We start from the raw sequence: 44,854 nt of genomic DNA, 5'->3' as shown, positions 1-44,854 counted from the left end.
CGCTACGCGCAGAGCCCTAGTCTGGGCACCCAGGCCGCAGGCAAACCGCGCCGCAGCGAAGCGGAGAAACCGAACCGTTGGCACTGGCGACGATGATGCCCGTCGCAAACCGACTAGGACGCGCGCGCAGCGCAGCCGTAGGCGTCCCACCGCTGACGCTATTGGAACGCTGTACCCGAGCCCTACATGGGGATCGTACAAGAGCCGGTTATCGCAGGCACTGGTTCTGAATCACTATGCGTAGCAGGGTCGAACGGGCAACCAAGCCTCGCGAGACCAAAGCCGCTTGAAAACAAGGAGCGCATCGTTGATGGCCAGCCGCCAGGCGACGCGCTTCTGCCACTGTCCGTCGCCACGGCAAGGACGCCAAGGCCGCACTCCTGCCGGACCTGACGCGATCGATCGATAAGGCCATTTTCGCAATCGATTAACACAGATATAAGCGACATTCAGGAGGGGAACGCCTTTGACGAATTGACAGGCAATACCTAAGCTCGTTTGAGCCTGCCGCCGAAGCCGGAGGCAGGTGCGGAAATCGCGCAACGCGCGGCCGCCGAACGGCAAGTGCCTGCGTCGGAGGACAACATGGCGGACACCCACGTACTGCTTGCTGGCAGCCGCAGGCCGCTGCCGCACAACGCCATCCGGGTCCGCGACGTGGATCCGCTCGCGATCGTCGACGTCACCGTCACGCTCAAGGGACCTCAGCTTCCCGCGCCGGGGCAGATGCCCGACAAGGCATTGTCGCGGCAAGAGATCGCACAGCGCTTCGGCGTGCCGGCGGAACAGGTCCACAAAGTCGAGGACGTGCTGCGCGCCTATGGGCTCCAGGTCGTGGAGGTAAAGCAAGGTGGCCGCAGCATACGGGTACGCGGGCCGGCGGCGGCGATGATCGCCGCTTTCCGCCCCGAACTCGGCATCTACCAGGTCCCCGGACAGGGCCAGATCCGCGCGCGCCAGGGCATGCTGATGGTTCCGGCCGAGATCGCCGACGTCGTGGAAGGCGTGTTCGGGCTGGACCAGCGCCGGGTGGCGAAGCGTCACGCGCAGGCGGCAGCGCTGGTGCGCGCCGCCGCCCCACTGACGCCGGCCGACCTCGTGAAGCAATACCGCTTTCCCGCCGGCGATGGGGCCGGCAAGACGGTCGCCATCGCCGAGTTCGGCCAGAACCTCGGCAACGGGCAGGTGCTGCCGCCCGCCTACCTGCCCTCGGACGTCGCCGCGTTCTGCAAGCGCCAGGGCCTGCCGCAGCCCGTGGTGAGGATCGAAAGCGTGGGCCTGTCGCCGCTCAGCGAACAGCAGTTCAAGGCCGAGATCCAGGAACTCCCCAAGGACCTGCAGGATCTGCTCTTCATGCAGACAGCGGAGACGATGATGGATATCGAGATCGTCGCCGGGCTCTGTCCGAAGGCGGATATCGGCGTGTATTTCGCGACGTGGGGCGAGAGCGGCTGGATCAACCTGCTCGACGAAGTGACGTCGGGAAGCGGGCCGTTGCCGGTGGCGCTGTCCATCAGCTACGGGCTCGCCGAAGAGGCGCCGGACTGGAGCCATGGCGCGATGGCATCCATCAACCAGCGGCTCCAGATCGCGGCGATGCAGGGCATGACCGTGTGCGTATCGTCGGGCGACGACGGCAGCGGCTGCAACCAGCCGGGCAAGCGCTGCCATGTCGCGTTCCCGACCTCGAGTCCCTACGTACTGAGCGTCGGCGGCACCATGCTGGTGGCGCATGCGGACGGGAAGACCCAGGAAGTAGCGTGGTGGGAAGCGCCGGGCGAGCGCACGCAACAGGGCGGCGGCTCCACCGGCGGTGGCGTGAGCGTCCTGAACGCCAGGCCGCCGTGGCAAACCGTCTCGGTTGGGTCGCTGAATCCCGGCGCGCCGGACGGACGCGTGGTGCCCGATGTGGCAGCGCTGGCCGGGCCGCCGCTCTATGACCTGCTGCTCGACGGCCAGCCGTTGCCCGATGGCGGCACCAGCGCGGCCGCGCCGTTGTGGGCCGCGCTGGTGGCGCGCATCGACGCGGCGTTGCCGGCCGGCAAGCGCCAGCGTTTCCTTGCGCCGCTGCTCTACAAGGGCAACGTGGGACGCGCGGGCTTCAGCGACATCGTCTCGGGCCAGAACACCTCTCGTCCCAGCCCCGGCAAGGGCTATACGGCCACGTCGGGCTTCGACGCCGTCACCGGCTGGGGCGTGCCCAACGGCCAGGGCCTGCTCGAAGCCCTGGCCGCCGTCTGAGGCCGGTGGGATTGCCAAGCCGAACACCGCGAACACGGAGGCCAATGCCATGAGTCCGACGACAAGAAAGGAAGTCCCGCCCGATCAACCGCTCGTCGACACTACGCCATACGGGTATGGCCCTGACGATTCGGTCACCGACGTCACGGAGACAGCGGCCATCACGCAGCACACCCTGAAGCTCAATGGCAAGACGCTCGCCTACACGGCACGCGCCGGCCATCTGGTGACGACGGACCCAAGCAGCGCGATGCCGGCCGCCAAGCTGTTCTATGTCGCCTTCACGCTCAATGGCGCGACCGCGTCCGCGCGTCCGGTGACGTTCTTCTACAACGGCGGCCCGGGATCGTCCTCGGTCTTCCTGCTGCTCGGCTCCTTCGGACCGCGCCGGATCCGGACCAGCATGCCCGGCTTCACCCCGCCGGCGCCGTACGGCCTGGAAGATAACGAGGACTGCCTGCTCGACCACACCGACCTCGTCTTCATCAACCCCGTCGGCACCGGGTATTCCGCGGCGGTCGCGCCGGGCACCAACAAGGACTTCTGGGGCGTGGACGAGGACGCTGGCTGCATCAGGCAGTTCATCAAGCGCTATCTGACGGTGTTCAACCGCTGGAACTCGCCGAAGTACCTGTTTGGGGAGTCCTATGGCACGCCGCGCACCTGCGTGCTGACATGGCTGCTGCATGAGGATGGCGTGGACCTGAACGGCATCGTGCTGCAATCGTCGATCCTCGACTATTCGCAGGCGGGCAATCCCGTCGGGCTGCTTCCGACGCTCGCCGCCGACGCGTGGTACCACAAGAAGGTCACGCTGTCGCCGGTGCCCGCGACGCTGACGGCGTTCATGGACGACGTGGAAGCGTTCGCCGTCGATGCCTACGTCGACGCGCTAGCCGGTTTTCCGAAGTCCGACCCGAAGGCGCTGAAGTACCTGAGCGCCATCCTCGGCATTCCGCCGGAGGTCCTGCGTTACTGGAAACTGGACCCGTCGACGGCAAACGGCTCGGTGTTCCTGACCAGCCTGCTGCTGGATGAGGGCCTGGCCGTGGGCGCATACGACGGGCGCGTGACGGCGCAGGACACGGGCATCGCCGAATACATCGCCCCGAATTCCGGCGGCAACGATCCCACCATGACCGCCGTCGGCGGCGTCTACACGGCGATGTGGAATGTGTATCTCAACGAGGCGCTGCAGTTCACGTCGACCTCGCCGTTCATGGACCTGAACGACCAGGCCTTCCTCAACTGGAACTTCGGCCACGTCGACCCCACCGGCGCGCAACGCGGCGGCGTCGAAGACCTCTACACGGCCGGCGATCTGGCCGCGGCGATGGCGCTGAACCCCTACCTGAGGGTGTTCTCGGCGAACGGTTACTACGACGCCGTGACGCCGTTCTTCCAGACGATCCTCAATTTCCAGAACATGCCGGCCGCGCATGCGGGCGTCGCGACGACGCTGACCGTCAGGAATTATCCTTCGGGCCACATGATTTACCTCGACAATGACTCGCGCACGGCGATGAAGGCCGACCTGTCTGACTTTTATGCGGGCTTGCAGCGGCATGTGGAGGCGATCCAGGCCGCGCTGCCGGCGCCTGAGCAGCAGGCGGTCTATGCGGCGCGGTATCGGCGGCGGTTGAGCCGGACGCCGTACTGAGCGCTTGCGGGTCCGCGTGGGGGTCTGGGCCGCGAGCAATCAGGCCCGCCGCATGAGGCTGAAGCTCTACGCGCTCGGCTCCCGGTCCGACAGGCCGGCCCGGAACAATGCGAGCGGGGTGACGTCTTCGGACTCCTTGATAGCGGGAGGAGTATCAGGCATTTGTTGCAGCGCGGCTTGCCTCATCGGGCTCCATCCTGGTGCCCGAACTGCGCTATGGCGAACTTGTCGTCAATCTCCCCCAAATCCTGGGCGGAAAGACAACCCATGGCAATGTTGGGTCCACGTGCGTGAAGTCCAGACAGCCCTCAAAAGTGCCGATACCCGGGTGCTCCTGAAGCACGGAAAGCGCGACGCTGACTTGTGCAGCTCTGTTGCCGCAACTGCCGATGCCATGGTGCGAATCGGCTGGCCATATCACACGCCCTCCGGTAACGCTGCCACTCTGCAGGGTACCGTCAGCCTGCCACCATTGCCACTCGCCGCCGAGGACAGTCGCTTCAACAGTGGCGTCCTGACTCGACCGCACCGGCCCAGAGCGGTCAAGGCTGACAATCCAGAAACCACCCTGGCCGGCGCCCACCCCCTGGCACGAATCAACGAGGCTGGTGTCCGTTCCTGAGAACGTCACCGTGCCGCCATCGTTAACGTCAGTCGTGACATCGACGCCAGAAACGCAGGCCTGGTGATGGAATTCCGTGTGGGCACAGGCAGCAAACCCCAGAACGAGCATCGTCGACGCCACCGGGCGGACCAGAGCGGTCAAATCGGGTTTCATAGCGCACCCCCCAACACGTCTATAGCTTAGGCGATATCGGCCAGCAGATCGCCGGTGTCTTTGTGGATGGGGAGGGGATTGGGAAGGCGTGGAGGCGGGGCTTGGCGCGCCTGCCAAGCTACGCCACCCCCAATCAGCGAACCAGGGCGGGCCTCGGCCCGCCCTTCTCTTGCCGCGCCTGATGCCGGTTTAGCCGTGCGCGCCGTCAGTGAACGGATCGCGCCGATCCGTGACGCTCCGCGCACCTTCCGAGTAGACGTCAAATTTGCCTGCCTTGGCCCCATCGGTGTAGGGATCGCGCGGCGCGTTGATATGCGTCTTGCCGTCGGTGGAATCGACAGGCAGGTTGCTTGCATGGGCCAGGGCCGCGAACGAAGTCAATGCGGCGAGAACAACAGTGGATAGGATTTTCACGACAGTCTCCTAATGAAACAGGGGTGGCTTCCATTCGCGTTGCCGTCAGGGCTGGCTACGCTCGGTATGTGCATGTCGGGCCCGCTTCCTGGAGGCCGTTGCCCCATGCCTTCGGGTTCGTCATGCACTTGTCCAACTGCGCCGGCATTCTCTTTATTCCCTGTTCAGTTGCCCAGTTCGGTCCGAATGGCCTGCGCGAACGCGTTCACATGAACCGGTTCCGCGTCGCTGATGGCCCAGAAGTCCATGCCTTTCTGGTGCCAATGGACAATCGAGTAGCCGTCTGATGAATCGGCCACCTGGGTTGAGACGCCGCTCGCCGCCGGAAAGACATAGAGATCGATCGGGTGCTGCTGGTAGCGGTAGATCAGGACCGCTACCCTGCGATGGTCCACGTAGTCGACGCGGCCGCCAGTCAGGGGGAAGTCCCCCGTCGGCAACTGGATCACCGGCGGCGCGTAGTCGAGCCGCCCGTTGAACCAGGGCTTCACTGTGTGCTGATCGGTTGACAACACGTCCATCGAGTGTTGCGACAACAGCGCGCGGACGTGGCTGGTCACGAGTTCCTGACCCATCCCGCCGGTTCGTTGCGGCGGCACCAGCGAGAGCATGGCAAACACCACGGCGGAAACGGCGGCCCCGGCAAGACCGCCACCTGCCAGCGCCAAGGCGGGATTCATCAAGCTCACCCGCCATGCCAGCCACGACAAGCGGCGCGATTTGCGTGGCAGGCTGGCCTCCACGCGTGCGCGCAGGTACGGTGGTGCACGGTAGTGAAGCGAGCCATCGCGCAACAGATCGGTCAGCGAAGTCATCGCCTTGTCATCGTCCATGATTGGCTCCCATCGAACGGCCCGGCACGGGCACAGGGGCAAGTGGAATGCGGCCGCCCGGGCCTTGCATCTGCGCGGCGCGAACTGCAGTGCAGAGAAGGTGGCGGCCGCGCGCCAGCCGCGACATCACGGTGCCGATCGGAATGCCTGCGACGCTGGCGATATCGCGATAGCTCATGTCTTCCAGTTCGCGCAGCACAAGCACCTCGCGATATTCGACCGGGAGTTGTTCGAGCGCGCGGTGTACCAGTTGCGCATCGTCACGGCGTACCGCCAGCGTTTCGGGATCGCTGCCGATATCGTCCTCCCATCCGGGTAGCCGCTCGTCGCCATGGAGGACTTCGTCAAAGGGGGTGCCGTCGGCGGCGTCGCACCGCCGACGCCATTCGCTGAACCACGTGTTCCTGACGATGGCAAGCAGCCAGGCACGCGCATTGCCGCCGCGAAAGGTGCTGAAGAAGCGAAACGCGCGCAAGTAGGCTTCCTGCACGATATCGTCCGCGTCGTTTGCGCTGCCGCTCAGCCAGCGTGCCAGGTTGTAGGCAGCGTCGAGATGCGGCAGCGTTACCTCCGCGAAATGGCTGGACTCGTCAGTAGCGTTCACGGTGCCCTCCTCTGTCTTGCACCTGTCCTACCGTCGGCCGCCACGATTTATTCCGGACTACGATTCGTTCAGGAAGTCCGGAAAGACCTGCGTGAGCACCAACAGGCCGTCGGGATTGAAGTAGAAGTGCATGGTCGAGTACTGCACACTGTCCTGCGCAAAGCGATAGCTCCAGACCTTCCGCCGCATCAGCGGGAAATAGGAGGTTTCCGCGGGCTTCCCGAAGTGGACCAGCACGTCCTGCATGGTCCACTCGCCGATCCTGGCCATGCCGAACTCTTCAGCGGTCAGCACCTGCCTGACACTGACGACGCGCCCATCCGGCCCGATCTGGGCTGCCCATTTGGCTTCGCCCGGCGCGGGATAGAGCCAGCGGCGGGAACCATCCGGAAGCCGATAGACCTCGCGCGGCGCGCCAAGCGTGGCTTGCAACTCCGCCTCGCTGGCACCCGGCGCCACGGATTGCCACGCGGGACTTGCACAGGCGAACAGTAGGGCCGATGCAGCCAGCGCCGGCAGCACCCTCGCATGCCGGACGCGGTGCACCAGGCCGCGTCCGTCTGGGAATGTTGAAATCATGGTTGAACTCCGACAGTCATGGTGAAACTCGCGATCTCCTGATCCATGGCCGGCCAGGCGGCTTCGACCGCAAGATGCTGCGCGACGTTCGCGCGCCTGCGTGATGCGTGGCTTGCCACCGCAGCCACGCATCACGCATGCCTGTTTCATTGGGTGACGGTGGCCTGTGCCGGTCTGGCGGCCTCGGCTGTGGTGCCAGGCGCGGTGGCGGCTTGCGCTCGATGTTTCGCATCCAGCTTCTGCAATGCCTGCTGCAGATTGTCCGGATACCGGGTTTCACCGGGAGCGGCAGGGTTGTAGCCAACGGCCTCCAGTTCCTGGAGCTCTCTCAGGATGCCGGCGCGCGTGACCTGGGGCATGTCGTTCGATGCCGCGGGTTGTGCTTGGGCAACGCCGGCAGCAAGGTAGATGGGCGACGCAATGGCGAGCGCGCGATACAGCCATTTCAACGATCTCGTTTTCATCTCATAACTCCTTGGGAGGGGAAAAAAGCGCGCCTCTGTCCTTGGCGCGCTTGCATGCATAACCAGCGGGCTGTGCGCAAAATTCCCGCCAGCCCGCGAAGCGAGTGCAAGACGCGATTGGGAATAAAGTGGGAGCCGCGGCAGTCTAGCGAATGCCCCCTTGCCAGGTGCATGAGGCAAGCGGGTCCGTGTGACACCGCCCATAGGCTCCGGTTCGGGATACGTGGAGGGCCGCGCATGTCCGGATTTCCCTCTTTTCGCCGCTTGTGGCCAACCAGCGTGCGATCCGTGCGCCTGGCAACCGGCCTGGTGCTGTTCAGCTACGTCGGCACGCACCTGCTTAACCACGCTCTCGGAAATATTTCGCTCGCCTGGCTGGAGCGCGATCTGCTGGTCCAGAAGTTCATCTGGCAGGGGTGGGCCGGCACGATTCTCCTGTACGGCTCACTGGTCACGCATTTCTTCCTGGGACTGTGGGCCCTGTACGAACGGCGCTCGCTGTACTGGACCCCCGGTGAAATGGCGCAACTGCTGCTCGGCTTGTGCATCCCTCCGCTGCTGGCCAACCACGTCGTGAATACGCGCATCGCCTTTGCCGAGTTCGGCCTGGACAAGGGCTATGCGCAGGTGCTGTACGCGTTCTGGATCGATTCCCCATTCTTTGCCCGGGTGCAGCTCGCGCTGTTGGTAGTCGCCTGGCTGCACGGGTGCTACGGCATCTGGTTCTGGCTGCGATTGAAACCATGGTTCGGCGCATGGCGGAGTGCGCTGACGAGCGCCGCCGTCCTGCTCCCGGTGCTCGCGTTGCTGGGCTTCCTGCAGGGCGGACGGGAGGTGGTTGCCCTGGCGCAGGACCCGGTGTGGCGCGCCGCCGCGATCCGGCCGGCGACCATCGGCACACGACCGCAAAATCTGTGGCTTGCCAGGCTGCGCAATGATTTCCTGCTCTTCGATGGCGGCGCGCTGCTGCTCATACTGGCCGCGCGGCTGGCGCGCAGGTTCCGGGAGCGCAGGGGTGGACGGTACGCCATCCTGTATCCCGGCGGGCGAAAGGTGCTCGCGCCGCGCGGATTTTCGGTGCTCGAGGCCAGCCGCCTGGCCGGGATTCCTCATGCCAGCACTTGTGGTGGCCGGGCCCGATGCACGCTGTGCCGGGTCCGGGTACTCAGCGACGTGCCGCTGCCAGCGCCCTCCGGGGCGGAGCGGCGTGTCCTGGAACGGCTGCGCGCGGACCCGCAGACATTGCGCCTGGCCTGCCAGTTGCGGCCGACCCACGATCTCTCGGTGTGGCCACTGGTACCGCCGGCAGCATCGGCTGCCTTCCTGCAGCGTCGTCAGCAGGATGTCATGCCACAGGAGCGCTTCGCCGCGTTCATGTTCGTCGACATGCGGGATTCGACCAGGCTCGCCGCGGCACAATTGCCGTTTGACAGCATTTTCGTGGTCAGCCGCTTCATGGGTGCGGTCTGCTCCGCGGTGGTCCAGGCTGGCGGTCAGCCGAACCAGTTTCTCGGCGACGCGGTGCTCGCAATCTTCGGCTTGAGCAGCGAACCCTCAACCGCCTGTCGACAAGCGCTTCGCGCCGTGCCGCTGGTAGCGGCCAGGATTGACGAGCTCAACGCCTTACTTCAACAGCAGTTGCAGATAGGAATCCGGTTTGGCATTGGATTGCATTGCGGCCGCGCTGTCGTGGGGCAGATCGGGTTCAGCGAACATGTCACCTTCACCGCGATTGGCGATCCGCTGAACGTGGCCTCGAGACTTGAACAGTTGACCAAGGAGATGGCGTGCGAGGCAATCGTCTCGGATCAGGTATTCCACCATGCCGGCGTTTCGGCCTCGGACCTGCCCGGCGTGGTTGCCCGCCTGCGGGGCCGCGATGAGCCGGTACCAGTCCGGGTGCTGTCCAAGGCATCGCAAATGCCAATGCCTGCGGCCTGACGCAATGAACGATCGCGTCCGGTGCAGGGGAGCGCGCCCCTTCCGATGACGGCTGCCCCGCAAATGTAAGCGTCTGTAAATGTCGGCTGTCCGACGCACATTTCGCCATGGAGCCCGCAACCGCTTTGGTACGATCGCGCTTTTCGTCCGCGCCCCGTCACTGTGAATCGCCACCCTGTCATTGTGTTTCGTGAGCTTTGCGCACGGTGGTTCGCCCACATCCGGCCGCTGGCAGCAGCCTGCAAGACGAGATTCCGACGCCTCCTGGATAGCGCCTGGCGCCGCATTCGCCGCCCGACACGACTGGGCATCGCCCTGACGCTTGCGGCCTTGTCGGCACTCTTCCTGCTGTGCACGGTCGCACTCATCCGCTCGACGCCGGCCCTCGGCGATATCCGCAAGGCCCGCATCGACCGGCCGGCCGTGATCGTATCGGCTGACGGAAGAATCCTGGATGAACTCAAGCCGGTCAATCGCGAGTGGGTGCCGCTCCGGCAAATCTCGCCCTACGTCGTGGCGGCCTTGATCGCGACGGAAGACCGCCGCTTCTACGACCATCCCGGCATCGACTGGAAGCGCACGGCGGCGGCGGCACTGCATACGCTTTCCGGCGACCGGCAAGGGGGTTCGACGATCACACAGCAGCTCGCGCGCAACCTCTATCCCGACGATATCGGCCGCGCGCCAACGCTGCTTCGCAAGCTCAGGGAAGCGATCACGGCCTTCAAGATCGAAGCCGTGTACAGCAAGGACCAGATCCTCGAGACCTACCTGAATACGGTACCGTTCCTGTACAACGCCTACGGCGTGGAAATGGCCGCACGCACCTACTTCGGCAAATCCGCCGACCGGCTCGATATTCTTGAAAGCGCGACGCTGGTCGGGATGCTGAAAGCCAACAGCACCTATAACCCTGTCCTCAATCCCGAGCGCGCGCTGCAGCGGCGCAACACGGTACTCGGGCAGATGCACAAGTACGGCAAGCTCGGGGCCGATGCCTACGCCCGGCTCGAGCGGCAGCCGCTGCGCGTCGACTTCGCGCAGCAGACGGAGCGGCCGGGCGCCGCCCCGCATTTTTCGGCGCAGTTGCGCAAATGGCTGATCGCATGGGCGGATCGCAATGGCTACAACCTCTACGCCGATGGCCTGGTCGTGCGCACGACGATCGATTTCCGCCTGCAAGCCATGGCAACGCAGGCGCTTGGCTGGCAGACGAACCAGCTGCAATGGATCGCGGACCAGGCATGGAACGAGCGAACCGGCTGCTGGCCGGGCAATGACTTGTTCCAGGCGTTCATGCGGCAAACGTCCGACTACCGCGCCGCGCGCGAGGCTGGAAAAACAGACCGGAATGCACTGAGGGACCTCGCTTCCAACCCCGCTTTCGTTCGCGCGCTCTGCCGCAGCAAGACCCAGGTCCAGGCCGGATTTATCGCGATCGATCCGCGCAGCGGTGATATCAAGGCATGGGTCGGCAGCACCGATTTCAGTGCCGAGCCGTTCGATCACGTGCAACAGGCGCGCCGCCAGCCGGGTTCGACATTCAAGCCGTTCGTCTATGGCGCGGCGTTCGCGGGCGGCGCCCGGCCGGGCGATACCATCGTCGACCGGAACGTGGCCATCCCCCTGCCCGATCATGCCATCTGGCGGCCGACCGACGCCGAACCGCCTACCGACCGGCCGATGACGCTGCGCGACGCGCTGGCGTTCTCGCGCAACCGCATCACGGCGCAGCTCATGCAAGCGCAGGGCCCGGAGAAGGTTGCAAGCCTGGCACGGGCGATGGGCGTACGCGAGAGCCCGCTCGAACCGGTGCCTTCGCTTGCGCTCGGCACGAGCCCGGTAACGCTCAGGGAAATGGTTTCGGCATACGCCACCATCGCCAACCGTGGCAACTACGTCGCGCCGCGCATGGTGACCCGCATCGAGGACTCCCATGGCAAGGCCCTGGCCGAGTTTCCCAGCGCTGCGCCAGCCCAGGCGCTACCCGCGGGGGCCGCGCTGACGCTGGTCGACGTGATGCGCGATGTCGTCACGCGCGGCACCGGCTCGGACATCCGGTCGCGCTTCGGGATCCGCGCTGACGTTGCCGGCAAGACGGGAACGACGCAGGACAACGCCGATAGCTGGTTCATCCTCATGCACCCGCAACTCGTCGCAGGCGCATGGGTGGGCTTCGACGATGGACGTGTCACGCTCGGCAGCTATTGGAGCCAGGGCGCGCGCAGCGCCCTGCCAATGGTGGGCGCCTTCTATGACATGGCGCTGCGCGCGAGAGCGATTGATCCCGGCGCACGCTTCAGCCCCGAGAAGCGCCCGCCTCCCGCCGCCAGGCCCCGACAGCATCGCTTCCTCTTCTGGCGGTTCTGATACTTGAGCGTAGCGCCCGGCTTCCGCCTCTTGCGCGACCTCAGGTCGCGCCGAGGCGGTCGCGGGTGCGGCGTGCGACATTCCTTGTCCAGGGAAACGCGGACCAGTACTGGTCCGCGAACGCTTCAATCTCGGCCCGATGCCTGAGAGAGAGACCGATCATGTCGAGTCCTTCGATGAACATGCGGCGGTGCCGTTCGGACAGCTGGAACGGATGCTCGCCCACGGGCGTCCTGACCCGCATGGCATCGACATCGATGGTGATGGTGTTGCCGCTGTCCGCATCGACGGCATTCATCAGTGGCTCGATGACTTCGCGCGGGAGCATCACGAGCAGCAATCGGTTATTCATCGCATTGGAGTAGAAGATCTCTCCATAGCTGGGCGCAATGACGGCCCGGATGCCGAATTGCTGCAGGCCCCATACGGCATGTTCGCGGCTCGATCCGCAGCCGAAGTTCGCGCCGCCGACCAGGATGCTCGTGCCCGCATACCCGGGGCGATTCAGCACGAAATCCGGACGCGGATTACCGCTCTCGTCGAAGCGGTGATCGTACAGGATCCCCTGGTCGAGGCCCGCCTTGTCGATGCCGCGAAGAAACTGCTTCGGGATGATCTGGTCGGTGTCGAGGTTCTCGAAGCGGATGGCGGCCGCCTTGCCGGTGATTCGGGCGTGATCAGACATTGGCAATCTCCAGCTTGCGGACGTCGGCAATCCTCCCGGTAATGGCCGCCGCTGCAGCCATGGCCGGGCTCATCAGGTGCGTAATGGCGCCGCGTCCCTGCCTGCCTTCGAAATTTCGATTGGTGGTCGAGGCACAGCGAATGCCGTCGGCCAGGACATCGTCATTCATGGCGAGGCACATGGAGCAGCCCGGTTGCCGCCATTCGAATCCCGCCGCCGTCAGGATCGCGGCAATCCCTTCGCGCTCGGCCTGGGCTTTCACGGCGCCGGATCCCGGCACGACCATCGCCCGGACGCCGCTGGCCACCTGCTTGCCGCGCACGACGGCGGCCACCGCCCGGAGGTCTTCGATCCGGCCGTTCGTGCATGAGCCGATGAAGACATGCTGGATCGCGGTGCCTTCGAGCAATGTCCCGGGCGAGAGGCGGGTATAGGAAAGCGCCCGGTCGACGGCACGCTTGTCCGCTTCGTCCATCTGGTCTTCCGGGAACGGGATACGCCCGGAGACTGGCACCACCTGGTCAGGACTGGTTCCCCAGGTCACATGGGGCTCGATCTCACCCGCGTCGAACGCGAAATCGAGGTCGTATTCCGCTTCGGCGTCGCTCTTCAGCGTCTCCCAGTACGCTAGCGCCGCTGTGCGCTGGGCTTCGTCCATATCCGGTGCGCGGCGCAGAACGTAGTTGGTCGACACCGCATCTGGCGCAATGAGCGCGCCGCGCGCAGCCGCTTCCACCGTCATGTTGCAAAGCGTGAATCGCGCCTCGACGCTGAGGTCCCGGATTGCCGAGCCGCAGTATTCAACCACGTAGCCGCGTGCCCCCTGAGCCCCGATCCTCCCGATGATCATCAGGATCAGGTCCTTGGCCGTCGTGCCTGCGGGAAGCTTGCCGTTCACGCGAATGCGCATGGTCCTGGCCATCCGGTAGACCAGCGTCTGGGTGGCGAGTACATGCTCGACTTCGGACGTACCGATGCCGAAGCCCAGTGCGCCCAGCGCGCCGTAGGTGGTCGTGTGGCTGTCGCCGCAAATGACCACCATGCCCGGGCGGATCATGCCGTGTTCGGGAGCGATGACGTGCTCGATGCCTTGCAGCGCATCGTTCGTATCGAACAGCGGGATGGCGTGCTTCTCGCAGTTGGCCCGCAGGTTCGTCGCCTGCAGCGACGAGGCAGGATCCGCGATCACGCGAATCTTCGTGGGGTGCGTCGGGATGATGTGGCTGACAACGGAAACGTTCTGTCCCGGCATCAACACCGCGCGGTCTTGCTCGTGCAGCCCGGCAAAGGCCTGCGGACTCGTGTACTCGTTCATCAAGTGCAAGTCGCAGTACAGCAGGACGTTATCGTCATCGATCCTGGCGACAGTGTGAGAGTCGACCAGCTTGTTGTATAGAGTTCGTGGGGGCATGGCTGCTACCATTTCAAGATTATTCGGCGGTGATGCCGCGCTGCCTGATCAACTGGGCCCACATCGGCATCTCCTGTTCGAGTCGCTTGCGGGCCGCTTCCGGCGTTGTCGGCGTCGGTTCAAAACCTTCCTTGAGCATCCGGTCTTTCGTTGCCTGTGCCGTGAGCGTGGCATTCAGGGCTGCGTTCAGCTTGTCGATCACCGGCTTGGGCGTACCGGCCGGCGCGAATACCATGAACCACGTTTCAAAGTTGTAGCCAGGCAATCCGGCTTCCGCCGCCGTTGGCACGTTCGGCAAGAGCGTCGACCGCTTCGAACCGGTCACGGCAAGCGCGGTGAGCTTGCCGGCGAGCACATGCTGCTGAGCCGCGGATACCACCGGGAAGCTCATATCGACCTGACCGGCGATCGTGTCGACGAGGGCCGGACCGCCGCCACGATAGGGAACGTGGACGATCGATACGTTTGCCACCGACTTGAACAGCTCGGCCGACATATGGAAGGTGCTGCCATTGCCCGCGGAGCCGTAAGTCATCTTGTCCGGCCTGGCTTTGGCGAGGGCGATCAGTTCTTGCAGACTCTTCGCCGGGATCTTGTTGTTGACCACCAGGACATGCTGGGCCCCCGCGACCATGCCGATGGGAGCCAGGTCCTTCCGCGTGTCGTACGGCATGCGCGGGAACAGGCCGGGATTGATGGCCAGCGAAACCGTCTGCAGGCCAATGGTGTAACCATCAGCCGGCGACTTCGCGACCGCATCCACCCCGATATTGCCGCCCGCGCCGGCGCGGTTCTCGACAACCATCGTGCCGCCGAGGTTCTTCGACCACGCATCCGATACAAGCCGGGCGGCGATATCGGCGCTGCCCCCCGGGGCGTAAGGCACGATCAGGCGAATCGGCCGCTGCGGATACGACTGCGCCGACGCAGTTCCCAGAACTGCTGCACAGGCGACAAACGCGGCAAGGCGGGCAAGGCGCATGGGGAGTCTCCTTTGAACATGTTTTTGTGCGACTGATCGTAGCACTTGCCCCCAGAATCATAATTTAGGCAAAATTCATTCTTTATTGCCTGGAGTTCATGAATGGACAGCTTCTCCGACGTTGCCTTCTTCATGGCCATCAACAGACAAGGAAGCCTCGCTGCGGCAGCGCAGGAGCTTGGCGTGACGCCATCCGCAGTCAGCAAACGCCTGCTTGGGCTCGAGGCACGCCTGGGAGTCAGGCTGTTGAACCGGACGACCCGGCGCACCAGCCTGACTCCGGAAGGCGAGAACTATCTCGTCGAGGGCGCGCGCATACTTGCCGAACTGGAGACCCTCGAGCGGTCGGTGGGCGGCAGCGGCAGCACGCCGCATGGGCTGCTCAAGATTGGCGCGACGCTAGGCTTCGGACGCCGCCATATCGCACCGGCGCTGTCAGCGTTCGCCAGGGAATTCCCGAAGATCGAGATTCAACTCCACCTCAGCGACCGGCCGTTGAACCTGACCGAACTGGGCCTGGACGCAATCGTTCATTTCGGCGAAATGCCTGACGTGCGGCTCACCTCACGTCTGCTCGCCAACAACCGCCGCGTTCTGTGCGCGGCGCCGTCATACCTGGCGCGGGCGGGCCTGCCCGGCAGTCCGCGCGATCTCGCCCGCCATAGCTGCATCTTCATTCGGGAAGCAGACGAAACCTTTGGCACCTGGCACATGCGCAGCGGCGCGCAGCAGGAGACCATCAAGGTGCGAGGAAACATGAGCACCAACGACGGCGAATCGGCGGTCGCCTGGGCGCTCGACGGACAAGGACTGGTGGTGCGTTCCGAATGGGATATCGCAGAACAGTTAAGGGCTGGAACCCTGTGCAGGGTCCTGCCGCAGTGGCAGTTCACACCGGCCGATATCTATCTGGTCTACGGCGCCGGCAAGACCCGGACCGACAGAGTCAGGGTACTCGTTGACTTTTTACTGAATCGCTTTGCGAGCCATCGGCAGGCGAAACCGGGAGCCGGCGGCGCGTGGTAGGACAGTTCGTAGCGCGTGCTGCCGCAGTCAGGATGACGCCGACTGCAAAAGCTCGTCGACGCCCGGCGGTTCTTTCGGACGGCTTTGGCTGGTTTTGTTAGCGGTGCCCTCCGCGGCGGGCGGACTTGTCGTAACGCCCTGGTGACGGAGGTGGGCCGCGACCGTCTCGCACCATTCGAGCAACTGGTGCTTGTCGAGATCCGCGACGACGTCTTCGCCGAATAGATTCGAAAGCTCTAGCGCGACGCCGGTGAATTCGGCGCCGTCATCGCGAATGGTCAAGATGCCGTCGCCATCGTGGTCGTACATCTCAATTTTTGTGGCAGACATATCCCTTACCTCCTGAGGCTCCCTGACCGTCACTTGGTTCGCTCGCGTCATCCCAGGCGCTCCTGCCTTGGCGGTTCGCCTGGACTTGCGCCTTCTATGCTAGAAGATCGGCCTCCCTGCCACCAAGGGAGACAAACCTGTGCAGGGGTCGTCACTAGCGCATTTATTCGGCGCGCGCGGGCGAATCTGTCAGTGCCTCGTGGCACGCGATCATCCGCGGCAAAGGAGAAGCCATGGAAAAGATCCCAAAAGCCACAGCGCTATTCGTCGCCGGCTTTGGCCCGATTGTCATCGAAGCCCAGGCAAGCCGCGAGCTCTACGGCCTTGCCTTCGGCATCCCCTTCAAGGAAGAGAAGGGAGGATACCTCCATACGGAGAGCCTGAAGGGCGCAAACACTTTTGCGTTGTGGCCGCTCGCGCAGGCTGCGCAATCGTGCTTCGGCAGCGGGTCGTGGCCTGCCGATGTGCCCATCCCGCAAGCCTGGATCGAGTTTGATGTCGACAGCGTCGAAGCGGCTACGGCGGAACTGGAATCACGAGGGTATCGGATGCTGGTCAGGAACCGTCGCGAACCGTGGGGCCAGACCGTCAGCCGCTTCATCGGGCCGGAAGGATTGCTGGTCGGCATCACGTTTACGCCATCGATGCGGGGAGAGAACGTTGCGGCGTAGAAGGTGCGCGTCGATGATGAAGGGGGCTTTGTGGTGGTGACTGGCTTGTCGTGCTTGGCACGACAAGCCCGTCCTTCCCCATTCCCCCCGCAATCCGGCAAAGAACCAAAAAATGGCCACCAGGCATACCGAGCCAGCCGCCGGACCCCGAAAGGTATCGCATAGTCGGTTTCCAGCGCTGGCTGGCTTAATCGTCAAGATCCCACATCTGGTGAAGATCAAGACTGAGCCGGCTCCCGGCTTCCAACGCATCGACCCGCGCAAGCCGTTCGGCGAGCAAGGCCTCGGCAAGGCTGCGGCGCACCGCGAGCAGTTCCGCCAGGCCGGACTCACCCGCGCGATAGGCGCGCGTCGCGCGATCCGATGCAGTGCGTTGCAGGCTCACGGCCTCGGCCTGAGCCTGCGCCGACGAGCGCCTGCCGAGCAGGTTGCGGTACTGCACATCGAATTCCGTGCCAAGCCTGCGCTCGGCCGCCATGCGGCTGCGTGCGGCCGCCTCGGCGTCCGCGGCCGCCGCCGTGGCCGCCGCGCGGCGATGATCGCCGCCAAGCGGCATGGCGACGCTGACGCCAAGGATGCGCTCCGCCCCGCCCCGCTCGATCGTGACAAACATGCCGACCGTCGGATCAGGCTTGCGCTCCAGATCCGCCCGGGCCGCATGCCGCTGCGCCTGCGCTTCCTGCGCCATCGCCAGCCGGTACTCATGGCTGCCCCGGACGTAGTCCATACGCAGTGCCTCGGGCGCTTCGGGGGGCACCGGAGGCAGCCGTGCATCCGGCGGGGAGCCGGGCTCTCCCAGCCCCGGATACCGCCCATGCAATTCGGCCAGCGCCGCCTGCTCGGCCGCGGAGGCCGTCGCGAGCGCGGCCTGCGTGCGGGCCTGATCCGACGCGGCCAGTTCCCCGTCGAGCCGCGCCGCGTCCCCCGCCTGAATGCGGCGGGTGGTCATGGCGACCAGTTCCCCGGCTGCCCGGGCATTTTCCTGCGCGGCCACGCGAGCCTGTCCGGCACGCATCGCGGCGAACCACAGCGCCAGGATCTGGCGCGACGATTCGTGCCGGGCATCCATGACCGCAAGGTCGCCGGCTTCGGCGGTCGCATCGGCCAGCCGCGCATCGGCGTCGGCCTTGCCCCACAGCCGCAGGGGCCGTTCCACCGCGATCTGCCCTTCAGGGAAACGCTGCGAGGGCTCACGGACGCTGCGGCCCTGGCCAATCGCCCGCACCACCGTCTCGGCCGTGCCGGCACGGATCCCGACGGCACGCGCGAGCGTGGCATCCCGCCGTGCCTCGGCGGCCATCACATCGGGCGAGCCGGCGATGGCTTGCCGCACGGCCTCCTCGGCGGGCAGATAGTCGTGCGCGCCGCCAGCCTGCGCGGCAGCACTCCAGATCGCCATCGCGCCCACCGTTGCCGCAAGGGCGACAGACACCTTGCGCGTCATTGCATCTCTCCCTGTCGGATGGCGGGCCGCTGTCCTGGCAGGCCAAAACGCTCGTACAGCAGCGGCAGAAGCAGCAGCGTCAGCGCCGTCGAGGAGACCAGCCCCCCCGAGACAACAATGGCCAGCGGGCGCTGGATCTCGGATCCGGGCCCGCTTGCGAGCAACAGCGGTATCATGCCCAGCGCCGTGATGCAGGCAGTCATCAGAACGGGGCGCAAGCGGTCCCGCACGCCCGTCCGGACGGTCTGCGCAATGTCGAGCCCGGATTCCAGCAGCGTGTTGAAGTGCGACACCAGGACGACCCCGTTCAGCACCGCGATGCCGAGCAGCGCGATAAAGCCGACCGACGCTGGAACCGACAGGTATTCCCCCGACAGGCGCAATGCGGCGATGCCGCCTACCAGCGCGAACGGAATATTCGCGATCACCAGTACGGCCTGACGCACCGACCGGAAGGTCAGCATCAGCAGGAAGAAAATCGCTGCCAGGGCCATCGGCACGACCAGAGCCAGGCGTGCCGCGGCTCGACGCTGGTTCTCGAATTGCCCGCCCCAGACGATACGCAGGCCTTTGGGAAGCGTCTTGAGACCGGCGACTGCCGACTGCGCCTCCTGGACGAAGCCAGCCAGGTCGCGGCCTTCCACGTTTGCCTGGATCACGGCGAACCTGGCGCCGTTCTCATGATTGATCCGCACGGGGCCGTCCACCCGCTCGAGGCTTGCCAGCGACGTCAATGGCCAGGCCTTGCCGTCCGGCGCCGTAACCAGCAGGCTGGCAAATGCCTCGGGCGCCTGGCGCAATGCCGCGCCGCCACGCAGGATCAGCGGCGTGCGCACGATCCCCTCCGGCACCACGCCGATGCGGTCGCCCTCCACCAGCGCGCGCAATTGCGCCTGCAAGGCGTCTCCGGTAAAGCCCGCCTGGCCCGCGGCGGCACGGTCGATCGACACTTTCAGGAATTGCACGCCGCTGTTGCTGGGCGCAATCACATCGGCCGCGCCTTTGATGCCGCGCACGGTCGTCGCGATGATCTGTGCCGCCGCGTCGATGCCCGCGAGGTCGCTGCCGAAGAGCTTGATGGCAACGTCGCCGCGCGTGCCCGTCAGCATTTCCGAGACACGCATCTCGATCGGTTGCGTGAAGCCGTAGATCACCCCCGGGAAGCGCTCCATCGCGCGCCGGATTGCCTCGGCAATATCATCCTTGCTGCCACGCCACTGGTCCTTGGCCTTCAGCACCAGGAAGGTGTCGGTCTCGTTCAGACCCATCGGATCCAGGCCCAGGTCGTCGGAACCGGATCGCGCCACGATGGAACGGATTTCCGGGACTTCTTTCAACAGGGCCTGCTGTACACGCTGGTCCAGATCGAGCGAGGCCGCGAGCGACACGGACGGCGCCTTCTGAAGCTGCACGATCAGATCGCCCTCGTCCATGGTCGGCATGAAGGTCTTCCCCACGGACAGGTACAGCAGGGCTGCGCCGGCCAGCGCCACGCCCGCAGCGCCGAAGACGGTGCGGCGGTGCGTCGCGCTCCAGTCCTGCATCCGGGCAAAGCCGGCCGATACCTTGCGCATCAGCCAGGGAGGCTCGTCGGCATGCGAGAGCAGCAGCCACGAAGCCAGTGCCGGGACCACCGTGAATGCAATCACCACCGAGGAAGCCAGTGCCATCACGATGGTGAGTGCCACCGGCGCGAACAGCTTGCCCTCGAGACCCTCCAGCGACAACAGCGGCAGGAAAACGATGGCGATGATGGACACACCGGCCAGCATCGGCGGGGCCACGGTTGCCACCGCGTGGCGAATTGCCGCGCCGCGCAGCGCCTCGCCGGTCTGGTGCGCTTCGGCGCGTGCCAGGGCCGTTTCGATGTTCTCGACGACCACCACGGCTGCATCCACCAGCATGCCCAGCGCGATCGCCAGGCCGCCGAGGCTCATCAGGTTCGCGGTGAGCCCGGCGTAACGCATCAACAAGAAGGTGGCAAGCATCGACAGCGGCAACGTAGCCGCCACAACCAGCGCAGCGCGCACGCCGCCAAGAAACAGGTACAGCGTGATCACCACCAGCACGCCGGCCTCGGCCAGCGCGCGGACTACGGTATTCGCCGCGCGCGTCACCAGCTCCCCGCGGTTGTAGAAGATGCTCGTCGACATGCCCTTCGGCAGACTCGGGGCCAGTTCGTCCAGCCGCGCCTGTACCGCCAGCACCAGCCTGCGCGCATCGGCGCCGCGCAAGCCCAGCACGAGCCCTTCCACCGCCTCGCCCCGCCCGTCCTTGCTGACCGCGCCGTTGCGCGTGGCTTCGCCAAGCCGCACGGTGGCCACATCGCCTACCGTCACCGCTGGCGCGCCGGAAAGATCCTGCGCAGCCTCCACGACGATGGCGCGCAAGTCATCGAGCCCGCGTATGCCGCCTTCCACGCGCACCACCCAGTGCTCGTCGCCACGGTCGAGGCGGCCCGCGCCGTCGTTGCGGTTGTTCTTGTCCAGCGCCTGACGCAACTGGTCCAGCGTCACGCCGCGCGCGCGCAGGCGGGACGGATCGGGAATCACCTCGTAGCTTCGCACCTCGCCACCGAGCGCGTTGACGTCCGCCACGCCCGGCACGGTACGCAGGGCCGGCCGGATGACCCAGTCGAGCACGCGGCGACGCTCAGCTAGCGAGTAGTCATCGCCCTCGATGGTGAACATGAACATCTCGCCCAGCGGCGTGGTAATCGGCGCCAGGCCGCCCTCGGCGGTCGAAGGCAGATCCCGCGCGAGGCCGGCGAGCCGCTCCGAGACCTGCTGGCGCGCCCAGTACACGTCCACGCCTTCCTCGAAATCAATTGTGACGTCGCTGATGCCGTACTTGGACACGGAGCGCACGATGGTCTTGTGCGGGATGCCGAGCAGTTCCTGCTCGATCGGCGTCGAGACGCGCTGCTCCACCTCCTCCGGCGTCATGCCCGGCACCTTGAGCACCACCTTGACCTGGGTCGGGGAGATATCGGGAAAGGCGTCGATCGGCAGGTTCACATAAGCCCACACGCCCGCGGCGGCCAGTGCGCAGGCGGCAAGCATGACCAGCACGCGCTGGCGCAGGGAAAAATCGATCAGGCGGGAAAGCATCACTGGTCTCCCGCCATCAGGCCCTTCAGCGCGCCGATGCCCGCGACGGCCACGCGCGTCCCCGCGGGCAGGTCGCCGCGGACCACGGCATTGGCTTCGTCCGTGCTCTCCAGCGTGACAGGCTGGAATCGGAAGCCCTTGTCCGTGGCGACGAACACGCCTGGCGTACCCTGCAGGTAGGCCACGGCCGCCGCCGGCACGCGCACCCGTCCGGGCATGCCCTTCCCTTCCCGGCTGCGCAGCTTCAGCGTGACGTTGACGCTCTCGCCCGCGCGCAGGTCGCCACGGCGTTCCAGCGACGCGCGCACCCGCATCCCGGACGTGCCATCGCCGGCCGGTGCGACGCCAACCACAATGCCGGCCGCGCCGCGCCGCGCGACTTCCACGCGCTCACCCGGGGACGGCACCGGAATATCGCGGCCCACGAGGAGATCCAGTTCCAACGCATCCGGATCGACAATCCTGAACAGCGGCGACGCGCCTTCCACGCGCGCGCCAGGCACGGCGTTGACCTCCGACACGATGCCCTGGTGGCTCGCCACAAGCTGGGCTGCGTCGCCCGTTCCGGAAAAGACGACGCCCGCCGACGCCATTTCCGCACGCCGCGCCCTGGCCATGGCGGCGGCCTCGGTGGCCCGGGCCTGCGTTGCCTGCCAGCGGCTGGCAGCGATGATGCCGTCCTCGTAGAGCGACTGGTCGCGCACCAGGGCCTGCTGCGCAAGGCGGGCCTGCGAGTTCGCTTCCGCCAGCGCGCGCCTCGCGTCGAACAGTTGCGGACTCAGGAAGCTGGCCAGCGGCTGGCCTGGACGCACGGTCTGCCCGATGGCTACCAGCACACGCGGCACGATGCCCGGGTAGGGTGCCGCCACGACATACTGGGCATCGGGCTTGAATACGACCCTGGCGTGCGTGCCAACGTCGAGGGTTTCGGCGGCGGAGACCGCGCTGGTGCGCACCCCAAGGGCGCGCGCGTGCTCGGCGGACAGCGGCACCGCCTGGGTCGCGGCCTGCGCGGCAGCGATGTGCGAAAACGACAAGCAGGTCAATGCAATCCACGCACGAACCTTATAAAGATGTCTGAATGACATTCCTGACTCCAACATGCAGAGAGCACGCCCACCATAGACGGCGGCACATGCACGAATACCGGCAAGACGCCGGATAACGGGAATCAGGAGAACTGCGGTGGTGCCTGGGCGGGGGGCGGGTGACTGAAGCAGTAACGCCAGCGCGGAACGGGGGCGGGAGGGAAAGCAGACCGTCGCGTGGAACCACTGGCAAGCGCCGCCAGCAACCCCAGCGTCAGGATCGACAGAGCGGGGAGTACCCCTGGCTGGAGCAGCGCGGCCAACGCCAGCGGTCCGATCCCGGATTCGACATCCACTTCGAACGCGTCTGCGCTCGCCTGCGACGAATCGGCATGGGCATGATCCTCAAGCCCGGCGGACGCAGCAGTGCCCGAGGAAAAAGCCGCGGCACGGAAATGGGAATCAGTTTCCGCAGGTAGTCCGGCGTGCACGTGCAGGCCAGTCTGTTTCGGAGTTCCGAAATGGCCGTGCAGGAGCGGGGTCAGCAGTTGCGTCAGTACGAAAAGTACCAACGCCGCGCCCCGAAGCGAAGCACCTGGGATTGCACGCGACATGTGCGCATTGTAATGCAACCGGCGCGGACCTCGGCTTTCCGTCTTGCTAGCCGTTAACAAAAAATGTTGAAAACTGGGGCGCCAGGCAATTAGGCTGGTGCCCCAGTTTTTTGGCTCTTTGCAGTGTGTGGGGGCTCGATCAGTCGGTGTCGCGCAGGATCGATTCGTAGTCCTGGCCACCGTAGAAAGGACCAATGATAGAAACCTTGGCGGGATCTTCATCGACAGCGAAGGCGATCACTGCGCTGCCCTTGTAGTGGGTGATGCGCAGCCCGGGCTGCACGTCGTCCCGCATCGTGCCTCGATGCGGGAACGTGCCCAGGCTCTCGCAATAGCTGACGATCGCGCCGGTGTACCTCTGCGCAATGTCCGGCGAGCCCTCCTCGGCGATGTAGTTGTAGAGGTTTCCAATCTGCTCCCGAAACTCTGGCGTGAATTCGACGGGATAGGTCCTCATCGTGCCTTCGTCTTCTCCGCGTGTTTAGCGGCCAGCCCGGCGCGGATCTGGTCGGCGGTCAAGGCCCGGGACGGATCCGCCTTGAGGGCTTGGTAAGCAGGAACAACCTGTTCGCGGAGCCAGTTTTCGACAGCACGATCTCTTGCAAGGAGCGCGCGAAGCCCGTCGCGGATTACCTCGCTTTCGCTAGCATATTCCCCGCTGCGTACCTTTTCCTTCACGGCCTGCGCCATCTCGGTAGGAAGCGTGACGCTCAATTGTTGAGTGGTTCGCATAGCACCCTCCAGTCGGTAGGATTAAATCCTACTCTTGAGAACCTCCACATGTCTAGCCGTCACGTATGCTGCATGCTGCATATTTCCAGGGGTGAGTTTCGGAGGTCTCCTCCGGCGAACCAGACTTGAGAGGAGGTTTCAGAAGAAAGCTGCCAATGAATTCGTCGGCAACTCGGGAAGAGCGACCCTAGGCCTGACAAGGATTCCAGGGAGTTTTTTAAATTTCCAACACTTTTTGTTAACGGCTTGTCCGTCTGCCGAATCGCTTCCGACCGCTCGTCAGCAGAGCCGCATCACCAGGTGGCAATCAGCGCTTCGCCGCCGGGTTGCCTCGACGGAAAGCGCAGGAGAAGATCAATGCCGGCGCCACTGCCTGTCACGGTAATGCTCTGGCTGACAATGACGCCTCCGTAGCGGATCAGCGCCCGATAGGTACCTCGCGGAAGATTCATGTACAGGTACGGCCCTTCGCTGAGCACCAGGAGGACGATCTCGCGCCGCGCGTTGAAGAGCGTGACCGTCACGTCCGACAAGGCGCTGCTATCGGCGCTGTCCACGAAATGCATGCGCACATTGAACTGCTTCGCCGCGCCACGCATGGCGGCCGCCTCGTCAATGCCGATCCCTCCGGAGACGTAGGAGATGCCGTTCAGTTGCCTCGGTTGCAGCGTCCCCTCCAGCGAAGTGGCTGTTGCAACGCGGAAACCGGCCGATGTGCCGACCGACAGCATCAGGCAGCATGTCGCAATGAAGGCGCGCATCCTCTACTCCTTGCGTGATGTGGCAATAAGGCACCTGGCCGCCCAATGGCTGCCGGCACCTTCCACCCTTTGCAGACTAGGCGGCGCGAGAGCTTTCATCTTGTTATGGATCAAGGGTTGTGCCACCGTTGACGGCGGGTTACCCGCTGCCTGTCGCGCGTTGGCGGGCCGGCTTGCAACGCCGGGACATGACGGCTGCCAGCCAGTACACTCTTCGCAATCATCAGACAGCGGGTCGCCGGCCGTTTTGCCTCGGCGGAGCCCGGCTGACGGAGGGAAAGCTCTCATGGATGACACGGCATTGACGGCAGCGTTGACGCAGGCAGGCGCCTACCCGCATCCGGTCCAGCAAGTCCATGTCATCGAGACGCATATATCGCGGGTATTCCTCGCGGGTGCCTTTGCCTACAAGGTTCGCAAACCGGTGCGGTTCGACTTTGTGGACTTCTCCACCGCGCAGGCGCGCCGAGCCGATTGCGAGACAGAATTTCGCCTGAACAGCCGCCTTGCGCCGGAACTCTACCTCGGCGTGGTGCCCATCACCACGGATGACGGCGCAGGGGCCGTACGGGTCGAAGGCCACGGCACGCCCCTTGAGTATGCGGTCAAGATGCGGTGCTTCGAGCAGCAAGACCTGCTTCTCGAAAGGGTTAGGGCGCAGCGTCTGGACGTGGCTCATGTGGATGCGCTGGCGCGGCGCATCGCCGCCTTCCATCACGACCAGCCGCGCGCGGCCCCGGCCGAAGGCTTCGGCACGCCAGCGCGCGTTGACGCGACGCTCGCGGAGTGCCTCGGCGGCATCGCCCGGCTTGCTCACGACGCCGGCCTTGCCGACCAGGTCGGGCAGCTGATCCGGACCAGGGCGAGCATGCTGGCCGGTGCATTGCAGTCACGCCTGCGCCATGGCCATGTACGCGAGTGCCATGGCGATCTGCACCTCGGGAATATTGTATTGCTCGACGACAAGCCGACGCCGTTCGACTGCCTCGAGTTCAATCCCGGGCTGCGCTGGATCGACACCATCAGCGACCTTGCCTTCCCCTTCATGGACTTGCAGCATCATGGCCGGCAAGACCTTGCCTACCGGTTGCTCGACGTCTACCTGCAGCACTCCGGAGACTATGCGGGACTGGTCTTGTTGCCGTTCTACGTCGCCATGCGCGCGCTGGTGCGCGCGCGCGTGCTGCTGGAACGGGAGCACCAGCAGCAGAAGGCCGCCCGGTTACCACTGGTCGCCGCCCAGGTCGAATGCCACGACCTGCTGGCCCTCGCCCGGCGTACCCTGGCTCGCCGCAACGGTCCGCTGATCCTGATGCATGGCCTTTCCGGCAGCGGCAAGTCCACCGTCGCGGCGCAGATGAGCGAGACCGCAGGCATGGTGCGTGTACGCTCGGACGTCGAGCGCAAAAGGACGCGCCATGACATGCCGCCGGAAAACGGCTGGTATAGCGACACGCGGACTGAGCGAACCTACCATCGCCTGCTTGCCATTTGCCGGCTGGGCTGCAGCGCGGGCTTTCCCATGATTGCCGATGCGACCTTCCTCTTGCGCAGCCAGCGCGATCGCTTTGCGGCGCAAGCACGTCGCCTTGGCGTGCCCTTCTTTATTGTCGATTGCGAAGCGCCTCTGGAATCGCTTCGCGCCCGCATCGAGGCCCGGGCGCTGGCGCACCAGGATCCTTCGGAAGCCGACTGCGCTACGCTGGAATGGCAATTGCGCGTGCAGGAGCCACTGACCGTGGCCGAGCGCGCCTGCGTAGTATCCGCGAATCAGGCCACGGCGCTGATCGCCCGGATGGGAATCAGCGACAAGAACGTCACGATGCCAGGCCAGCGCGGCTAAGCGATCCATCCGATCGTCGACATTGCGCTGGCTCCTCGAGCCAGGCACGCAAAGCGGGATATACGCGGTTGCGCCACACGTTGCCACAGAACAAGTCATAGTGATCACAGCCGGGAACCGTGACCTTGGCGCGATGCCGGTCCGTCAGACCGGTGCATAGCGCATGCGTCGCGTGGGTCTGCCCGGCACCGGTGATGGTGTCGAGCTTGCCTTCCACCGTCAGCAGCCGGGTTGTGCGCATGGATGCCGGGCTTACCAGAACTCCATCAACCCACCACAAGCCGCGCGGCAGCAGGTATTCGCGAAAAACGATACGCATGGTATCCAGCAGAAATTCCACCGGCATGTCCATCATTGCCCCATAGCCTGCGTTGGTCCTCAACGCCTGGTCCACAGAGCGATGGCCGAGCCACAGGTAAGGCAAGGCATCCAGCATGAGCGAGAACAGCCGCTCCGGCTGGCCGCTTGCCAGGGTCGGCAGTTGCAGGAAGCCAGGATAGACGACCCGCCCGGCACCGGGATATCCGGGCGGCACGGCTCCCGTGCAGTTGGAAAGGAACACAGGCACGGGCATTGCCGCCGCAATGCGTCCGAGCCTGGTTGGGCGAAGCCGGGCATCCAGCGGGCCGCCCATCAGCGCCAGCGCCCGAATCTCCCGCGCACCGCTGGCTGCCAGGCGTGCGACCGCCGCCAGCGCCGGGACGGTGCCTTGGCAGATCGCCACCACGTCCAGGTTGGCCGGACCAAGCAGCGCCATGAAACGCTCCAGCACAAGTACACAATCATCCAGGCCGAATCGCCCCGCTTCAGGCGGTACATCGCGTGCGTCGATCCAGTCGGTGACATAAACATCGGCATCTGCGAGCATGGACTCGATGGCATCGCCTACGACCACCGCCCGGTGCCCGGCAAGTGGGGCACACAACATCCGCTGTACCCCCTTGCCTTCCCCCACCGAGAAACGGAGCAACCGGCAGAAGGGGGTTTCGGCAACGACAGTCTGCCGCACGGGCAGGCGCTGCCCATCCTGGAAAATCGGTGCGAGGTGGAACGACGGCGGTCCGAACTGGCGCATCGATGCCTGGAACAGCTCGTAGGCATAGGCAAACTGAGCGCTGCGCACAATCTCAGCCAAAGCGGTCATCGGCGCCACAACCGGAGAGGAGTTCATGCTGTCGTCAGGGATATCCGGACTCCTTCGCAAATACTTCGCGGGGGCCGCCTGCGTCGACCTGCCGTCGGCCGAAAGCAGCCAGTGCCTGGCTCAATGGCCTGCCCATTCCAACATACTCGAGCATGAGCCTTGGCGCATGACGCAGTGCAAAGCGCCCTTCGCGGTAATTGCGATGTCGCGCTATGGCGCAGAACGTCTGTTATGGGGAGCCGACCCTCTCGCAGACTGTCGGGCGCGGTTCCGTGCGCGAGAACTCGCGATTACCCTCGCAATGGTTGCAACCCCGAACCTGGCGCCCCGCCCTTCAGCGGCCGCTGGCGTGCGGGTGCTCATGGCGGTGCTGGCAGGCCGTGCAGCGCTGGGCAGTCGGATAGGCCTGCAGGCGCGCGTAGGGTATGGCCTGCCAGCAGTCGATGCAGACGCCGTACCGACCGCCCTTGATCCGCGCCTTGGCTGCCTCGATATCGGCCAGTTGCATCCGGTAGTGCTCGAGCATGGCGTCCTCCTGGCGCTGCAAGGCCCCTTCTTCCGCAAGATCGCCCCCGTCTCGCGCCTCAGGTTGCGTGAGAGGTACCAGCGGCGAGTCCGCAGACCCGACGGCGGCACGGATGCGGGCCTCATCCGCGTCCAGTTGTGCGGCCAAGGCCGCCTGTTCCTGCTTTGTCAGCGCCCGCATAATACGTCTCTTGATCAAACTACTTCACGGCAATCCGCTGCTGCGGTGAGCTTTCCTTCTTGGGCAACAGCACGCGCAGCACGCCGTCGCTGTATGTCGCGTCGACTCTGCTCTCATCGATATTTGCATCCAGGGTAAAGGCACGATGCATCGAGCCGCTGTAGCGCTCGCGCCGGATGACGCGCTCGCCCTCTTTCTGCTCGGAGGATCTTTCCACCTTCGCCGCGATTATCACGGTACCCCGATCCACCGAAACCTCGATGTCTTCCTTCTTCACGCCCGGCAGTTCCGCCGACAGCGTATAGCCACTATCCGATTCCGAGACGTCGACCTTGAATGCGAGGCCCGTATCGGCCGTCCCACGGAACGAGCGCAGCATGCCTTGCAGCATGTCGCTGATCGGTTCGACGGCAAACGGATCATAGTGCCTGAGGTTGGTCATGGTGCTCTCCTTGCAAGACTGATATGGAACCGGAGGATCCGGCTGTCTTCAGATTGGCAGTTCCGGATGGCAGTCATTTGTCCTGCATCAAGATGAATGCATCCCGCTATGAGCCGGCTGCCTCACTCACAGAGTCTCCCAAAGGCCGCCCGTCAGTCAGGCCGTCAGTCAGGCCGTCAGTCAGGGAAACCTGACAGCCCTGCCTCCAGGACTGACACAAGTCTCAGCACTGCCTGATTTCGAACCGCCGCGACACCCACGATACTGATCTCATGAGCAGCCGCCCCCAACTCGCCACGATTACCGTCTACCTCCTCGAACACGCCAGTGCCATCAGGACGCGGCAGTTGCGCATGCTTGAAGGCATCGTGGGCGTAAGGGTAGTCGGAACGGGTACGGATGCGGAAACCAACCTGCCAACGATCAAGGCGCTTCACCCGGACGTTGTGCTGGTCGGACTGCGCAGCGGGCAGCCCCTGTGGCAAATCCGGCTGGTGGCGGCCGCGTTGCCGCGGAGCATTGTGATCGTGCTCACCAACAGCGCGGCCCCATTGATGCGAATGGCCTGCCTGAAGGCAGGGGGAAGCTACTGCTTCGACAAGACACTGGAAGTCAACCAATGGCGGGCTTCCCTGCTGAAGATTGCGGACGCAGCCCAACTCGGCCTTGGATCGCCGCGGTTGCGGACGCGACGGAGCCGTCTTGACACCAGCTTATCTGGAGACAGCGATGGTTGAAACTGGCGAATCGCTTTCGATTGAACTTGCCGAAGCTCCGGCTTCAACGCTTGCCGTGGCCGCTGCGCAGATGACGCCGAAGCCGGCGGCCCAGTGTTCGAGCTGCGCGCTACGGCACGTCTGCATGGCATCCAGCCTGGGCGACGCCGACGTCGTGCGCCTGCATGATGTGGTACGCAACTGGCGAATAGTCAGGCAAGGCCAGGCCCTGTACCGGGCCGGGGACCCCTTCCAGAGCATCTATGCGCTGCGTTCGGGGTCATTCAAGACCGTGCTTTCCCATGAGAACGGCCGGGAGTATGTGTCAGGCTTCTTCCTTCCCGGTGAAACGGTCGGCCTCGACGGCATCGCCACCGATGTCCATACCTGCGATGCCATTGCGCTGGAGGACAGCGCGGTCTGCGTCATCCCGTTCCACCTGCTCGAAGCCCTGTGCCGCGAAGTCAGGTCCTTGCAACAACATGTGCACAAGCTCCTGAGTGCTGAAATCGTCCGGGAGACGGGGCAGATGATGCTGCTCGGGAACCTGTCGGCGGAACAACGGGTGGCTTCCTTCCTGCTCAGCATCTCCGATCGTCTGCGACGCAGGGGTTATTCGTCCACGGCATTCACGTTGCGCATGACGCGAGAAGACATCGGAAGCTACCTTGGCATGACTCTGGAAACCGTCAGCCGGACTTTGTCGCGTTTCCAGCAGGAAGGGCTGATCCGGGTGCGGGGCAAACAGATCGAACTGCTCGACCAGGAGGCCCTCGACATGCGCTGAGAAGCCGAGGTGAGCTCGACTGCACCGGCAGTTGCGCTTCTCCCTGTCTGTATCGATCCGCACTGACGGCCGGGCATGGTTCAGAGCCCTTCGTCATCGTCGAACAGACGGTTGCGCATGGCATAGCGCAACAGTGCCGCCTCGCTTGGCATGTGCATCTTTTCCATTAGCCGCATCTTGTACGTGCTGACGGTCTTGGCACTGACGCAAAGGGCCGCGGCAATCGCCGTGAGCGGCTCGCCCAGCACCAGGCGACGGTACACTTCCAACTCACGGTCCGACAATCGCAGGTGGGGCGCCTGGCTGTACGGGTCCTGGAGGCTGGTGGCCAACTTGCCCGCGATCGCCTGGCTGACATAGGTGCCACCGCTGGCCACCTGGTCAATGGCGCACACCAGCTCGTTCGCCGCGCTTTCCTTGGTCAGGTAGCCTGCGGCGCCAGCCTGGAAAGCGCGCACGATGTATTGCTCCTCCGCGTGCATGGTGAGCACCAGGATGCGCAGCCCCGGTTGCTCGTCCCGCAGCAGCCGGATCAGCTCGAGTCCGCTGCGGCCCGGCATCGACAAATCCAGCAGCAGCACCTGCGGCGCGCAATCCCGCACCAGCTTGAGCACCTGCGTGCCGTCCGCGGCCTCGCCGGCCACCTCGAACCTGCCGGCGCGTTCCAGGATATGCTTCAGCCCGTCCCGTACCACGGCGTGGTCGTCTGCAATGAGTACGCGGATCATCTCAGGCCCCTTTCCATTGTGGGATCCTTACGGTCAGGCAGAACCCCGCACCCGGCACGCTGTCGATCGCCACCGTTCCGCCAAGCAGGCGTGCCCGCTCGCGGATCCCGAGCAGCCCCAGTGACTTGCGTGGCCCTCTGCCGGATGACTGCTTGTCCCAGCCCGCCCCATTGTCCTGTACGCGCAACTCGATCTGGCCATCCACTTGCGCCAGGTGAACGCTCACGGCCGTTGCATTGGCGTGCCGCACGGCATTGCTCAATGCCTCCTGCACGATACGGAACATGGCAATCGCGGTTTGCTCGGGAACATCGGCATCCACACCGTCCACGATCACCGGCAATCCATAGCGCTTGGAGAAATCCGTGGCCAGCCACTCGATGGCGGTCAGCATGCCCAGTTCGTCCAGCAGTGCCGGACGCAGGTCACTGGCAATGCGGCGAACCGACGCCACGGTATCGTCGATGACATCGTTCATGGCGGCGATGTCCCCGAGCAGACCCTGGGTGTCCCTGCCTTCCGCGACATCGGCGCCAAGCATGGCCATGTCCATTTTTAACGCACTGAGCCGCTGGCCAAGATCATCATGGAGTTCGCGTGCGATGCGCCGCTTCTCCTCCTCGCGCGCGGCCAGGATGCTGCCCGAAAGCTGCTGCAGTTCCTCGCGTGAGCGGCGCAACGCCTCGTCAGCGCGTACCCGTTCGGTAATGTCGCGCAGCATCACGGTGTAGAGCTTCGTGCCACCATCGATCGTCTGCGAGATGGACGCCTCGATGGGGAACTCGCTACCGTCCCGGCGCATGGCATAGAGCGCCCGTTGCCGCCCCATCTGCCGGTCAGAGATACCAGTGATGCCGAACCGACGCACATGCGCTTCATGGGCAGCCCGGAAGCGCTCGGGAATGAAGTCATTGAGGTGCCGGCCGATCGCTTGTCCGGCTGGCCATGCGAACAGGGTCTCCGCCATCGGGTTGAACAGCACGACGCGCTGCGCGCCGTCGACAGAGATGATGGCCTCCATGGACGAACGGATGATCCCCGCCAGCCGTGCCTGGCTTGGGCCCGCCCGGCGAAGCTGGCGCCCGGCGGCAAGCCGCGTCCCGCGCATCCTGATCGTATGAGGGGTCTTGCCCTTCGCCATGTCTGGTGCCCTGAGCGCACATTCCGGTTCCTATTGAAGGCACTATAGAAGCACGCCAGCGGAGTGCAACCTGCGCCTGCGCGAATACGTGGGGCCGGAATCCGGCGGCCCGCGAAACGTTCCTCAATCCGGTTCCAGGAATCTCGCAAGCAGTTTCCGGCTGACGAAGGTCAGCAGGAGATAGCCTGCCAGGCGGCTCAGTCCAGGCGATAGGCCTTCCGATACTCCGGCATCGTCACCTGCCAACCCAGGCCCCGTTCCACCCGCTGGCGCAGCGCATCGCTGGCATCCGGCTCGCCATGGACAATGAATACGCGCCGTGGCTGCACATGGAATCCGCCGAGCCAGGTCATCAGTTCATTCGCGTCCGCGTGCGCCGACAGTCCCTGAATCTGCGCAACGGCGGCGCGGATTGGAACGTCCTTGCCATGGATACGCAGTTCGCGCTGTCCGCCCGCAAGCGCCGCGCCGCGCGTGCCGGGGGCCTGGAAACCTGACAGCAGGATGGTGCAGCGCGGGTCGGTGCCAAGACTGGCCAGGTGATGCAACACGCGCCCGCCGGTCGCCATGCCGCTGCCGGCCAGGATCACCTTGGATGTGTGGTCCTGGTTGAGCCAGGCTGACTGTTCCATGCTTTGCACCGGGATCGGCAAGGCGCATACCGCTGCGCAGGTCGCGCGATTGATCCGGAGTTCGTCAGGATGCAAGGCAAAGATCTGGGTCGCATCGATGGCCATCGGGCTGTTGAGGTAGATGGGAATGTCGGGCATGCGCCTGTCCTCGATCAGCCGATGCAGGCAGTACAGCAAGGCCTGCGTGCGCCCAACCGCGAAGGCCGGGATAACCAGGCTCCCGCCCCGGCCCAGCGTGTTGTCGACAACCTTGGCCAACGCATCCAGCGGATTCTCGTCCGGATGGACGCGGTTGCCGTAGGTCGACTCGACCAGCAGGCAGTCCGCCTGGCGGACGAATTCCGGAGGCCGCATCACGATGTCTTGCTGCCTGCCCAGGTCGCCCGAGAAAACGATGCGCTGCCCGGCCACGTGCAGTGTCACCGCAGCGGCGCCAATGATGTGCCCGGCGTGGTGGAACTCCGTTTCAATATCCGGCGTGACCGCAAACCGCGCACCAAATGGCTTGGGCTCAAGCCGGCGCAGCGCACGCGCGGCATCTGCGCTGGTGTAGAGCGGCAGGGCCGGCCGATGGCGCGAGAATCCCTTGCGATTGGCATAGGCTGCGTCCTCCTCGGCAAGCGCCGCGCTGTCGGGCAGCAGGATGCCGCACAGTTGCGCGGTTCCCATGGAGCAGAACACCGTGCCGCGAAAGCCGTTGCGCACGAGCAGCGGCACATAGCCGCTGTGGTCGATATGCGCATGCGTCAGGATCACGGCATCCAGGTTGGCGAGGTCCACGGGGAGTGGCTCCCAGTTGCGCAATCGAAGCGACTTGAAGCCCTGGAACAGCCCGCAATCCACCATGACGCGGCTGCGTCCAGTGTCGAGTACGTATTTCGAACCTGTGACGGAGTCCGTGGCACCGAGGAATAGGAGCTCCACTTCGCCCCCTTTCAATGGGAAAGCAGCAGCGGCACCGGACAAGCGCGCATCAGGCTACGGGTCGTCCCGCCCATGATCAGCTCGCGGACACGCCAGTGACCGTAGCCACCGGCCACCAGCATCCCGGCGTCCAGCGTCTGCAATGCTTCGAGGATCACGGTCCCGACCGGCTCCGCGGTTTGTTCGGTATGGACCCCGGCAATGACGCCATGCCGCATCAGATAGTGCCTCAGGCCGGCAACTGGCTCGCTGTTCGCGTCCGGGCTTCCCTTCTCGTCCCAGACGGCAAGAATCGTCACCTTGCCGGCACACAGCAGCAGCGGCATGGCGTCGGCGACCGCGCGTGCCGCTTCACGGCCGCCATCCCAGGCGATTACCACATGTCCGCCGTGCAGCCGCGCCGGTTGTGGCGGCACGAGAAGCACCGGGCGGCCGGCATTCAGCAGCACCTGCTCCGCGATCCGCTGCATCTCGCTGTCCCCGGGGGGCAGCATGCCTGCCAGAACGATGATGTCGGCAACGCGTCCTTCCTGCGCGAGTACCCAGCCGGGTTCATCCTCCACGACATGGTGCGTGAACGGCGTGCGGTGCGCCGACCGGGCGACTGTTTCACTAAGCAGTTCGCCGGACGCGGCGGTGTGCGCAAGGCGTCTGCGGCGCGCCTGCTCGGCGTGGCTTGCGGCCTCCTCACCAGCGCGGAAAAGCGGGCCCAGACTGACGCCGGTTGCGCTGACGCCAACCAGGTGTCCGCCAAAACGCGCCGCGAGTTCGGCGGCCATCCGGATGCGCGCCTGACAGCCCGCATCGCTACCGAGCGCGACCAGCACAGTCCTGTATTCCATGGCCTGTCCTTTTCAGACGACTGGATTGGTGTTCTCCGTCAATGCGACAGAAGCACCGGTACGGTCATCGACGCCAGGATCGTACGCGTCACGCCGCCAAGGACCAGTTCGCGCATCCGTCCATGCCCGTAGGCACCCATGACGATCAGGTCCGAGCCCAGGTCCGCAGCCCGGGACAGCAACATCTCTCCCGTATCGTTGCCGGCGTCTGTCTCGATGTCATGGAGTTGCGCCTGCACGCGATGCCGGCTCAGCCACTCGACCGCATATCGCGCGGGAGAAAGCCAAAGGTCGGATGAGACGTCCGGCTTGCCCCACGAGACCACGTCCACCGACTCCGCGCGCCGCAGGAAGGGCAAGGCGTCGTGAATGGCCCGGGCAGCTTCCCGGCTGCCGTTCCAGGCAACCAGGATGGTCTTGCCAACCTTGGGAAACGCGCCCGCATAGGGCACGACCAGGGCCGGCCGTCCGCACTGCAACACCACGGACTCGACGAAATGAGGGTCGTCGAACGCCTCGTTGTCCGCCGGATCGCGCTGGCCGAGAACGATCAGGTCCGCCGCGTGGGCATCTCCCTGTACGGTAGCCGCCGTTGCCCACTCGGTCGTGCGCCACTCGGTCGGGATGACAAGCCCGTCCGTTGCGCCCAGGAATGCCTGGTGAGCCATTTCACCGGCATGACGTTGCCACTCCTTGTAGGAAGCCAGGTAACGGTCACCGTCCATCAGGTAACGGGTTGACCTTGGCTCCGGCTCTCCCAAGGCCAGCAAGCCAATCAGCGTTGCCTGATACTCCACCGCCAGTTGGACGGCGAGGTGCAGACGCTGGTGCATGTGGCGGCTGGCGTCGAGGTGAACCATGATCGTCGCGTAGTCCATGGAGAAGCTCCTTGTAGCGGCATGGCAGAGCCGCCCTTGCAATCTAGACGCCAGCGACAGCCTGGACTTGTCACACATCAAGCTTCATGGCGAAGGCCCACCGGTTGCCAGACGCAAGCGCCCGTTTGACACACATCAAGCCGGTCTTCCCCGCGCAGCCTAGCCTTGATTCATGCCGACCGGTGCCTCCGCTGTCAGCCTGGCTCCCTGTCTCGAGAGGTCTCAGCATGTATCAGCGAATTCTCGTGGCTGTCGATGGCAGCCAGTCAGCCTCGCTCGCGGTCGACCAGGCCATCATTCTTGCCAAGGCGACCGGCGCGGAAGTCAAGGCGCTGTTCGTGGTGGATGACAACGATCTCTTCCTCGACTTGAAATACAGCGATCCGACAGACCTACTGGAGAAGGTCATGACCTACGGCCAGGCGACCCTGACCAGGACAGTGGACCGCTTCCGGGCCGCCGGGATACCTGGCGTGACACACCTGATCGAGCGCACGAACACCCTCGGACTGGTCGCCGACACCATTGCCGCGGAAGCCGACAAGTGGAAGGCCGACCTGATCGTGCTCGGGACGCATGGGCGGCGTGGCTTTCGGCGCACGGTCATGGGAAGCGTGTCCGAAGGCGTTATCCGCAGGACATGCTTGCCAGTCCTTCTGACCCGAAGCGAAGCGGAACGCTGACGGGTCAATGACCTGAACGAAGGGTGGCTGTCATGAGTCAGATCGTCTTTCTCAACACCGAGCCGGCGTATTGCCCCGGAGGTCCAAGCCTGCAATGCGCGGCGCAGATCGATGGGTGTCATGCGTCATATGAGATAACAGCGGAGGCGCTGGAAGACCACTTTGGCGCCCGCTCCTATCTCCGTGAAGACCTCATCCCAGCCTTCCTGAACCATCGCAAGACGATCGAGGGAGTCGCTCGCGGCGTGTTCGAGATGACCGGCGCCTGTCACATCGTCCTGCATAGCGGGCACTTCCGGTTTGCCGCGTAGACGACGTCATGCCGCAGGCGCACAAGGGGCGAAGCGCGTGGGAGGGAACTAAAGATGAAAGTCGACGAGATCTGTTCACGCGGCGTGACTCACATTGCCATGACCGGCGGCCTTCATGAGGCTGCAAGGCTCATGCGCGACCACTGTGCCAGCGCACTGCTCGTCACGGATGGCATGCCGGGCCGGCTGTACGTCAGGGGACTGGTGACGGATCGGGACATCGTTGTCCATGGCCTCGCCGACGCCGACGGCTTCAGCGACAAGACCGTGGCCTCGGTCATGACGCAAGGTGTTCTTTCGATCGAACGGGACGCCCATGTGGGCGAAGCGCTGCGCACCATGCTCGCCCACGGCGTCCGGAATCTCGCGGTGGTAGGCGAGGACCGCGCGCTATTGGGGGTACTGTCCATCGATGAAGTCATCTGCGCGCTGGTTTCGGATATGGCCCTGGTGGCAGGCATCTTCCAGCGCGCGCGGACTGGCGACGCGCGCCATACCGAGCAGCCGCGCCTCTACCTTTTCTAGGATGCTGTTTTCAGTGCGAGAACAGCACCGGGACCGTCATCGATGCCAGCAAGGTCCGCGTCACCCCGCCCAGCACCAGTTCCCGCATGCGTCCGTGCCCGTACGCCCCCATTACGATCAGGTCCGCATCGAAATCCGCTGCCCTGGACAGCAGGAGTTCACCGATTGTCAGGTCGGATCCGCCCGGGCCATGCTCGACTCCCACGGTCACGCCTTGTTGCTCGAGAACACGTGCCGCGTGCCCCACCGGTGTGGCATCGGGACGCATTTCCTTGGCCGCAGTCGGCGCGCTCAGAATGCGCGCCTGTGCCCCCGCGATAAGTGGCAAGGCGTCATGCAGGGCTCGCGCGGCTTCGCGGCTGCCGTTCCAGGCGATCATCACGCGGGCGCCTGTCGCGGAGAAACTTCCGGCGCAGGGAACTACCAGGACAGGCCGGCCGCTCTCCAGCAGCAAGGCTTCGAGAATCTGTCGCGCGACGGGCCCCTCAGTGCCGTTCTCATCGTACTGGCCAGCCACGATCAGGCCGGCCTCGCGCGATTCACGCAGCACTGTCGACAGCGTATCGTGCTCCGCAGCGCGCCACTCGGCGCCGGCGGACAGTTGCTGTGTCGACTCACAGAATGCCTGACGCACGCGCTCCCTGACCAGCCGGCGCCGCTGCATGTCCTCTTCGACAAACTGCCTGGCATTCTCCATCAGGTAAAACCAGGCGGGGTCGGGGATGAAACCCGCAAACAGCCCTATCAGGGGACACATATTGGATTGCGCCAACTGCGAAGCCAGCGCCAGACGCTGGTCGGAAGCCTTGCTGCCGTCCAATTGAACCAGAATGCTGCTGTAGCCCATGTTCACTCCTTCACGCCAGAGCGGGCCTGACCATGACCTGGCTCCGACTACTGCCTGGCCAGGAGAACTGGCAGGCTGGTTTTCGCTCTGACCCCGCTGGCTAACGCGCAGCACCTCACAACTACACTAGGTCGCACGCGCCGCCAGGAGTTGGGCTGGATCAAGTTATTCACTGACGACTGCACTGACCAGCCAGAGTCGGGTACGCGAAGAGGGCATCGCCCAGCCACGATCGTCCTGCAAGGCCGCATCGACTGAGCACGCGGATTGACATGCATCAATGCCGGGGCGGTTTGGCTTCCTACGATCCAGTCATGGTCAGGGAGAGCGATTCCCGGCAGACGGTGTTGACCCTGCGCGGGCGGGCGAAAGCGGCAAGATCGCCTCATGGACGGGTGTCGCGCCGTACCCTATCGTTACCATGGCGGCTCGTGAACAGGCAGGGCTTCCCACTTGTAGGAGACTGAGCATGTACTCAAAGATTCTGGTTGCCATTGACGGTAGTGAGTGTGGCGAGCGGGGCCTGGAAGAGGCGATCGGCGTGGCACGCGCCTGTGACGCGGAACTGGAAATTGTTCACGTCATTGACGGCGGCTATGAGTTGGCGGAAGTGCGGGCCGGGCTGGTCAGGGAAGGGCACAAGCTTCTCGCGCAGGCACAGGCAAGAGCCGAATCAAGCCAGGTGCGCAGCCACGCGATCCTGATCGACGAGATCCTGGCGATGGGTGACGTCGGCAACCAGATCCGGAAGATCGTGGAAGACAGCCACGCCCAGCTCGTCGTGATCGGAACACACGGCCGCAGCGGGATTCGTCGCATGCTGATGGGCAGCGTGGCTGAAAGCCTCGTACGCCATTGCAGCGTACCGGTCCTGCTTGTCAGGGCTCATAAGGACACCGAGGCTGCGTCCTAGCCGGCTGTGTCGGTCCCGGCGACGGCTTCGCTGACGCTCATTCGATTTCGGAGTACGGTCATGTCCACGACCACCATTTCCATCACGCCGACAACCGCTTCGCGGCTCTACTCGGTCGGCCGGGCCCTTCTTGGCTCGCTCTTCCTGATCTCCGGTTTCCTGAAAATGGGCAGCTTTGCGGGCTACTCCGCCTGGATTGCCAGCGCTGAACTGCCGTTACCGAATCTGCTGTTAGTGCTGACCATCCTGATCGAGATTGGTGGCGGTTTCGCCCTCATTTCGGGTTGGAATGCGCGGTGGGGCGCGCTGCTCCTTGCACTGTTCCTGGTGCCCACGACGGTGATCTTCCATGGCTTCTGGCGCGCCGATTCCGCAGACGTGATCAACCAGATCAACCACATTCTGAAAAACGTCTCGATCTTGGGCGGTATGCTGGTTGTATTCACGGTTGAGTCAACGCGGAACCGGAACGGACCCGCGGCCTGACCGATGGCTCAGGAGCAGCTGGGCGTGCTGCGGGCGCCAGATGCCCGTGCGCGGCCAATTCTTGTGATTTTTCCTATCTCAATGACCGATGGTTCATCCATTGAGTCAATTTGATATCAGCCTACCTGCAAATGGCATATCATTGACAGCTTGGAAACGCCTACGCGATTGCCTTGACTGGCCCCCTTGAGGAAGGGCAGCACCGAGGCAGGACAGATTACAAGAATGAGACGCCAGACCATGAAGGCATCCCGGGCGCAGACGCCCGAGAAGACGAGGGAGGGGGCGCCGTCGCCGGCGCAGGCACCTGCGGCGCTGCCCAGTCGGTTGCCTTACCTGATTGGACGTACCGACCGAATCGTCAAGCGCCGCCTGGGCGAGGTGCTGGCCCCGCACGGGCTGACCCTACCGCAGTTCACGGCGCTCTCCGTCTTGCACGCGCGCGGCCCGACCTCCAACGCGCAATTGGCCGAGCGCTCACTCATCTCGCCTCAGTCAGCCAATGAGGTGGTCAAGACGATGGAAGCGCGTGGCTGGATCGTGCGCCAGCCGGACCCTTTGCACGGGCGCATCGTGCTGCTCAGCCTCACCGAGAGCGCACGTGATTTGCTGCGGCAATGCGACGACACAGTTGCACAGATGGAGCGCGAAATGCTCGAGGGAATCGACGCCGCGCATGCGGTCATGCTGCACGAACTGCTGCAAAAGTGCGCGCGCAACCTGCGCTGATATACGACCCTTGCGCTGGCCGTCGATCTTGGGGTGGTCGTACTTGAGTGCGCATGGACCCAACGCCCTTTTTGCAAGCTTCTTGTTCGTGATGTCGAAGCGGTCTGCATGCCTGGTTCCGGCTTGCCCGAGGGGTGCTTGCTGAAGCACCCCCGCGCCTCAACGAGATCCGCGCGAACCGTTGTTGTATCCAACTCGCCGTCAGAGGTCCCTTCATACCCTGAAATCCAGGTAATTTTCCCCACGTTTACCCTTAGTTTTTCGATCTTTTTCTTGTCATCCTCCGGCAAGCTGAATACAGTCTGTATCCAACAAAGCGATTAAAGGCCGCCTGGTCCTGCGCGGCTCGCCCCACGGAGACATCCTGATGGACACGGACAACCACAACCTCAGCGACAGCAAGGCGGGCACCAGCACCTCCCAGGCCGTCCGCGCCCTGCTCGGCCTGCGCGAGCTGGTTCTTGGCGGCGAGTTGCCGCCCGGTGGACGCATTTCGGAACTATGGGTTTCTGAGCGCCTTGGCGTGTCGCGCACGCCAATCCGCGCGGCGCTGATCCGGCTGCAGGAGGAAGGGCTCGTCGAGCCGATCCCGTCCGGCGGCTTCGCGGTGCGCTCGTTCGACGAGAACGAAATCAGCGACGCGATCGAACTGCGCGGCACGATGGAGGGCCTGGCCGCGCGCCTCGCCGCCGAGCGTGGCGTCAGCACGAGCCTTCTTAACGCGATGCGCGACGTCATCGCGCAGATCGACAGCGCGCTGACCGGTGAACTGACCGCCGTGAAGTTCTCGCAGTACGTGGACCTCAACGCGCGCTTTCACCAGTTGCTGGCCGAGGCCTGCGGCAGCGCGCTCGTCGCGCGCCAGATCGACAAGGTCACGAGCCTGCCGTTCGCTTCCGCGAGCGCCTTCGTCATGGTGCAGTCGATCGACGAAAGCGCGCGCGAGATGCTGCTGCTCGCGCAGTCGCAGCACTGCGCCGTGGTCGAGGCCATCGAACAGCGCGAAGGCGCGCGTGCCGAGGCGCTGATGCGCGAGCACAGCCGCATCGCCAACCGCAACCTGAAGTTCGCATTGCAGAACCAGCAGGCAATGTCACAGGTACTTGGCGGTAGCCTGATCCGGCGCGCCGGCCGCACCGCCTGACCCGCACCCCGGGTCCCTTCACCACCCTCTTCGTCAACCAAAGGATCCTGGCGCCTCGCGCGCCGGGAGGGGAAAGTCATGTTCCTGAAAAACACCTGGTATGTCGCCTGCACGCCCGATGAACTCGCAGGCAAGCCGCTCGGCCGCACGATCTGCAACGAGAAGATGGTGCTGTACCGTGATGGAAATGGCAGCGTCGCCGCGCTCGAGGACTTCTGTCCGCATCGCGGGGCGCCACTGTCACTGGGTTTCGTGCGCGACGGGCAACTGGTCTGCGGCTATCACGGCCTGACGATGGGCCGCGATGGCAAATGCAAGGCAATGACCGGTCAGCGCGTGGGCGGCTTTCCATCGATCCGCAACTACCCTGCCGTGGAGCGCTACGGTTTCGTCTGGGTCTGGCCCGGCGATGCCGCGCTCGCCGATGACACGCTGATCCCGCATCTCGAATGGGCGGTGAGCCCCGAGTGGGCGCATGGTGGCGGCCTGTACCACATCGGCTGCGACTATCGCCTGATGATCGACAACCTGATGGACCTGACGCACGAGACCTACGTGCACGCGTCGAGCATCGGCCAGGCCGAGATCGAGGACGCCGCGCCGGCTACGCGCGTGGAGGGCGACTCAGTGATCACGAGCCGCCATATGGAAGGCATCCTGCCACCGCCGTTCTGGGCCGCCGCGTTGCGCGGCAACGGTCTTGCCGGCGACGTGCCCTGCGACCGCTGGCAGATCTGCCGCTTCACACCGCCGAGCCATGTGATGATCGAGGTCGGCGTGGCCCATGCCGGCAAGGGTGGCTACCATGCGCCCCCCGAGCACAAGGCTTCGAGCATCGTCGTGGATTTCATCACGCCAGAGACCGAGACCTCGATCTGGTACTTCTGGGGCATGGCGCGCAATTTCAAGCCGGAAGACGCGGCGCTCACCGCGACCATCCGCGAAGGCCAGGGCAAGATCTTTGGCGAGGACCTGGAGATGCTGGAGGCGCAACAGCGCAACCTGCTGGCCAATCCCGAGCGCAAACTGTTGAAGCTGAACATCGACGCGGGTGGCGTGCAGGCGCGCCGCGTCCTGGACCGGCTGCTCGCGCAGGAACAGATGCAGGAACATACGCAGGCCGCGCAGCCGGTTGCACAGGCGGGAGCGGCATGATGCAGGTCCGGATTGCAAGCAAGACGGCCGCCGCCGACGGCATCGCCGTATTCGAGCTGGTGGCCGCCGATGGCGATGCGCTGCCGCCCTTCACCGCCGGCGCGCATGTCGACGTGCATCTCGGCGATGGACTGGTACGCCAGTATTCGCTGTGCAACGACCCGGCCGAGACGCACCGCTACCAGCTTGGCGTGCTGCGCGATCCCGTGTCGCGCGGCGGCTCGGCAGCGATGCATGCGCTCGTGCCTGGAAACACGCTCGAGATCAGCGCGCCGAAGAATCATTTCCCTTTGCACGCGGACGCCGGACACTCGGTGCTGCTCGCGGGAGGCATCGGCGTAACGCCGATCCTCGCGATGGCGCAGAGCCTCGCGCGCGGCGGCGCATCCTTCGAGTTCCACTACTGCACGCGCAGCGCCGCGAGCACGGCATTCCAGGAACGGATCGCTGGCGACGACTTGCGCGAGCGCACGTTCCTGTACCACGACGACGGGCAGCGCGCGGACCTGCAGCAGCTCCTCGCCGCGCCGCGTGCCCCGCGTGCCCCGCGTGCCAATACGCATCTCTACGTCTGTGGGCCGTCCGGCTTCATGGCCGCCGTGCTGGACGCGGCACGCGCTGCCGGCTGGCCCGAGTCCAACCTGCACCGCGAGTACTTTGCAGCGCCGGAAACGCCGTCCGCCCCAGGCGGCGCCTTCCAGGTGACAGTGCAGAGCACCGGCCGCGTCATCGACATCGCCGCGGATGAGACCGTGGTGCAGGCGCTGGCCGCGCACGGCGTGGAGATCCAGACCTCGTGCGAGCAAGGTGTCTGCGGCACGTGCCTGACGCGCGTGTTGTCGGGCACGCCCGATCATCGCGACGCCTACCTCACCGATGAGGAGCGCGCCGCCAATGACCAGTTCCTGCCATGCTGCTCGCGCGCCAGGAGCGGCATGCTCGTGCTGGACCTGTAGCCCCCCGCGGTATTGCAGTACGCCGTACCCCCGAAAGCCGCCCGTCCGTGGCGGTACTCAACAAATACATGGAGGTAGACAAATGCAGCCCGACATCAGGGAAACCATCAACCACGGCACGATGAGCCCCGTCCAGGTGATGGCAATCGCCATCTGCATCGTACTCAACATGCTCGACGGCTTCGACGTGCTGGCGATGGCCTTCACGGCATCGCACATTTCGACCGAGTGGCACCTGACCGGCAAGGAGATCGGCGTGCTGCTCTCCGCCGGCCTGTTCGGCATGGCGGCCGGTTCGCTGTTCCTCGCGCCGTGGGCCGACCGTATCGGCCGCCGGCCGCTGATCCTGATTTGCCTGGGCACGATCTCGGCCGGCATGCTGTGCTCGTCGCTCGCGCAGAATGTGCCGCAGCTCGCGGCTCTGCGCGCCGCGACGGGGCTCGGCATCGGCGGGATGCTTGCCAGCATCAACGTGATCACGGGCGAGTACGCGTCCGACAAGTGGCGCAGCACGGCGATCGTGCTGCAGGCAACCGGTTATCCGGTTGGCGCGACGATCGGCGGGGCTATCGCCGGCGTGCTGCTCGCGCATTACGGCTGGCGCAGCGTGTTCGTGTTCGGCGGCCTCGTCACGCTCGCGATGGTGCCGGTGGTCCTTGCGCGGTTGCCGGAATCGCTCGACTTCCTGATCGCCCGGCGCCCCGAAGGCGCGCTCGACAAGCTCAACCGCTTGCTCGCGCGCATGGGACGCGCGACCGTCGCCGCGTTGCCAGCGCACGAGGCAACACAGGCGCGGGAGGCCGGCGACGTGCGCAGCCTGTTCCGAGGCAGCCTGGCGATGCAGACGCTGATGATCTGGATGTCGTTCTTCCTCGTGATGTTCACGTTCTACTTCGTGCTCTCGTGGACGCCGAAGCTGCTGGTGGCTGCGGGGATGTCAGCGCAGCAGGGCATCACGGGCGGCGTACTGCTCAACGTTGGCGGCATCGTCGGCGGCACCGCGTTCGCGTTCCTCGCCGCGCGCATCGGGCTGCGGCCGCTGCTGTGGAGCTGTTTCATCCTGACCGCGCTGATGATGATCGGCTTCGGCCTGTACGCAAGCACGCTGTCGGCGGCCTTCGTGCTGGCGATCCTGATCGGCGCCGGGATCTTCGGCTGCATGGTCGGCCTCTATGCGTACGCGCCGATCCTGTACCCGGCGCAGACGCGCACCACGGGCATGGGGTGGTCGATTGGCATGGGGCGCTTCGGCGCGGTGCTCGCGCCGCTTGTGGCGGGTGCGCTGCTTGATGCGGGCTGGCCGTCGGCGCATCTGTATTACGTGTTTGCGGTCCCGCTGCTGGTGGCGATTGCCAGCGTCGGGCTGCTGGGGAGGTTGAAGGCGGCCGTTGGTGAACCGGTGCGGGTCGGCGCGCACTGATTCTGTGCGGGCCGCGTGGGATTGGGTAATGATGGGGTTGTCGTGCTTGGCGGGCGCTGCTGTTTCGACGGCGTCGCCGACGGGGGTTTTGTTGTGGTGACAGGCCCCGTCTTGCTGGCAGGGCCTGTCCGTATTTTTGTGTGCGAGGCGGTTTTGAATTCTGTCAGCTTCGAGCGGCAGTAAATCGCTCGCCATACAGAATAGCAAACTGATTCATGGCGGAC

General features: G+C 64.8%; 44 protein-coding genes and 1 pseudogene. 19 read left to right on the top strand and 26 right to left on the bottom strand.

Going from position 1 to position 44,854, the window contains the following annotated elements; translation table 11 throughout:
* Positions 1-585: 585 nt before the first annotated feature.
* Together AC3FNH_RS29780 and AC3FNH_RS29775 are read left to right on the top strand one after the other, a co-directional pair.
* Positions 586-2,241: a S53 family peptidase gene (locus AC3FNH_RS29780; protein WP_488722621.1), complete on the top strand. Its 1,656-nt coding sequence runs from the start codon at positions 586-588 to the stop codon at positions 2,239-2,241.
* A gap of 49 nt (positions 2,242-2,290) precedes the next feature.
* Complete coding sequence (locus AC3FNH_RS29775; RefSeq protein WP_276101961.1) at positions 2,291-3,901, top strand: S10 family peptidase; 1,611 nt, start codon at positions 2,291-2,293, stop codon at positions 3,899-3,901.
* Between the two features lie 214 nt (positions 3,902-4,115).
* Here the strand turns inward: AC3FNH_RS29775 and AC3FNH_RS29770 are convergent, their stop codons facing one another.
* From AC3FNH_RS29770 to AC3FNH_RS29745, 6 genes are all read right to left on the bottom strand, one after another.
* Positions 4,116-4,679: a hypothetical protein gene (locus AC3FNH_RS29770; RefSeq protein ID WP_488722620.1), complete on the bottom strand. Its 564-nt coding sequence runs from the start codon at positions 4,677-4,679 to the stop codon at positions 4,116-4,118.
* A gap of 189 nt (positions 4,680-4,868) precedes the next feature.
* Positions 4,869-5,093: a hypothetical protein gene (locus tag AC3FNH_RS29765; RefSeq protein WP_276101963.1), complete on the bottom strand. Its 225-nt coding sequence runs from the start codon at positions 5,091-5,093 to the stop codon at positions 4,869-4,871.
* 164 nt (positions 5,094-5,257) lie between these two features.
* Positions 5,258-5,926 carry an anti-sigma factor gene (locus AC3FNH_RS29760; RefSeq protein WP_276101964.1) on the bottom strand — a complete coding sequence of 223 codons (669 nt, stop codon included), beginning with the start codon at positions 5,924-5,926 and terminating at the stop codon, positions 5,258-5,260.
* Positions 5,916-6,530, bottom strand: a complete 615-nt coding sequence (locus tag AC3FNH_RS29755) for an RNA polymerase sigma factor (protein WP_488722619.1) — start codon at positions 6,528-6,530, stop codon at positions 5,916-5,918. The genes AC3FNH_RS29760 and AC3FNH_RS29755 overlap by 11 nt, the downstream gene beginning before the upstream one ends.
* A gap of 57 nt (positions 6,531-6,587) precedes the next feature.
* Complete coding sequence (locus AC3FNH_RS29750) at positions 6,588-7,109, bottom strand: dethiobiotin synthetase (protein ID WP_488722618.1); 522 nt, start codon at positions 7,107-7,109, stop codon at positions 6,588-6,590.
* A gap of 146 nt (positions 7,110-7,255) precedes the next feature.
* Positions 7,256-7,573, bottom strand: coding sequence for a DUF4148 domain-containing protein (locus AC3FNH_RS29745; protein WP_276101967.1), 318 nt, complete (start codon positions 7,571-7,573; stop codon positions 7,256-7,258).
* Between the two features lie 288 nt (positions 7,574-7,861).
* Between AC3FNH_RS29745 and AC3FNH_RS29740 the strand changes: the two genes are divergently transcribed.
* Entirely contained in the window at positions 7,862-9,514 is a 1,653-nt protein-coding gene (locus AC3FNH_RS29740; RefSeq protein WP_488722617.1) for an adenylate/guanylate cyclase domain-containing protein, read from the top strand.
* Between the two features lie 162 nt (positions 9,515-9,676).
* Positions 9,677-11,884, top strand: a complete 2,208-nt coding sequence (locus AC3FNH_RS29735) for a penicillin-binding protein 1A (RefSeq protein WP_488722616.1) — start codon at positions 9,677-9,679, stop codon at positions 11,882-11,884.
* A gap of 40 nt (positions 11,885-11,924) precedes the next feature.
* Here the strand turns inward: AC3FNH_RS29735 and leuD are convergent, their stop codons facing one another.
* Genes leuD through AC3FNH_RS29720 form a run of 3 tightly spaced genes read right to left on the bottom strand, consistent with a single transcriptional unit; the run spans position 11,925 to position 14,962 of the window.
* Positions 11,925-12,569 (bottom strand): 3-isopropylmalate dehydratase small subunit, encoded by a 645-nt coding sequence (gene leuD, locus AC3FNH_RS29730; protein ID WP_276101970.1) that lies wholly within the window; start codon positions 12,567-12,569, stop codon positions 11,925-11,927.
* Positions 12,562-13,980: a 3-isopropylmalate dehydratase large subunit gene (leuC, locus tag AC3FNH_RS29725; RefSeq protein WP_488722615.1), complete on the bottom strand. Its 1,419-nt coding sequence runs from the start codon at positions 13,978-13,980 to the stop codon at positions 12,562-12,564. The genes leuD and leuC overlap by 8 nt, the downstream gene beginning before the upstream one ends.
* Before the next feature lie 19 nt (positions 13,981-13,999).
* Positions 14,000-14,962: a tripartite tricarboxylate transporter substrate binding protein gene (locus tag AC3FNH_RS29720; RefSeq protein WP_276101972.1), complete on the bottom strand. Its 963-nt coding sequence runs from the start codon at positions 14,960-14,962 to the stop codon at positions 14,000-14,002.
* A gap of 102 nt (positions 14,963-15,064) precedes the next feature.
* Here AC3FNH_RS29720 and AC3FNH_RS29715 point away from each other — a divergent pair, with 102 nt between their 5' ends.
* Entirely contained in the window at positions 15,065-15,988 is a 924-nt protein-coding gene (locus AC3FNH_RS29715) for a LysR family transcriptional regulator (RefSeq protein ID WP_488722614.1), read from the top strand.
* A gap of 27 nt (positions 15,989-16,015) precedes the next feature.
* Here AC3FNH_RS29715 and AC3FNH_RS29710 read toward each other — a convergent pair whose 3' ends face one another.
* On the bottom strand, positions 16,016-16,318 hold the full coding sequence (locus AC3FNH_RS29710; RefSeq protein WP_488722613.1) for a penta-EF hand family protein: 303 nt from the start codon (positions 16,316-16,318) through the stop codon (positions 16,016-16,018).
* A 233-nt stretch (positions 16,319-16,551) separates the two neighbouring features.
* On the opposite strand from AC3FNH_RS29710, the gene AC3FNH_RS29705 reads away from it, so the two are divergent.
* On the top strand, positions 16,552-16,989 hold the full coding sequence (locus AC3FNH_RS29705) for a VOC family protein (RefSeq protein WP_276101975.1): 438 nt from the start codon (positions 16,552-16,554) through the stop codon (positions 16,987-16,989).
* A 187-nt stretch (positions 16,990-17,176) separates the two neighbouring features.
* Here the strand turns inward: AC3FNH_RS29705 and AC3FNH_RS29700 are convergent, their stop codons facing one another.
* From AC3FNH_RS29700 to AC3FNH_RS29670, 7 genes are all read right to left on the bottom strand, one after another.
* On the bottom strand, positions 17,177-18,433 hold the full coding sequence (locus AC3FNH_RS29700; protein WP_488722612.1) for a TolC family protein: 1,257 nt from the start codon (positions 18,431-18,433) through the stop codon (positions 17,177-17,179).
* Positions 18,430-21,543 (bottom strand): efflux RND transporter permease subunit, encoded by a 3,114-nt coding sequence (locus AC3FNH_RS29695; RefSeq protein WP_488722611.1) that lies wholly within the window; start codon positions 21,541-21,543, stop codon positions 18,430-18,432. The genes AC3FNH_RS29700 and AC3FNH_RS29695 overlap by 4 nt, the downstream gene beginning before the upstream one ends.
* Positions 21,543-22,631, bottom strand: a complete 1,089-nt coding sequence (locus AC3FNH_RS29690) for an efflux RND transporter periplasmic adaptor subunit (RefSeq protein WP_488722610.1) — start codon at positions 22,629-22,631, stop codon at positions 21,543-21,545. Before AC3FNH_RS29690 ends, AC3FNH_RS29695 begins: the two co-directional genes overlap by 1 nt.
* Positions 22,632-22,714: 83 nt before the next feature.
* Positions 22,715-23,185, bottom strand: coding sequence for a hypothetical protein (locus tag AC3FNH_RS29685; protein ID WP_488722609.1), 471 nt, complete (start codon positions 23,183-23,185; stop codon positions 22,715-22,717).
* Between the two features lie 139 nt (positions 23,186-23,324).
* Complete coding sequence (locus AC3FNH_RS29680) at positions 23,325-23,642, bottom strand: type II toxin-antitoxin system RelE/ParE family toxin (RefSeq protein ID WP_488722608.1); 318 nt, start codon at positions 23,640-23,642, stop codon at positions 23,325-23,327.
* A complete protein-coding gene (locus tag AC3FNH_RS29675; RefSeq protein ID WP_276101981.1) occupies positions 23,639-23,917 on the bottom strand; it encodes a ribbon-helix-helix domain-containing protein in 279 nt (92 codons plus the stop codon). Before AC3FNH_RS29675 ends, AC3FNH_RS29680 begins: the two co-directional genes overlap by 4 nt.
* Before the next feature lie 293 nt (positions 23,918-24,210).
* The gene (locus AC3FNH_RS29670; protein ID WP_488722607.1) at positions 24,211-24,678 is read right to left on the bottom strand and encodes a carboxypeptidase regulatory-like domain-containing protein; all 468 of its coding nucleotides are present in this window, start codon (positions 24,676-24,678) and stop codon (positions 24,211-24,213) included.
* Between the two features lie 286 nt (positions 24,679-24,964).
* Here AC3FNH_RS29670 and AC3FNH_RS29665 point away from each other — a divergent pair, with 286 nt between their 5' ends.
* On the top strand, positions 24,965-26,521 hold the full coding sequence (locus AC3FNH_RS29665) for a bifunctional aminoglycoside phosphotransferase/ATP-binding protein (protein ID WP_488722625.1): 1,557 nt from the start codon (positions 24,965-24,967) through the stop codon (positions 26,519-26,521).
* Here the strand turns inward: AC3FNH_RS29665 and phaZ are convergent.
* From phaZ to AC3FNH_RS29650, 3 genes are all read right to left on the bottom strand, one after another.
* Complete coding sequence (phaZ, locus tag AC3FNH_RS29660; RefSeq protein ID WP_488722624.1) at positions 26,496-27,665, bottom strand: polyhydroxyalkanoate depolymerase; 1,170 nt, start codon at positions 27,663-27,665, stop codon at positions 26,496-26,498. The genes AC3FNH_RS29665 and phaZ overlap by 26 nt on opposite strands.
* A 334-nt stretch (positions 27,666-27,999) precedes the next feature.
* A complete protein-coding gene (locus tag AC3FNH_RS29655) occupies positions 28,000-28,338 on the bottom strand; it encodes a TraR/DksA family transcriptional regulator (protein ID WP_488722606.1) in 339 nt (112 codons plus the stop codon).
* Between the two features lie 52 nt (positions 28,339-28,390).
* Complete coding sequence (locus AC3FNH_RS29650) at positions 28,391-28,813, bottom strand: Hsp20/alpha crystallin family protein (protein WP_276101984.1); 423 nt, start codon at positions 28,811-28,813, stop codon at positions 28,391-28,393.
* 272 nt (positions 28,814-29,085) lie between these two features.
* Here AC3FNH_RS29650 and AC3FNH_RS29645 point away from each other — a divergent pair, with 272 nt between their 5' ends.
* Both AC3FNH_RS29645 and AC3FNH_RS29640 read left to right on the top strand, forming a co-directional pair.
* The gene (locus AC3FNH_RS29645) at positions 29,086-29,550 is read left to right on the top strand and encodes a response regulator (protein WP_488722605.1); all 465 of its coding nucleotides are present in this window, start codon (positions 29,086-29,088) and stop codon (positions 29,548-29,550) included.
* Positions 29,543-30,316 (top strand): helix-turn-helix domain-containing protein, encoded by a 774-nt coding sequence (locus AC3FNH_RS29640; protein WP_488722623.1) that lies wholly within the window; start codon positions 29,543-29,545, stop codon positions 30,314-30,316. The genes AC3FNH_RS29645 and AC3FNH_RS29640 overlap by 8 nt, the downstream gene beginning before the upstream one ends.
* Positions 30,317-30,396: 80 nt before the next feature.
* On the opposite strand, the gene AC3FNH_RS29635 is transcribed toward AC3FNH_RS29640, so the two are convergent.
* The 5 genes and pseudogenes from AC3FNH_RS29635 to AC3FNH_RS29615 form a co-directional block, all read right to left on the bottom strand.
* Complete coding sequence (locus AC3FNH_RS29635; RefSeq protein ID WP_488722604.1) at positions 30,397-31,044, bottom strand: response regulator; 648 nt, start codon at positions 31,042-31,044, stop codon at positions 30,397-30,399.
* Between the two features lie 19 nt (positions 31,045-31,063).
* Positions 31,064-32,158, bottom strand: a pseudogene (locus AC3FNH_RS29630) (PAS domain-containing sensor histidine kinase); the annotation flags it as partial.
* A 224-nt stretch (positions 32,159-32,382) separates the two neighbouring features.
* Positions 32,383-33,741 carry an MBL fold metallo-hydrolase RNA specificity domain-containing protein gene (locus AC3FNH_RS29625; RefSeq protein ID WP_488722603.1) on the bottom strand — a complete coding sequence of 453 codons (1,359 nt, stop codon included), beginning with the start codon at positions 33,739-33,741 and terminating at the stop codon, positions 32,383-32,385.
* 11 nt (positions 33,742-33,752) lie between these two features.
* A complete protein-coding gene (locus AC3FNH_RS29620) occupies positions 33,753-34,583 on the bottom strand; it encodes a universal stress protein (protein ID WP_488722602.1) in 831 nt (276 codons plus the stop codon).
* Positions 34,584-34,621: 38 nt separating this feature from the next.
* Positions 34,622-35,461 carry a universal stress protein gene (locus tag AC3FNH_RS29615; protein ID WP_488722601.1) on the bottom strand — a complete coding sequence of 280 codons (840 nt, stop codon included), beginning with the start codon at positions 35,459-35,461 and terminating at the stop codon, positions 34,622-34,624.
* Positions 35,462-35,688: 227 nt separating this feature from the next.
* Between AC3FNH_RS29615 and AC3FNH_RS29610 the strand changes: the two genes are divergently transcribed.
* The 3 genes from AC3FNH_RS29610 to AC3FNH_RS29600 are packed head-to-tail and all read left to right on the top strand — an operon-like array spanning position 35,689 to position 36,980.
* Positions 35,689-36,144, top strand: a complete 456-nt coding sequence (locus AC3FNH_RS29610; protein ID WP_488722600.1) for a universal stress protein — start codon at positions 35,689-35,691, stop codon at positions 36,142-36,144.
* Positions 36,145-36,176: 32 nt separating this feature from the next.
* Entirely contained in the window at positions 36,177-36,455 is a 279-nt protein-coding gene (locus tag AC3FNH_RS29605; protein ID WP_276101992.1) for a DUF1488 family protein, read from the top strand.
* A 54-nt stretch (positions 36,456-36,509) separates the two neighbouring features.
* Positions 36,510-36,980: a CBS domain-containing protein gene (locus AC3FNH_RS29600; protein WP_276101993.1), complete on the top strand. Its 471-nt coding sequence runs from the start codon at positions 36,510-36,512 to the stop codon at positions 36,978-36,980.
* 10 nt (positions 36,981-36,990) lie between these two features.
* Here AC3FNH_RS29600 and AC3FNH_RS29595 read toward each other — a convergent pair whose 3' ends face one another.
* Positions 36,991-37,827 carry a universal stress protein gene (locus AC3FNH_RS29595; protein ID WP_488722599.1) on the bottom strand — a complete coding sequence of 279 codons (837 nt, stop codon included), beginning with the start codon at positions 37,825-37,827 and terminating at the stop codon, positions 36,991-36,993.
* A 469-nt stretch (positions 37,828-38,296) separates the two neighbouring features.
* Here AC3FNH_RS29595 and AC3FNH_RS29590 point away from each other — a divergent pair, with 469 nt between their 5' ends.
* The 7 genes from AC3FNH_RS29590 (at position 38,297) to AC3FNH_RS29560 (ending at position 44,630) form a co-directional block, all read left to right on the top strand.
* On the top strand, positions 38,297-38,740 hold the full coding sequence (locus AC3FNH_RS29590) for a universal stress protein (RefSeq protein ID WP_276101995.1): 444 nt from the start codon (positions 38,297-38,299) through the stop codon (positions 38,738-38,740).
* A gap of 60 nt (positions 38,741-38,800) precedes the next feature.
* Entirely contained in the window at positions 38,801-39,226 is a 426-nt protein-coding gene (locus AC3FNH_RS29585; protein WP_276101996.1) for a DoxX family protein, read from the top strand.
* Between the two features lie 225 nt (positions 39,227-39,451).
* Positions 39,452-39,955: a MarR family winged helix-turn-helix transcriptional regulator gene (locus AC3FNH_RS29580; protein WP_276101997.1), complete on the top strand. Its 504-nt coding sequence runs from the start codon at positions 39,452-39,454 to the stop codon at positions 39,953-39,955.
* 367 nt (positions 39,956-40,322) lie between these two features.
* The gene (locus tag AC3FNH_RS29575) at positions 40,323-41,099 is read left to right on the top strand and encodes a GntR family transcriptional regulator (RefSeq protein WP_488722598.1); all 777 of its coding nucleotides are present in this window, start codon (positions 40,323-40,325) and stop codon (positions 41,097-41,099) included.
* A 78-nt stretch (positions 41,100-41,177) separates the two neighbouring features.
* Positions 41,178-42,254 carry a Rieske 2Fe-2S domain-containing protein gene (locus AC3FNH_RS29570; RefSeq protein WP_488722597.1) on the top strand — a complete coding sequence of 359 codons (1,077 nt, stop codon included), beginning with the start codon at positions 41,178-41,180 and terminating at the stop codon, positions 42,252-42,254.
* Entirely contained in the window at positions 42,254-43,210 is a 957-nt protein-coding gene (locus AC3FNH_RS29565) for a PDR/VanB family oxidoreductase (RefSeq protein WP_488722622.1), read from the top strand. The genes AC3FNH_RS29570 and AC3FNH_RS29565 overlap by 1 nt, the downstream gene beginning before the upstream one ends.
* 82 nt (positions 43,211-43,292) lie before the next feature.
* Positions 43,293-44,630, top strand: coding sequence for an MFS transporter (locus AC3FNH_RS29560; protein WP_488722596.1), 1,338 nt, complete (start codon positions 43,293-43,295; stop codon positions 44,628-44,630).
* Positions 44,631-44,854 lie beyond the last annotated feature (224 nt).

Source organism: Cupriavidus sp. 22TCCZM01-5 (genome assembly GCF_057798915.1).
The sequence above is the reverse complement of the archived record's forward strand: the minus strand, read 5'-3'. Positions and strand labels throughout refer to the sequence as shown.

Bases quoted from the DNA above. Each gene is read 5' to 3' on its own strand.
- AC3FNH_RS29780 (WP_488722621.1), top strand. From the start codon at position 586: ATGGCGGACACCCACGTACTGCTTGCTGGCAGCCGCAGGCCGCTGCCG.
- AC3FNH_RS29775 (WP_276101961.1), top strand. From the start codon at position 2,291: ATGAGTCCGACGACAAGAAAGGAAGTCCCGCCCGATCAACCGCTCGTC.
- AC3FNH_RS29770 (WP_488722620.1), bottom strand. From the start codon at position 4,679: ATGAAACCCGATTTGACCGCTCTGGTCCGCCCGGTGGCGTCGACGATG.
- AC3FNH_RS29760 (WP_276101964.1), bottom strand. From the start codon at position 5,926: ATGGACGATGACAAGGCGATGACTTCGCTGACCGATCTGTTGCGCGAT.
- AC3FNH_RS29750 (WP_488722618.1), bottom strand. From the start codon at position 7,109: ATGATTTCAACATTCCCAGACGGACGCGGCCTGGTGCACCGCGTCCGG.
- AC3FNH_RS29745 (WP_276101967.1), bottom strand. From the start codon at position 7,573: ATGAAAACGAGATCGTTGAAATGGCTGTATCGCGCGCTCGCCATTGCG.
- leuD (WP_276101970.1), bottom strand. From the start codon at position 12,569: ATGTCTGATCACGCCCGAATCACCGGCAAGGCGGCCGCCATCCGCTTC.
- leuC (WP_488722615.1), bottom strand. From the start codon at position 13,980: ATGCCCCCACGAACTCTATACAACAAGCTGGTCGACTCTCACACTGTC.
- AC3FNH_RS29720 (WP_276101972.1), bottom strand. From the start codon at position 14,962: ATGCGCCTTGCCCGCCTTGCCGCGTTTGTCGCCTGTGCAGCAGTTCTG.
- AC3FNH_RS29715 (WP_488722614.1), top strand. From the start codon at position 15,065: ATGGACAGCTTCTCCGACGTTGCCTTCTTCATGGCCATCAACAGACAA.
- AC3FNH_RS29710 (WP_488722613.1), bottom strand. From the start codon at position 16,318: ATGTCTGCCACAAAAATTGAGATGTACGACCACGATGGCGACGGCATC.
- AC3FNH_RS29705 (WP_276101975.1), top strand. From the start codon at position 16,552: ATGGAAAAGATCCCAAAAGCCACAGCGCTATTCGTCGCCGGCTTTGGC.
- AC3FNH_RS29700 (WP_488722612.1), bottom strand. From the start codon at position 18,433: ATGACGCGCAAGGTGTCTGTCGCCCTTGCGGCAACGGTGGGCGCGATG.
- AC3FNH_RS29695 (WP_488722611.1), bottom strand. From the start codon at position 21,543: ATGCTTTCCCGCCTGATCGATTTTTCCCTGCGCCAGCGCGTGCTGGTC.
- AC3FNH_RS29690 (WP_488722610.1), bottom strand. From the start codon at position 22,631: ATGTCATTCAGACATCTTTATAAGGTTCGTGCGTGGATTGCATTGACC.
- AC3FNH_RS29685 (WP_488722609.1), bottom strand. From the start codon at position 23,185: ATGTCGCGTGCAATCCCAGGTGCTTCGCTTCGGGGCGCGGCGTTGGTA.
- AC3FNH_RS29680 (WP_488722608.1), bottom strand. From the start codon at position 23,642: ATGAGGACCTATCCCGTCGAATTCACGCCAGAGTTTCGGGAGCAGATT.
- AC3FNH_RS29675 (WP_276101981.1), bottom strand. From the start codon at position 23,917: ATGCGAACCACTCAACAATTGAGCGTCACGCTTCCTACCGAGATGGCG.
- AC3FNH_RS29670 (WP_488722607.1), bottom strand. From the start codon at position 24,678: ATGCGCGCCTTCATTGCGACATGCTGCCTGATGCTGTCGGTCGGCACA.
- AC3FNH_RS29665 (WP_488722625.1), top strand. From the start codon at position 24,965: ATGGATGACACGGCATTGACGGCAGCGTTGACGCAGGCAGGCGCCTAC.
- phaZ (WP_488722624.1), bottom strand. From the start codon at position 27,665: ATGACCGCTTTGGCTGAGATTGTGCGCAGCGCTCAGTTTGCCTATGCC.
- AC3FNH_RS29650 (WP_276101984.1), bottom strand. From the start codon at position 28,813: ATGACCAACCTCAGGCACTATGATCCGTTTGCCGTCGAACCGATCAGC.
- AC3FNH_RS29645 (WP_488722605.1), top strand. From the start codon at position 29,086: ATGAGCAGCCGCCCCCAACTCGCCACGATTACCGTCTACCTCCTCGAA.
- AC3FNH_RS29640 (WP_488722623.1), top strand. From the start codon at position 29,543: ATGGTTGAAACTGGCGAATCGCTTTCGATTGAACTTGCCGAAGCTCCG.
- AC3FNH_RS29635 (WP_488722604.1), bottom strand. From the start codon at position 31,044: ATGATCCGCGTACTCATTGCAGACGACCACGCCGTGGTACGGGACGGG.
- AC3FNH_RS29620 (WP_488722602.1), bottom strand. From the start codon at position 34,583: ATGGAATACAGGACTGTGCTGGTCGCGCTCGGTAGCGATGCGGGCTGT.
- AC3FNH_RS29615 (WP_488722601.1), bottom strand. From the start codon at position 35,461: ATGGACTACGCGACGATCATGGTTCACCTCGACGCCAGCCGCCACATG.
- AC3FNH_RS29610 (WP_488722600.1), top strand. From the start codon at position 35,689: ATGTATCAGCGAATTCTCGTGGCTGTCGATGGCAGCCAGTCAGCCTCG.
- AC3FNH_RS29605 (WP_276101992.1), top strand. From the start codon at position 36,177: ATGAGTCAGATCGTCTTTCTCAACACCGAGCCGGCGTATTGCCCCGGA.
- AC3FNH_RS29600 (WP_276101993.1), top strand. From the start codon at position 36,510: ATGAAAGTCGACGAGATCTGTTCACGCGGCGTGACTCACATTGCCATG.
- AC3FNH_RS29595 (WP_488722599.1), bottom strand. From the start codon at position 37,827: ATGGGCTACAGCAGCATTCTGGTTCAATTGGACGGCAGCAAGGCTTCC.
- AC3FNH_RS29590 (WP_276101995.1), top strand. From the start codon at position 38,297: ATGTACTCAAAGATTCTGGTTGCCATTGACGGTAGTGAGTGTGGCGAG.
- AC3FNH_RS29585 (WP_276101996.1), top strand. From the start codon at position 38,801: ATGTCCACGACCACCATTTCCATCACGCCGACAACCGCTTCGCGGCTC.
- AC3FNH_RS29580 (WP_276101997.1), top strand. From the start codon at position 39,452: ATGAGACGCCAGACCATGAAGGCATCCCGGGCGCAGACGCCCGAGAAG.
- AC3FNH_RS29575 (WP_488722598.1), top strand. From the start codon at position 40,323: ATGGACACGGACAACCACAACCTCAGCGACAGCAAGGCGGGCACCAGC.
- AC3FNH_RS29570 (WP_488722597.1), top strand. From the start codon at position 41,178: ATGTTCCTGAAAAACACCTGGTATGTCGCCTGCACGCCCGATGAACTC.
- AC3FNH_RS29565 (WP_488722622.1), top strand. From the start codon at position 42,254: ATGCAGGTCCGGATTGCAAGCAAGACGGCCGCCGCCGACGGCATCGCC.
- AC3FNH_RS29560 (WP_488722596.1), top strand. From the start codon at position 43,293: ATGCAGCCCGACATCAGGGAAACCATCAACCACGGCACGATGAGCCCC.